This window comes from Pseudomonadota bacterium, assembly GCA_041395565.1.
GTDB lineage: Bacteria > Pseudomonadota > Gammaproteobacteria > UBA9214 > UBA9214 > UBA9214.
In genome coordinates this window covers 57371-112138 of sequence record JAWLAI010000004.1, presented here as the reverse complement: position 1 = coordinate 112138, position 54768 = coordinate 57371, and the positions used below count along the sequence as shown (strand labels likewise).

The window sequence follows — 54768 nt, the reverse complement described above, 5'->3', positions numbered from 1 at the left end:
GGTGGCGCGGATGTAGTCATTGACACTCGGGGCACTGGCGACGACCGGCGTGTCCGCCGGACCCGCCTGACGCAGCGATTGCAGCGACATCACGGCCACCACGGCCACTGAGGCGGCCAGCGCCATGCCGGCAGCCGGCCTTACCAGCTGTCTGAAGCGGGACGGGGATGCATGGAGCTCGGCTTCCGCGGCCAGCGCCGCGTGCACCCGCTGGCAGAACGCGGTGTCCACCCGGTGCGGCAGGTTGCTGTGCAGCGCATCGCTGATGAGCTGATAGCGCCCCAGGCGGTCGCGCAGCTCGGCATCCCGCGCCAGCTGCCGCAGCAGGAGCGGGTGCTCGGCCTCGCCCAGTTCATCATCGATCAGTGCCGAGAGCTGTTCGTTCAGTATGTCCTTCATGGCATCCAACCTGTTTTTGGGTTACTTCAACAAGGGTTTCAGTTTCGTGTCTATCGCGTCGCGCGCCCGGAATATCCGTGACCGCACCGTGCCTATCGGGCAGTCCATGGCCTGGGCGATCTCCTCATAGCTCAAGCCCTCGAGCTCGCGCAGGGTGATCGCGGTACGCAGGTCGTCCGGCAGCTCGCTGATCGCGCTGGCGATCGTCTCCTTGAGCTCGTCCCGCAGCAACACGTGTTCGGGTGTTGCATACTCTCTCAGACCTTCGGCGCCGTCATATTGTTCCGCTTCCTGTGCATCGAGATCGCTCCGCGGCGGGCGCCGGCCGCTGGCCACCAGGTGGTTCTTGGCCGTGTTGATGGCGATGCGGTAGATCCAGGTGAAGAAGGCACTCTCACCCCGGAAATTGTCCAGCGACTTGTAGGCCTTGATGAAGGCCTCCTGCGCCACATCCAGCGCCTCGTCATGATCGTGCACGTAACGATACGCCAACTGTATGATTTTATTCTGGTATTTCAGGACCAGGAGATCGAACGCCTGCTTGTCGCCCTGCTGTACCCGCTCTACCAGCGCCTGATCTATGCTTCGCTCGCCCATCCGGGCCGTCTCCCGTCAACCCGGTACTGCCCATCGACAGCCCGGATCCTGGATAGTTCATGTTACGTAGGGGAATCATGCAGTTCCAGCGGGAAGCGCCGATCGCTTCCCGGCCGAGAGCGAATTGTACACGTTCTCTTGACGCTGGCCTGCCCGGGTAACGATGATTGGCCGTAGACCCTCAGGACCGAATCCGCATGCCCGAACACCCACATTATGATGTCCTGATCATAGGCAGTGGCGCGGCAGGTCTGAGCCTGGCGCTGCGCCTGCCGGAGACCGTGCGGGTGGCGGTGCTGGCCAAGAGCCGCATCGACGAGGGCTGCACGCTCTACGCCCAAGGGGGGATCTCGGCCGTCACCGACCCCTCCGACACCTTCGAGTCGCACATCGCGGATACCCTGGACGCCGGCGCCGGTCTGAACAAGCCGGAGGTGGTGCGCTACACCATCGAACAGGCACCGGCGGTAATCAGCTGGCTGGTCGAACTCGGCGTCCCGTTCACCCGGCACGGCGCGCAGGGCGAGCCCACCACCTTCCATCTGACCCGCGAGGGCGGTCATTCGACCCGCCGGGTGCTGCATGCGGCGGACGCCACCGGGCGGGCCATGGAAACCACCCTGGTCGACGAGGTCCGCAAACGCGGCAACATCGCCCTGTTCGAGCACCACATCGCCATCGACCTGATCACGGCGGCCAAGCTCGGGCATGCCGGAAACCGCTGCCTCGGCGCCTACGTGCTGGACATCCGCGCCCACCGCGTCGAGGCGTTTGCCACACGTCACGTGGTGCTTGCTACCGGCGGGGCCAGCAAGGTCTACCTCTACACCAGCAACCCGGACACCTCCAGCGGCGACGGCATCGCCATGGCCTGGCGCGCCGGTTGCCGGGTCGCCAACATGGAGTTCAACCAGTTTCATCCAACCTGTCTCTACCATCCGCAGGCCAAGTCGTTCCTGGTCACCGAGGCCGTGCGCGGCGAAGGCGGCGTGCTGCTGCTGCCAGACCGGACACCCTTCATGGAACGCTTTGACGCGCGCGGCAACCTGGCCCCCCGCGACATCGTGGCACGCGCCATCGACCATGAGATGAAGCGCCTGGGTATCGAATACGTGCTGCTGGACATCAGCCACAAGCCGGCACCCTTTATCCGGGAGCACTTCCCCACCGTGTACGCCCGCTGCCGCGAGCTCGGCTACGATATGACGCTCGAACCCATCCCGGTGGTACCGGCGGCCCATTACACCTGCGGCGGCGTGATCACCGACCTGCACGGCCGCACCGACCTGCCCGGCCTGTATGCGGTCGGCGAGGTGGCCTGCACCGGGCTGCACGGCGCCAATCGCATGGCCAGCAACTCGCTGCTGGAATGCCTGGTCTTCGCCGCCGCGGCCGCGGCCGACATCAGCGCAACCCTGGGGGACGTCCCGCCACCGCCACCGCTCCCGGCCTGGGACGAGTCGCGTGTGCGCGATTCCGACGAGGAAGTCGTGGTCACCCACAACTGGGAGGAGCTGCGCCGCTGCATGTGGAACTACGTGGGCATCGTGCGAACCAACAAGCGGCTGGAACGCGCCTGGCGCCGGGCGGACATGCTGCAACACGAGATCCACGAGTACTACAGCAACTTCACTGTCTCCAGTGACCTCATCGAGCTGCGCAACCTGGCTCAGGTCGCCATCCTGATCATCCGCTCGGCCCAGCTGCGCCGGGAAAGCCGCGGCCTGCATTACACGCTCGACTACCCGGAAACCGATCACGTGCGGCCGCCGCAGGATACCGTGCTCGATCCGCGCAGCTTCGACCAGCAATCGACCGCCTAACCGGTGGCAAACCCCGCGGGGATGTCCGTATCGGCCGCGACCGGCTCGCATTCCACCGCGCTGACCTGCGCCTGCGCCGGACCGTTCCAGAGCCAGGCGCACAGGCCCTCGACGGCAGCCGCGTTGCCGCAGGCCAGCACCTCGACGCGCCCGTCGGGGAGATTGCGGGCATGGCCGTGGATACCGCGGGCCAGCGCCTCGGACCGGGTACTGGCACGAAAGAACACGCCCTGCACCCGCCCCGAGACGAGGCAGCGCCGGCAGATCACGGCGCCTGCCGGGTGCCGGACGGCACAGCGGCCGGCAGCGCGAGCGCGGCCTGCTGCGCACGCTCGGCCTCCTTGCGCGCAATGTACTGCTCGATGGCGTCGCGGGTCACCGGGCCTTCCTGGCGCGCCGTGCGCACGCCTTCGGGAGAAATGATGTAGGTGGTCGGCAATCCCGTCACCGGTCCGAGCGGGGTGACCGGCAGCGGATCCATGCGCATGACCGGGTAGGACACCATGTGGCTCTCGACGAACTGGCGCAGATAGTCCTCATTCACCTCTTCGTAGTTCACGCCCAGCACGACCAGCCGCTCGCTGTTCTGCTCGTACAGGTCGACCAGGTCGGGAATCTCTTCCAGGCAGGGCGGGCACCAGGTGGCCCAGTAGTTCACGATCACCCACTTGCCGCGGTAATCCGACAATGAGACCGGCTTGCCGTCCAGACCGGGCAGGGTGAAATCGACCGCCTCGGCGGCCTGCACCGTCGCGGTGAACAGCGTGGCAATCAGTAGCAACAGACGCATACTCGACTCCTGAGATCCTCTGGTGGCAATTATAACCCGCGCCACGCGGCCGCGGATTATTCGCACGTCCCGGTCCGACAGGCTACAATTGGGACCCCTCGGACATTTCAGGGTTCCCGCCGCAGGCTCGTGAATACCATCACCAAACAGGACTTTACCGACAGCATCCGGGACGCGCTGCAGTACATATCCTACTATCATCCACCGGATTTCATCCGTGCCATGCACGCGGCCTGGCAGCACGAACAGGCCCCGGCCGCGCGCGACGCCATGGCCCAGATACTGATCAATTCGCGCCTGTGCGCCGAAGGTCGCCGCCCGATCTGTCAGGACACCGGCATCGTCAACGTGTTCCTGAAGATCGGCATGGACGTGCGCTGGGAGACCGACACCGGCATCGATGACATGGTCAATGCCGCGGTCAGGGCGGCCTATCTGGATCCCGCCAATCCGCTGCGCGGCTCCATCGTCGCCGACCCGGCAGGCGCACGTCGCAATACCGGCGACAATACGCCGGCCGTCATCCACAAGGACGTCGTGCCCGGCGCCACCGTGGAGATTACCGTCGCCGCCAAGGGCGGCGGCTCGGAGAACAAGTCGCGCTTCGCCGTTCTCAACCCGAGCGACGATATCGTCGAGTGGGTGCTGGCACAGGTGCCGACCATGGGCGCCGGCTGGTGTCCGCCGGGCATCCTCGGCATCGGCATCGGCGGTACCGCCGAAAAGGCCATGCTGCTGGCCAAGGAGGCGATCCTCGAACCGATCACCATCCACGAACTGCAGGCGCGCGGCGCGCGTACCCGGCTCGAGGAACTGCGCCTGGAGCTGTACGAAAAGGTCAACGCGCTCGGCATCGGCGCACAGGGACTCGGCGGACTCACCACTGTCCTGGACGTCAAGCTGAAGGACTATCCAACGCACGCCGCCTCCAAGCCGGTCGCCCTGATACCTAACTGCGCGGCCACCCGTCACCTGCATTTCACCCTCGATGGCAGCGGCCCGGCACGGCTGCTACCACCACGGCTGGAAGACTGGCCCCGGATCGCGCAGGATCCGGCCGCCGGCAGCCGGCGCGTGCGGCTCGAGGGACTGACGCGCGCGGACCTGGCGGACTGGCGGCCGGGCGAGACACTGCTGCTGAGCGGAACATTCCTGACCGGACGCGACGCCGCCCACAAGCGCATCGTCGACCTGCTCGCGCGCGGCGAACCGCTGCCCGCGGGGCTCGACTTCAACGGCCGCTTCATCTACTACGTCGGCCCGGTCGACCCGGTGCGCGACGAGGTGGTCGGCCCGGCCGGACCGACCACCGCCACGCGCATGGACAAGTTCACCGATGCAATGCTGGAACAGACCGGTCTGCTGGGCATGATCGGCAAGGCGGAGCGCGGTCCCCAGGCCATCGCCTCGATCGCACGCCATGGCGCGGTCTACCTGATCGCTACCGGTGGGGCCGCCTATCTGGTGTCGAAGGCCATCCGCGCGGCGCGGGTCGTCGCCTTCCCGGAACTGGGCATGGAGGCGGTATACGAATTCGAGGTGGAGGACATGCCGGTCACCGTGGCCGTCGATGCCCGCGGCAACTCGGTGCACGAAACCGGACCGCGCGAATGGCGCATGCGCATTGCCGACATTCCCGTGGTCAGGGGCTGACCGTCACCGCATCGCAACGCGGCAAATACAGGAAGCTGATCCCATGAGCGAGACCGTCACGATCTATCACAACCCGCGTTGCAGCAAGTCACGCGCCACCCTGGAACTGCTGCAGCAGCACGGCGTGCAACCGGCGATCGTCGAATACCTGAAGACGCCGCCGTCGCGGCAGGCCCTGGGCGAGCTGCTTAACCTGCTGGGCGTGGAACCGCGCGAACTGATGCGCCGGAAGGAACCGGAATACCGGGCTGCCGGCCTGGATGACCCGGCGCTCACGCGCGCGCAGCTGATCGACGCGATGGTACGGCACCCGCAACTGATCGAGCGTCCCATCGTGATCCGTCACGGCAAGGCAGTGCTCGGACGCCCGCCCGAGCGGGTACTGGAGCTGCTCTAGCCGGCAGCGCAAGCTTCCGATCCAGGACACCGGAGCGATTCCTCCATGCACGAGATACTCGTCCTCTACTACAGCCGCTACGGCGCCACCGCGGCAATGGCACAACAGATCGCGCGCGGCATCGATGCGGTCGACGACTGCGCGGCACGCATCCGTACCGTGCCGCCGGTATCCGCGGTGTGCGCAGCCACGGCGGACGACATACCGGCGGAGGGTCCGCCCTACGCCACACTCGACGACCTGCGGGAATGCGCGGGACTCGCCCTGGGCAGCCCGACCCGCTTCGGCAACATGGCCGCACCGCTCAAGTACTTCATCGATTCCACCAGCAGTCTGTGGCTGGCGGGCACCCTGTCCGGCAAACCCGCCGCCGTCTTCACCTCGACCTCCAGCCTGCACGGCGGCCAGGAAACCACGCTGCTGGCGATGATGCTGCCACTGCTGCATCACGGCATGCTGATCCTGGGCCTGCCCTACGCCGAAACCGAGCTGCTGACCACGACCAGCGGCGGCACGCCGTACGGCCCGAGCCATCTGGCCGGGACCGACAGCAAGCGTCCGCTGAGCGGGGAGGAAAAGACCCTGTGCGTGGCCCTCGGCCGGCGCCTGGCGCGGGCGGCGCGGGCGCTGCAGGCAGCTTGATGCGCACCGGCCAGCTGCTGTATGCGCTCGTACTGACCGGCTATTTCGGGACCTTGGCATTGCTGCTGGCGTGGTACGCCTGGCTGGCCCCTTCCCCGCACTTCCCGCGCGCCCTGGTGCTGCTGGCGCTGGTCTCGCCGTTGCTGTTTCCTTTGCGCGGCCTGCTGCACGGCCGCCGCTACACCATCGCCTGGAGCGGCTTCCTCGCCCTGCTCTATTTCACCCACGGCGTCATCGAGGCCTGGCACGCGCCGGCGACGCGCACGCTGGGGCTGCTCGAGATCGCGCTGACCAGCGCGTGGTTCGTCGGCGCCATCGGCTATGTCAAGGCGGGAAAGTCAAAAGCGTAGGGGCGCGCCGCGTCACCTTGCTCGCGCAGCGTCAATCCAGTCCTAAAACCGATTTCACGAACGGCACCGTGAGCCGGCGCTGCTCGATCATGGAAGCCTCGTCGAGGCGGTCGAGCAGGTCGAAGGCTGTAGCCAGGTCGCGCGGCAGGCGCGTGATCAGGAAGCGCGCCGTCCCCGCCGGCAGCTCCAGGCCGCGGGCGCGGGCGCGTTGCACCAGCGCGGCGAGCACCTCCGCCTCGGTCAGCGGTTTGAGCACGTAGGCCGCGCCCCAGGCCAGGCGCGAGGCCAGATCGGGCAGCGTGAACCCGGCCGTGTCGGGCCGCGCGCGCCCTGCCGCCAGCAGGGTCGTGCCCGCCGCGCGCACGCGGTTGAACAGGTCGAACACGCCGCGTTCCCAGTCCGCATCGCCGGCCAGCGCATCGACGTCGTCAAGGCAGACCAGCATGAGTTGCTCCAGCCCCCCCAGGACGGCCGGTGCCAGACCTGAGCGGTCGCCGAGCGGCAGGTAGGCGGCGCTGCGTCCGGCCTCCGCGGCCTGGCGACAGGCGGCCTGCAACAGGTGGGTCTTGCCCAGGCCCGCGGCACCGCTGAGGTAGACGTAGCGCTCCCCGCTGCCGGCCACGGCCTGCTGCAGCGTGGTGACCAGCTCGCCGTTGCGGCCGGCATGGAAATCCGCGAAGCGCGCGCTCGCACGCAGCGCGAGACCGAGCGGCAACTGGGGGTGGTTCATGACGGCAGGCAGGCGCCCCGGCAGGCCCGTCAGTCGCCGTCGCGCGCCTGCAGGGCCTTGCGACTCCAGGTCCAGACGTAATCGACGCCGCTCCAGAGCGTGGACGCCAGCACGCTGTAGAGCAAGACGTCCAGCCACAGCGGTGGCAACGGGTAGAGGGCATGGTTGATCATTACGGCCAGCACCAGCAGGATCTGCGCCAGGGTATTCAGCTTGCTGATCATGCTGGGCGCGGCGACCAGCGGCGCAATCAGCAGGTGATAGCTGATCGCACCGGCGACGATCACCAGGTCGCGCAGGCAGACCAGCACGACCAGCCATGCGGGTATCTGGTGCAGCCAGCCCAGGGTGACGAATGCGGTCAGCAACAGCAGCTTGTCCGCGAGCGGGTCCAGCAGCGAGCCGATGCGGCTGGTCCAGTGATAGTGCTTGGCCAGGTAGCCATCCAGCGCATCGGAAAATCCCGCCACGCCGAATACCAGCAGCGCCAGCAGAAAACGGTCCTCGAGCATCAGCCAGACCACCGGCGGCACCAGAAGGAAGCGGAACAGCGTGATGAGATTCGGTATATCGCGCGGGTTCATTGCCGCAGCCGGTAGTTCCCCGGAATACCATCGGGCGCCGGTTCCAGCACCGTCCCGATGGCGATGGTGCGCATCAGGCTGTCCTGGCTGCCGCCGAGCTGCAGGGAATAGCGGACCACGGTGGGGGTCACCTCGCTGACCTCCACCTTGCGTACCGAGGTCAGGGTGGTGAGGTAGTTGTTGATGCGCGCATAGGCCGCGAGCGTCTCGATGCCCTCCACCTGGATGGCGACACCGCCAGCCACTGAGGTGGCCGTGGCCACCGCCAACTGTTCGGCCTGCCGGTCGGCCACGTCGGCGATGCCCTGGCGCGCCAGCGCGTCGAGCTGCTGGTTGCTGTCGGTCCAGCTGCCGGAACGTCCGCCCACATTCAGCTCCCAGCGCGCGGCCCAGCCACCCGACGGGCTGCGGTTGAGTCGCCCGATCAGCACGGACTGTGGCCGGTAACGCGCGGATGCCGTGACCACCTTGTCGAAGTAACCGCCCCAGATCACCGAGAAATGCACCGCGGCCTGGTCTTCCAGGTCCATCAGCGGAAACACCACCGGGATACCCCGCGCCCGTGCAGCCGCCGCCAGCGCGCGGTGCACGTCGCTGTCGTCGTCAGCCGAGACCACGTAGCGGCGACCACGGTCCTCGACCGCCAGCCAGATCAGCGTATCCGGTCGCTCGCCGCCCCAGTAGGCCAGTCCCTGCTGCTGGACGGCCTCGCGAATGGCATCCCCGTCGAATCGCACCCACAGCTTCAACACCGGCGGAGTCTGCTGTGCCTCGGTGAAATAGCGGTATTGCTGGACGAGCTGTTCGGGATGTTTGAGCAGTTCCTGCACGGGTTCGGTATCCAGCACCCCCCGCTGCCCGCTCACCCGCACCACCACCTCGCGCAGGGCGGCCTGCAACGCGCTGTTGCGCACACCCGCTGACTGGTCGCTGACCACCATTTCGGACTCGAACAGGTCCGTTGCGGCCCGCGCGAGCCCCCAGGGCAGGCATAGCAACACAATCAGCAGCAGCGTCCTTTGTCCTGACATATCCATACGTTACCAGTGATGTTTCGCGACTGGCTGCAAAGCATACGGGTATCCGCGGGGTTTGGCCATATCGTCGGTGGGCGGCGGGTTTACAGCGGCAATAGCCGACCGCTAACATAGCGCCCTCTTTTCTGCCCGCCACGGGAGCCCGCGCGTGACCGCCCAGGACAAACCCGGCACCTCCGCCAGCCCTGCCCATCCGCTGAGCTACCGAGATGCCGGGGTCGATATCGATGCCGGCGAGGCGCTCGTCGAGCGCATCAAGCCAGCCGTGGCGAAAACCCGGCGTCCCGGGGTGCTGGCCGGCCTGGGCGGATTCGGCGCACTGTTCGAACTCCCGCTGGAACGTTACCGGGAACCGGTGCTGGTGTCCGGGACCGACGGTGTCGGCACCAAGCTCAAACTCGCGATCGAGGCCGGCATCCACGACAGCATCGGCATCGACCTGGTGGCCATGTGCGTCAACGACATCGTGGTAACCGGTGCCGAACCCCTGTTCTTCCTCGACTATTACGCCACCGGCAAGCTCGATCTCGAGGTCGCCACCAGCGTGATCAACGGCATCGCCCGTGGCTGTGAACAGGCTGGCGCGGCACTGGTCGGGGGCGAGACCGCGGAGATGCCCGGCATGTACGGCAGCGGCGACTACGATCTGGCGGGCTTCAGCGTCGGGATCGTGGAAAAGTCCGCCATCATCGACGGCAGCCGCGTGCACGTGGGCGACGCCCTGGTCGGGATCGCCTCATCGGGTCCGCATTCCAACGGCTATTCACTGATTCGCAAGATCCTGGAGATCAGCGGCAGCCGACTCTCCGACCGCCTGGCCGGACGCAGCCTGGCCGAGTGGCTGCTGGCCCCGACCCGGATCTACGTCAAGCCGCTGCTGTCGCTGTGCAGTCACTTCGAGGTGCACGCGCTGGCGCATATCACCGGCGGCGGCCTGATCGAAAACGTGCCGCGCGTGCTGCCGGCACGCACACGTGCCGTCATCAGCACCGGTGCCTGGCAGCCGCCCGAGATCTTCGACTGGCTGCAGCGCCACGGCAACGTCGAACCGCACGAGATGTACCGCACCTTCAATTGCGGTATCGGCATGGTGGTGTGCGTCGCCGACAGCGACTGCGATGCGGTGATCGAACATCTCAACGCCGCGGGTGAATCCGCCCGGCGCATCGGTCACGTCGAGGCGGGGGATGACGACGCACCCGAGGTGCGCCTGACCCGCTGATGCCCGTGCCGGCTTGCCTCCTGCCCGCCTCCGCATGACAGCCCCGTTAACCGAACGCCTGCCGATCGTCATCCTCATTTCCGGACGCGGCAGCAATCTGCAGGCCATCATCGACTGCGCCGCCAGCGGTGTGCTGGGGGTCGATATCCGCGCCGTGATCAGCAACCGCCCGGCGGCTGCCGGGCTGCAGCTCGCCCGCCTGGCCGGGATCCCGGCCGAGGTTGTCGATCACGCGGCCTATCCCGACCGCGCCACGTTCGAACAGGCGCTGCAGGCCCGCATCGATGTCTACCAGCCGGACCTCGTGGTACTGGCCGGTTTCATGCGCCTGCTGAGCGCCGGATTCGTGACGCATTATCGGGGACGCATGCTGAATATCCATCCCTCGCTGCTGCCGGCGCTGCCCGGCCTGGACACCCACCGGCGCGCGCTCGCATCCGGTCTGACCGAACACGGTGCCAGCGTGCATTTCGTCACAGCTGAGATGGACGGCGGCCCGGTCATCCTGCAGGCACGGGTGCCGGTGGCGACGCACGACACCCCCGCTTCACTCGCCGCCCGCGTCCTGGCGCAGGAGCACCGCTTGTATCCGCTGGCGCTGCAGTGGTTTGCCGCAGGCCGAATTTTTCTGGCCGAGGATGGTCATATTGTCTTCGACGGCAAACATTTGACAGAGCCGAGACAACTCGCCAGGGAGAACCCGTTGCCATGCTGACCCGCCGCCGCATGCCCGCCCTGCTGCTCGCGCTCGCGGCCGGCGCGGTACAGGCCGGTCAGGCGTTGCCCGCATTCAAGGCGAGTTACGAACTCTCGCGCGGTTCGATGAAGATCGGCAATGCCACCATCGAGTTCTCCACCGGCGCCAACGGCAGCTACACCTACAAGTCGCGCAGCTGGCCGGTACGCTGGGTTGCCTGGTTCCTCAAGGACAAGCGCTACGAGACCAGCCGCGGCAAACTCACCGCCAGTGGTATCCGTCCGGACAAATACCGCTACCAGCGCACCGGCGGCAGCAGCGAGCGCGAGGCCGAACTCACCTTCGACTGGCGGACCATGCGCGTGCACAACGACGTCGAGGACAGCAAGTGGGAAATGGACATCCCCGCGGGTACACTCGACAAGCTCGTGGCGCAGCTCGGCATGATGTACGCGCTCGCCGACGGACGGACCGACGTCACCTTCAACATCGCCGACGGCGGCAAACTCAAGGACTACCGGTTCAAGGTGGTGGGCGAGGAAACCGTGGAAACGCCGGCAGGCACCTTCGACACGGTGAAGGTCGCCCGGTTGCGCGACGACAACAAGCGCGAGACCTTTGTCTGGTGCGCGCCCGAACTGCATTACCTACCGGTACGAATCTGGCAGCGCGACAAGGACGACGCCGAGTACCAGAGTGACCTGGAAAGCTTCAGCGCCGCGCTGAAAACAGCAGGCGGCACCCGCTAGCGCCGCAGGCGGCGGCCCGAAAGCGGCCCCTGCCACTGCTGCGACCACTTCCTCAACGCACTGACCGAAGACGATGAACACATCCAGACAGATCCTGATCCCGCTCCTGCTCGCCGTACTCGCGCTGCCCTGGCTGGGCGGCTGCAGCCTGCCCGGCGCCATCCGTCCGTTCGCGTCAGCGGCCGACACGCAGCCGCGCGAGGTCGAACTCTACTTCGTGACCAACCGTGCCCCTGCCGGTGAAAGCGGCCTGTTCTTCAGCAGTGAACGCGGCGACCTGAGCTACGGTATCGCCAGCGTCGGCATACCGCCCGGTCACGTCATGGGACGTCACGAGGAGCCTTCGCTGCTGAAGCTGGAGACAGCGCCCGATGCGCACAAGCACATCAGTCTGCAGCACGTGCTGACACTGACGCGCGACGAGTTCGCCGAGCGGCTGAAGCAGGCGCTGGCGGCCAGCCCGGACAGCAAGCTGATGATCTTCGTCCACGGCTACAACGAGGAATTCCCGGCCGTCAGCAAGCGCGTGGCCCAGTTCGCGAACGACCTGAAATTCTCTGGCCCGATCGTGCTGTTCAGCTGGCCTTCGCAGGGCAGCCTGACCGGCTACACCGTGGACGAGACCAATGCCGAGTGGGCCCAGGCGGATTTCGTCCGGCTGATGGGCGAACTGCTCGACTATATCCCGGTGAAGAACATCTACCTGGTCGGGCACAGCATGGGCAACCGTATCATCGGCCGCGCCATGGCCTCGCTCGCCAGCGACCGGCTGGAAAGTGACATGCTGCTGTTCCGCGAGATCATCATGATCGCCCCGGACATCGATGCCGAGGTGTTCCGGATCGACATGGCCCCGCGGCTCGCCCGTACCGGCATCCATGTCACCCTGTACGCCTCGTCCAACGACCGCGCCCTGCTCGCCTCCAAGGCCTTCCACGGCTATGCCCGTGCCGGCGAATCGGGCAGCGGCCTGATCGTGGTGGACGGGGTCGAAACCATCGATGCCAGCGAGGTCGCCGGCGGCATCCTCGGCCACTCCTACTTCGCCGAGGACCGCCGCATCATGGAGGACATCTTCGCGCTGCTGCAGACCGGTCAGCGCGCCGACCAGCGCTTCGGGCTGCAGGCCGTGGACGCCCCGGCCGGCCGCTACTGGACACTGCGCAAGTAACGCGCGTGCCGGCGCGGTCAGTCGGCCCGGCGTGCCGCGCACGGCGCAGGAACCGGCGCGGCAGCAGTTTTTTGCAGGCTTGGGTGACCTGGATCACCGGCCGGCAGGAGCGGCAGGCAGTATAATTTTCATGCCTGCAGTTGCATACAACAGTCACGAGAGGAATCTGTCATGAAAGGCAAACTTCTGGGTTCAATCGCACTGGCCACCACCCTGGCCATCACCGGCTGCGCCACCTACCAGGGGCCACAGGAGCAGACCGGCATGGTCATCGGCGGCATACTCGGCGGTGTGCTCGGCAACCAGGTCGGCGGCGGTCACGGCCGCACGGTAGCGATCATCGCCGGTACGCTGGCGGGCGCGGCCATCGGCGGTGCCATCGGCCAGAATATGGACGCCAACGACCGCATGCGTGTCAGCCAGACGCTGGAAACCGTACGTACCGGCGTACCCTCGCGCTGGCATAACCCGGACACGGGCAGCGACTACACCGTGGTGCCCACGAGTACCTACGAAAGTTCGTCCGGCCCCTGCCGGGAGTACACCATCGATGCCGTGATCGGCGGCCGCAAGGAGAAGGTCTACGGCACCGCCTGCCGCCAGCCGGACGGCAGCTGGAAGGTACAGAACTGAGCACCACACGCATGCGCCGTGATGCTGGCGGGGTGGGTAGCGCTCACCCCGCCGTGGTGACTGCGACGCGACCCGACCGCTGCGCACACGCGGCCCGCACCCGCGCGGGGGCGCACTGCCGGTAACAGTGCAGCGCATGGCCGCTGCGGGCCGCCAAGCCCGCTCGCGGCACTCGTACATCCCTGTAAGTCGCGCGTGAACACCGCCGGCGCGTCCTGCGTGGACGCGAACCATTGCCGCGGTTTGCCACGGCGCCTACTCGACGCCCAGACTCGCTGCGATGGTATCGGCGACATCCTCGGCATACAGATCGCGGAAGAAGTGATCCGCACCGTCGATCTCCACCAGCGTCACCCGCCCGTCACCGACCAGCGGCCGCACCTTGTCGGCCAGACCGGTCACCACCGTATCCTCGCTGCCGGCGAATACCGTGACCGGCACCCGGATCTGCGGTATCAGCTGCGGGGTATCCATGTTCTGGTCCGGCGCATGATAGGACAGGAACGACTCGGCGCTGGCACGGGTCTTTTCGCAGTAGAGAAAATCGATGCCGTCCATGAGTTCCTGCCCTTTGCCCGCCGCCACCAGCCGCTCGGCCCGGGCCAGTAGTGGAAACAGGTCGGCATGATATTTTTTCTTGTAACCCTGTGCGTCCGAGTCCGCATCCCAGGTCTGCGGTGCGAGGAGGAACACCGCCGTGACAGCCGGATCCTCGGTGGCCGCGGCGTAGCGCGCGGTCTGGTTGCCACCGCGTGAATGTCCCAGCAGCGCGACCTGCTGCGCGCCCTGCCCTTTCAGCCAAGCCAGCCACGCCCCGATCTCGCCCACCGCATCGGTGTGCTTGTGCGTGTGCGGTACGGCACAGTCGTACATCGCCGCCGCGCGATTATCCAGGCCGAGACTGAGGTTGATCGCCAGCGAGCTGATGCCACGCTCCGCGAGCAGACCCTGCAGGGTCGCCATGATTTCCATACCGCGATGCGCGAGCGTACCATGCGTCAGCAATACCACCGGCCCCGCCGGCCAGCTTGCCCCGGCCTTTTCCAGGTTGGCGTTCAGCGTCAACCCCTGGTACGGGAGGGTTACCACCTCGGCTGCCGCGCTGCCGAGCAGCCCGAGGCTTAATATCAGGGTAATGATCAGGTTGCGCATGACGTGCTCCTTGCCGGCGGTTTGTTATCAGTGGCCCGGACGGGCCTTGTACAGCGTTACAGGTTAGAACCTCGGGCACGGGAGATCAATGCAGCGACCGGCGCCATGCGGTTCGCAGCGGGACGCTGGCACCGCCGCTGCGCGCTCAGCCGCCGCCCGCAGCGGCCGTCGCGGACTGTCGCACCCGCTCCCGGTGCGCGTCAAACGCCCGCGGTGACAGATACTGCAGCAGATCCCGGCCGCGCGCGCTGAGCAGCAGGTCCAGCCCGATGTCCGGATACAACCAGTGCTGTTGCTCGTCGAGCATGACGACCTCGGCCGGTTCGCCGAACCGCGCGCGGGCGATATCCGCATCGAGATCCAGGCTGGGCATGAAGGTGATGACCCGGACCGGAGCGGCGCGAGCAACAGGCAGATCGTCCGGGTGCAGCAGATAACGGCGCGTGCCCGCATCCTGCTGTGCCCGGCCGCGCAGCCCGGCGAGCACGGCAGCGTCGACATCCAGCACCAGGATCAGGCTGCCGGTGATCGGACCGACCGTGTAATAACGGTAGAATGCCTCGAGTGAACCGCGCTCGCCCGGCGCCGCGATGATGGCCAGTTCCATGTCATCGCCCAACCGGCGGGCAGCCTCGCCCAGCGAGGTCGTCCCGGGCGTAATGCCGAAGACCCGGGTGCTGCCGTCAGCCAGCCTTTCGATCTGCCAGGGCAGCCCGGTGATCGGCGCATCACTGTGCTGTCCCGTGCGCTCGACGAACAGCAAACCGGCGGTGAGTGCCAGCAAGACGCACAGGGTCACTACGTATTTCATCGGGGCATCCACCGCTTTCCGATCAGCCAATCCAGGGCGGGAGTATAGCGAATCCGCGGCGTGCACGACGGCCCGACGCCAGCGGCCCCTGCACCACAACCCGGCTGGCGTGTGCCCGCAGATGAACTATGCTTAACCCAAGCGGAGCCCCGCCCACGGCAGGGCGAGGGAGCAGTCGCACGGAGGGCCTACCATGACGGAACACTATGCCGCGCTGTCGCACACCCGCCTGCGCCCGGGTATCCCCTGTCACACCCCGCACGGCCTGACACCGCTAGTGCATGCCAGCGACCCGGCCATCCGCGTGATGACCGATTTCAGGCTGGTCACGCCGCTCACCATCGAGCCAGGGATGACCATCGATGCGGCGCTGGACAAGATGAAGGCGGCAGGCGTCAGACTGCTGCTGATACCCGACCGTGACGACAACATCGTCGGCATCATCACGGCCTGCGACATCCAGGGCGAGCAGCCCGTCAGGATGAGCGAAGAGCTACGCCTGCCCCGGCACAGCATCAGCGTGGAAATGCTCATGAAGCCGCTCGACAAAGTCACGGCCATGGACATGATCACTGTGCGGAACGCGCGCGTGGGCCACATCGTCCACACCCTGCGCGATCAGGAATGCCAGCACATGCTGGTGGTGGAAACCGGCCGTACCGATCACAGCCAGACCCTGCGCGGCATGTTCTGTCTGGCGGAAATCGGCAAGTTGATGGGGCACGAGGTCGGCACGCCGGAGCATGCCGCCCACTCGCTGGCAGAGGTATCGCACGAACTGGGCTGAACAGCGCCCGAGCGGCATGCTGCGCCGGCCGGCGGTGATCGCCCGGAGCGCGCCAGCCGGCACGGTTATTCCTGCATTTCCTGCGGCTGCAATTCCTCGCTCAGGCTGTTGAGCATGAGTCGCAGGCGATCGAGCGCCTGCGTCACCTCCCGCGCCTCCGCCGCCGACAGGGCACGATAGCCGCGCAACCAGGGCCAGCCATAACCCCAGCGATAGGGTGTCGGATAGTACGGCGAACCGCCGACACGCACGCCCGCCAGCATGATGACAGCGATCTCCGGCTCGCCGACCTGGGCGACACACGCTTCCAGCGCTCGATCCGCCCCGAGCCGCTCCTCGTAGGTACCCCCCTTCCAGTAGGCGAGGTCGTGCCTTATACAACACTCCACCCACAGCGACTGCTGCTCGATCGTCCCGTCGGGAAAGGCGCTGCAGCCGTCGGTGGTGAACGGTTTCAGCCCCGCACCGGCGGCGAGCGCCGGCAGCGCGAGCAGGGCCAGCGCAGCATGCCGCAACGCCGGGGCGATCGTTTCAGCGCGCATATTCCACCGCTAGCCGCAGCACAGGTATGGTCCCGTATCAGCTGCCAGCGTCATAGGCGTGTTGGCGCACACCGCCGCCGGCTGTGTCATGCCGGGCAATGCCCCGGGTGCCGCGGGCCGGGACCACGGGCGCAGCGGCATGCAGCATCCGGCCGGACTGACAGCAGTCGTCTGCCTCGGCCTGGGGCATCCTGGCCTCCTCCCGGCGCCACCGGCCCACTCATTTGAGCAGCAGCTGGACATGGAATGTCGTGCCGACATTGATATCGGAAGTCACCGCCATATGGCCCTGATGCTGCTCGGTAATGATGAAGTACGCGAACGAGAGCCGCTTGCCCGCGTCGTAGCCGACCTCGGGTGCATCCTTCCGGACGAACGGTTCGAACAGATACATCTGCTCTTCATTCGTCAGGCCGACGCCATTGTGCTGGATCCTGATCCAGAAGCTGCCATAACTCACATTCATCTGAATCTTGATGACCGGCACATGCCCGGGGTCGCTTACCCGGCCCAACGCATCATAGGCATGGCGGAACAGGCTGAGAAACGCCTGCTGCAGCTCGGTCACGTAGCACGGTATCAGTGGCAGGTCCTTTTCGTAGTTTCTCTCGATGCGAATGTCGACGAACCTGAGTCTGGACGGGGCCGATAACACATCACCGGCCAGTTCCAGGGTGTGTTCCATGAGGTCGACGATATTGGATTGCTGCTTTCTATCGCTGCGCCCGCGGGCGAAATCCTGCAGGTTCTGCACGATGGATGCCACTTTCTCGCCTTTCTCGTAGGCGTGCGACAGCAGGGTGCCGAGTTTTTCCGGCATCCCATCGCTCTTGATTTCTTCCATATGCTGGCTGCTGTCGAAAAGAAAATGCTGGAAGGTCCTCAGGTCCAGCAGGATCGACTGCAGCGGCATATTGATATCGTGGGCCATTGACGAGGCCAGCTCGCCCATCGACGAAATCTTGTCATTCTGTATCAACATGTTTTCGGCGAGGATCTTCTTCGTCACGTCGTCAATCAGGATGACCACGCCGGTCTCCGCCTGGTCCTGGAGCGGATAGACGGTGATGTCGAAATAGTACTGGCCGCGCTGGCTGTGCTTGATGGTGATCGTCTCGTTCTGCGCCATCGCAGCGCGCACCTGTGCGGGCGACACGGTGATGATCGGGTAGGCTTCCCACAGGTTACTGTCCAGGACGTCTTCCGCCTTGATGCCGGTGATATCTTCCGCCCGGCGGTTCCACTGCGTGATCTGACCGTCCTTGTTGACGCCGACCAGCATCAGCGGCATGGAGCGCAGGATATCCTGGATATAGGACTCCGAGGCGCGCAGTCTGGCGGCCGTGCTGACATGCTGGGCGATCTCGTTCTCCAGCAGCCTGTTGGTCTCCTTCAGCAGGCGATTGGACTCATCGAGCGTGGCGGTGCGCTCCTGCACCCGCAGTTCGAGCTCGTTGCGGATCGCGTTCAGCTCGCGATTGGATTTGCGGACTTTCCGCCGCGTGAAATAGAGATTGATGACCGCAACCGACAACAGCAGGATCAGGATGGCGCCGGACCAGTTGGCGACATGCTGCCAGTTCGTCGATCCGTCCGGATACTTGAACTGCATCTTGATGGCGGCATACAAGGGCTGGCTTTGCGCCAATGCCGATAGCACCAGGAGCTTACTCGTCGTTTTCAGCAACATTGTCCTGTACCCTTACGCAGCGGCATGCCGGCGTCTGTCCAGCGCTGCACCGGCCCACCCGGCCATGCCCCTGCCGCGCGCGCTGCGGCCCGGCCGGCAAGTGGTTGCTCCCTGCTATCATCGACTCCCGTCATCTCGACACCCGCGCCGCCCGCACCGGTGGCCAGCAGTCCCGCCAGGATTCCGGTTTGCGCTGCGCTCCGTGTCACCACCCGGGACAAACCCCGTCAAGTCTTGGGCAACGTGACCCCGGTCTGGCCCTGGTACTTGCCGCCGCGGTCCTTGTAGGAGACCTCGCAGACCTCGTCGGATTCCAGGAACAGTACCTGGGCGACGCCCTCGTTGGCGTAGATCTTGGCCGGCAGCGGCGTGGTGTTGGAGAACTCCAGCGTGACGTGGCCTTCCCACTCCGGCTCGAACGGGGTGACGTTGACGATGATGCCGCAGCGCGCATAGGTGGACTTGCCGAGGCAGATGGTCAGCACGTTGCGCGGGATGCGGAAGTACTCCACGGTGCGCGCCAGCGCGAACGAGTTCGGCGGGATGATGCAGACGTCGGATTTCACGTCGACGAAGCTGTTGGCATCGAAGTTCTTGGGATCGACGATGGCGGAGTTGATATTGGTGAAGATCTTGAATTCGTCCGAGCAACGGATGTCGTAACCGTAGCTCGAGGTGCCGTAGGACACGATGCGGCTGCCGTTGCCGTTCTGGCGGATCTGGCCCGCCTCGAACGGCTCGATCATCCCGTGTTCCTGCGCCATGCGGCGGATCCACTTGTCGGACTTGATGGACATGTCGGTTATTGGATCAAGATCAATGGGGTCAGACTCGATTGATTTTCAATACTTGGGACATGTCCAAGATTTCCAAAATCAATCGAGTCTGACCCCATTGATCCCTAGTCGTTGGAGATCACGATCTGCGGGAACCGCGCCGCATAGTCCTTGGTCTTGAGCGACAGCTTGGCCGCGGTGCGGCGCGCGATCTCGCGGTAGATCTGCGCGATGCGGCTGTCCGGCTCGGCGACCACGGTCGGCTTGCCGGAGTCGGTTTCCTCGCGGATGCGCTTGTCCAGCGGCAGCGCGCCGAGGAAGTCGACGTCGTTCTGCTCGGCCATACGCACCCCGCCGCCCTCGCCGAAGATGTGCTCCTCGTGGCCGCACTTGCTGCAGATGTGGATACTCATGTTCTCCACGATGCCCAGCACCGGCACCTCGACCTTCTGGAACATCTTGAGCCCCTTACGCGCATCGAGCAGGGCGATATCCTGCGGGGTGGTGACGATGACCGCGCCGCTGACCGGCACCTGCTGCGCCAGGGTCAGCTGGATGTCGCCGGTGCCCGGCGGCAGGTCGACCACCAGGTAGTCGAGGTCCTTCCAGTTGGTGTCGTTCAGCAACTGCTGCAGGGCCTGGGTCACCATGGGGCCGCGCCAGATCATCGGGGTCTCCTCGTCGATGAGGAAACCGATGGACATGGCCTGCAGGTGGTAGCTGTTCATCGGCTCCAGCGACTTGCCGTCCAGCGATTCGGGCTTGCCCTGCACGCCCAGCATGCGCGGCTGGCTGGGCCCATAGATGTCCGCATCCAGGATGCCGACCTGTGCGCCTTCGGCCGACAGGGCCAGGGCCAGGTTCACGGCGGTGGTGGATTTGCCCACGCCGCCCTTGCCGGAGGCAACGGCGATGATGTTCTTGATGCCCTCGATGTGCTTGACGCCCTTCTGCGCCGAGTGGGCAGCGATCTTGCTGGTTACCTCGACGCTGGCGCTGCCGACGCCAGCGACGGATTCGACCAGCGCCTGCAGCTTTGCGGCCAGCTCGTCGCGGTAGCCGGCGGCCGGAAAGCCGAGCACGACCTGCACGGTCACGCTGTCGCCGTCGATGCGGATGTCCTTGATGCATTTGGTGGATACCAGGTCCTTTTCCAGGTAGGGATCCACGTAGGTCGCCAGTTTCGCCTCGATCTGGTCTTTGCTTGCAGCCATGTTGTCTACTCCCGGGTCAGTCAGATCACCCGCCGGGCCTGCGCGAGTGCAAATTGACCGCGGATTGTACACCAAGTTGCCGGGAGCGTCCCCGGGGCTACCCATCCGGGATACCACGGCGGTGGCGGGTCTATGGCATACTAACCCGTCCATTCACAACGGTTTTATGCACCGAGGCCCGGACCCGCGCATGAGTCAGGAAACCCGCACCCTGCTGGTCACCAGCGCCCTGCCCTACGCCAACGGCCCGATCCACATCGGGCATCTGGTCGAGTACATCCAGACCGACATCTGGGTGCGCTTCCAGAAGCTGCGCGGTCACCACTGCCTCTACGTCTGCGCCGACGACGCCCACGGCACGCCGATCATGCTGCGTGCCGGACAGGAGGGCATCACGCCCGAGGCCCTGATCGCGCGCGTGGCGGCGGAACACCAGGCGGATTTCGCCGGCTTCGAGATCGGTTTCGACAACTACCACAGCACCCACTCGGATGAAAACCGTATACTGGCCGCGGGTATCTACCTGAAGCTGCGCGATGCCGGCCATATCACCCGGCGCACCATCAGCCAGTTCTACGATCCCGAAAAGGAGATGTTCCTGCCGGACCGCTTCATCTACGGCGGTTGCCCGCGCTGCGGTGCGGCCGACCAGTACGGCGACAACTGCGAGGTCTGCGGTGCCACCTACGACGCCGGCGAGCTGAAAAACCCGAAATCCGTCGTGAGCGGTGCGACACCGGTGCTGCGGGAATCGGAGCATTACTTCTTCCGGCTTGCCGATTTCGAGGACTGGCTGCGCGACTACGTGCGCGCCTCCACCCAGCCGGAAGTCGCCAACAAGATGAACGAGTGGCTGGCCACCGGCCTGCATGACTGGGATATCTCGCGCGACGCACCCTATTTCGGTTTCGAGATCCCGGACGCCCCCGGCAAGTATTTCTATGTCTGGCTGGACGCGCCCATCGGCTACATGGCGAGCTTCCGGAATCTGTGCGACAGGCGCGGCCTGGATTTCGACGCCTGGTGGGGCGCGGCTTCGACCGCCGAACTCTACCACTTCATCGGCAAGGACATCCTGCGCTTCCACACCCTGTTCTGGCCGGCCATGCTGCACGGCGCCGGCCTGCGCACGCCCACCGCGGTGTACGCACACGGCTTCCTGACCGTCGACGGTCAGAAGATGTCGAAGTCGCGCGGCACCTTCATCAAGGCGCGCACCTATCTCGACCACCTCGACCCGGAATACCTGCGCTACTACTTCGCGGCCAAGCTCGGCAGCGGGGTGGACGATATCGATCTCAATCTCGAGGACTTCATCGCCCGCGTGAACAGCGACCTGGTTGGCAAGGTGGTGAACATCGCCAGCCGCTGTGCCGGTTTCATCAACAAGCGCTTCGACGGCCGGCTGTCCGAGAACTGCAGTGAGCCGGACCTGTATGCGGAATTCGCCGCCGCGGATGCGGCCATCGCCGCCCACTACGAGGCACGCGAGTACAGCCAGGCGGTGCGCCAGATCATGGCGCTGGCCGACCGGGCCAACCAGTACATCGACAGCCACAAGCCCTGGGTGCTGGCGAAACAGGCCGGCCAGGAACAGGCCGTGCAGGCCGTGTGCAGCACCGGACTGAACCTGTTCCGCGTACTGATGACCTACCTGCAGCCGATCCTGCCGGTCATGGCGCAGCACGTGGAGGCGTTCCTGGACATCCCGCCCCTGCGCTGGGACGATGTCGCGACGCCGCTCACCGGCCATACCATCCGGCCCTTCACCCCGTTGCTCACGCGCGTGGAACAGGAGAAGATCAACGCCATGCTGGAAGATTCGAAGCAACACCTGCCCCCCGCCGGACCCGCACCCGATAGCCCGCTGGCGCAGGACCCGATCGCGCCGACCATCGACATCGGCGACTTCGCGAAGGTGGATCTGCGCATCGCACGCATCGCGAAGGCCGAGCCGGTCGCGGGCGCCGACAAGCTCCTGCAGCTCACCCTGGATCTCGGCGGCGAACAGCGCAACGTGTTCGCGGGCATCAAGTCCGCCTACGATCCGGCGGAGCTGGAAGGCCGGCTCACCGTAATGGTCGCCAATCTGGCGCCGCGCAAGATGCGCTTCGGCGTTTCGGAGGGCATGGTGCTGGCTGCCGGCCCGGGCGGCAAGGACCTGTTCATCCTGGGCCCGGATAGCGGCGCGCAGCCGGGAATGCGGGTGAAATAAATGGCGAGTCATGAGATCCCATTTGTATCTGTGGAACCTCTGATTTATTCGTCGTTACGGCGAATGCTGGAATTCACGCGGATTAGTTTCCTGGATCCCGGCATTCGCCGGGATGACTCATAATGTACGATTCAGAGCTTCCCCGAACATGCGCTTATAACTAGCCACTAGCAAACACCATACATGACCGAACTCGCCCTCATCCTCGTCAGCACCGTCCTGGTCAACAACTTCGTGCTGGTGAAGTTCCTCGGGCTGTGCCCGTTCATGGGCGTCTCGCGCAACGTCGACACCGCGACCGGCATGGGACTGGCCACCACCTTCGTGCTGACGCTGTCCTCGATCTGCAGTTACCTCGCCAATGAATACCTGCTCGCCCCGTTTGGACTCGAATACCTGCGCACCATCACCTTCATCCTGGTCATCGCCGCCGTGGTGCAGTTCACCGAGATGGTGGTGCACAAGACCAGCCCGCTGCTGTACAAGGTGCTGGGCATCTTCCTGCCACTGATCACCACCAATTGCGCGGTACTCGGCGTGGCACTGCTGAACGTGCAGCAGGACTTCAATTTCATCGAATCCGCGGTCTATGGTTTCGGTGCCGCGGTCGGCTTTTCGCTGGTGCTGATCCTGTTCTCGTCCATCCGCGAGCGCGTGGCCGCGGCCGACGTGCCGGTGCCGTTCCGCGGTTCGGCCATCGCCCTGGTCACGGCGGGATTGATGTCGCTGGCATTCATGGGCTTTACCGGACTGATCAAGGGTTAGGAGACGCCCGGTCGTATGTTATTTCCAGTCACTGCGCGCGCAGCGAAGCCAGCTCCCCGGGCCTTGCCCGGAAGCGGGAGACTGCTGCGGAACGATGTCCCACACGATGCCGCGCGCTCACTCAGCCAACCGCTGCCGTGCGTGCAGAAGCCATGTTGAGCGCACTCCTGGCACTGGGTATCCTCGCCGTCGTGATCGGGCTGGTGCTCGGCTATTCGGCTATCCGCTTCCACGTCGACAGCGACCCGATCGTCGACCAGATCGACGCGCTGCTGCCGCAGACGCAGTGCGGGCAGTGCACCTTCGCCGGTTGCCGACCCTATGCCGAAGCCATCGCCGCCGGCGCAGCGGACATCAATCAGTGCCCGCCGGGCGGCGATACGACCATCCAGGCACTGGCCGACCTGCTCGGCGTCGATCCCAAGCCGCTCAATCCGGAGCATGGCGTGCACAAGGAGAAGACCGTCGTCGCGATCGACGAACAGACCTGCATCGGCTGCACGCTGTGCATCCAGGCCTGCCCGGTCGATGCCATCCTCGGTGCGCCGAAGCAGATGCACACCGTCATCCAGAGCGAGTGCACCGGCTGCAACCTGTGCATCCCGCCCTGCCCGGTCGAGTGCATCCACATCGTGCCGGTACCGAAGACCCTGAAGAGCTGGTCCTGGCCGCTGCCGCCGGAACCGGGCACGGAGGCCGCGCATGGCTGAAGCACGGCAACGGCCGCATGCGCCGATCGATGCCGACTTCACGCGGCGCTACCGCTTCCACGGCGGCTTGAAACTCGCGGGCTGCCGCGAGGGCGCGGCCGCGCATCCAATCCGGTCCGCTGGCATACCGGCGCAGCTCATCCTGCCGCTGGCGCAGCACATCGGGGAACCGGCCGAATGCCTGGTCAAGCCCGGGGACCACGTCTACCGCGGCCAGACCGTCGCACGCGCCGTCGGCAGCATCAGCGCGCCGGTGCATGCCGCCACCTCCGGCACCGTGCTCGCCGTCGAGCCGCGCCCCGTGCCGCACCCGTCCGGGCTGCCGGCGCCCTGTGTCGTCATCGCCACCGACGGTGCGGACACGGCCTGCCCGGACCTGCCGCCGGCACTGGACTTCCGCAGCGCCGGGATCGACACCCTGCTGGAGCGTATCCGTGCCGCCGGCATTGTCGGCCTCGGCGGCGCCGGCTTCCCGACCCGCGCCAAGCTGGCACGGCGCGAAGCCATCGAACTGCTGGTGATCAACGGCGTCGAGTGCGAACCCTGCATCGCCTGCGACGACGCGCTGCAGCGCGAGCGCGCGCAGGAGGTGATCGAGGGCGTACGCATCCTGCAGCGCATCGTGCAGCCGGCCGCCTGCGTGATCGCGGTGGAGGACAATATGCCGGCGGCGGAACAGGCCCTGCGCGCCGCACTGGCGCAGGGTAACGAAAGCGCCATCCGTGTGGCCAGCGTCCCGACCATCTATCCGACCGGCGGCGAACGCCAGCTGATCAAGGTGCTGACCGACCGCGAGGTGCCCAGCCAGGGCTTCCCTGCAGACATCGGCATCATCGTGCAGAACGTCGGCACCGCCGCCGCCGTTTACCGCGCCGTCGCACAGGGCGAACCGCTGCTCTCGCGCATCGTCACCGTCACCGGCGACGGCGTGCGCGAATCCTGTAACCTGGAGGTACTGATCGGCACGCCGGTCAGCCATCTGGTCGCGGCTGCCGGCGGCTACAGCGCCGCCATCGAACGCCTGCTGATCGGGGGCCCGATGATGGGCTATGCCGTCCATACCGACGCCGTGCCGGTCATCAAGACCACCAACTGCGTGCTCGCAGTCACCGCACGCAGCATGCCGGAACCGGAACCGGCGCTGCCCTGCATCCGCTGCGGCCGCTGTACCGAGGTCTGCCCGGCCAACCTCCTGCCGCAGCAGCTGTACTGGTATGCGCGCAGCAGCAACCACGATGCGGCCCAGGACTTTGGCCTGTTCGACTGTATCGAGTGCGGCTGCTGCGCGCACGTCTGCCCCAGCCACATCCAGCTGGTACAGTACTACCGCCACGCCAAGACCGCGATCTGGGAACAGGAGAAACAGAAGAAGAAGGCGGACATCGCGCGCGCGCGCCACGAGGCGCGGCTGGAGCGGCTGGAGCGCCTGAAGCGCGAGCGCGAGGAGAAGCTCGCGCGCAAGAAGCAGGCGACCGACAAGAGCGCCGGCGACGCCGCGCGCCAGGCGGCGATCCAGGCCGCACTGGAGCGCGTGAAGCAGAAGAAGGAACAGAGCGACACGCTACCCCGCAATATCGACAACCTGACGCCCGAGCAGCAGCGCCGCATCGAGGCCGTCGACCAGCGCCGCCGCGAGCGGACCGCGCCGCCAGAGGACACGGACTGATGGAATTCAGGACCTGGAGCTCACCGCATCTGCCGGTCGAAAACAGCGTCAACACCATCATGCGGCGGGTACTGCTGGCGCTGGTCCCGGGCGCCGCCTGCATGACCTGGCTGTTCGGCTGGGCCGTGCCGATCAACCTGCTGATCGCCGCGCTCACCGCGCTGCTGGCCGAGGGCGTCATGCTCGTCCTGCGCGGACGCCCGCTCACCGCCACGCTGCGTGACGGCAGCGCCGTGCTGACCGGGGTACTGCTGGCGCTGGCGGTGGCGCCGCTGGCGCCCTGGTGGATCACGGTCGTCGGCACCGTCTTCGCCATCGTGGTCGCCAAACAACTCTACGGGGGACTCGGCTACAACCCGTTCAATCCCGCCATGGCCGGTTATGTCGTGCTGCTGGTATCGTTCCCGCTGGAGCTGACGCGCTGGCCCGTCGCAGGCAGCGCGCCGGATCTGGCCACCACCCTGGCGCTGGTGTTCACCGGCGCACCGCCGGCCGGTCTTGCCATCGACGCACTGACCATGGCGACACCGATGGACACCCTGCGTATGCAGCTCGGCCAGGGCAGCGCGCTCACGGCGCTGGGCGGCGACACGCTGTTCGGCCACTTCGCCGGCGCCGGCTGGGAATGGGTCAACCTCGCCTATCTCGCCGGCGGCCTGTGGTTGCTGGCAACGCGCGTCGTCCAGTGGCAGATCCCGGTGTCCGTGCTGGCCGGGCTGGCGGGCATGGCCGGCATCTTCCACCTGGTCAACCCGGACCTGTACGCCGCGCCGCCGTTTCACCTGTTCAGCGGCGCTGCCATGCTGGGCGCGTTCTTCATCGCGACCGACCCGGTCTCGGCCTGCACCACACCGCGCGGGCGGGTCTGGTTCGGACTGGGTGTCGGCATCATCACCTGGATCATCCGCACCTGGGGCGGTTACCCGGACGGCGTGGCCTTCGGCGTGCTGTTGATGAACCTGGCGGCACCGACCATCGACCACTACACGCGTCCGCGCGTGTTCGGACACGGCGACGGAGCGGCGCAATGAACTACCGCCAGATCGGCATCACCGCCGCCATCCTGCTGCTGTTCGCCGTGCTCGGCACCGCCCTCGTCGTTGCCACCTACCAGGGCACGCGTGAGCAGATCGCCGCCAACGAGCGCGCGACGCTGCTGCGCAAGCTCAACCAGCTCGTCGCTCCCGACAGCTACGACAACAGCCTGCTGGACGACAGCTTCGAACTGCCGGCCGGTGCGCTCGCCGACCGGCCGCTGCGCGTATACCGGGCGCGCCTGCAGGGCCGGCCGGTGGCCATGGTGATGAACACCATCGCGCCGGACGGCTACAGCGGCTCGATCTACCTGCTGGTCGGCATCGGCTTCGATGGCCGTGTGGTGGGTGTGCGCGTGGTCGCCCACCACGAAACGCCTGGGCTCGGCGACGGCATCGACGAGGAACGCTCCGACTGGATCCTCAGCTTCAATGGCCGCTCCCTGGACGATCCCCCGTCCGGGCGCTGGGCCGTGCGCAAGGATGGCGGCGTGTTCGATCAGTTCACCGGCGCCACCATCACACCGCGCGCGGTAGTCGAGGCGGTGCACGCCGCCCTGTTATACTTTCGCGCACATCGCGATGAATTGTTCGCGGCACCAGCCGCTGCGGAGCAGCCATGAACGCAACGGGTTACACGAAGATCATCAGGGACGGCCTGTGGGCGAACAACCCCGGGCTGGTGCAACTGCTTGGGTTATGCCCGCTGCTGGCCGTCACCACCAGCGCGGTCAACGGCCTCGGCCTGGGGCTGGCCACCACCCTGACCCTGGCCTGCTCCAACGTCACGGTCTCGCTGATCCGGAAGCTGGTGCGGCCGGAAGTGCGCATCCCGGTATTCGTTCTGGTGATCGCCTCCATCGTGACGGTGATCGAACTGGCCATGAACGCCTGGCTGCATGAACTCTACAAGATCCTCGGCATCTTCATTCCGCTGATCGTCACGAACTGCTCCATCATCGGCCGCGCCGAGGCATTCGCCTCGCGCAACAGCGTCGACCGTGCGCTGCTCGACGGCCTGGCCATGGGCATCGGCTTCACGCTGGTACTGTTCACGCTGGGCAGCCTGCGCGAACTGCTCGGCCAGGGCACATTGCTTGCGCATGCGCACCTGATGTTCGGCGAGGTCGCACGCGGCTGGACCCTAACGGTAATCGAGGACTACCGCGGCTTTCTGCTCGCGATCCTGCCGCCTGGCGCCTTCATGGGGCTCGGCCTGCTCATCGCCGGCATGAACATCATCAATGCCCGGCGCGCGCGCCGGGCGGTCAGCGTGGCCGTGCCCGCCGTACAGCCGGCCGCCGGCGCGTGAACGCGCACCAGCGCCGCGCCATCTTCGCGCGGCTGCAGGCGGCAAACCCGCAGCCGGTCACCGAACTCCGCTACGGCAACGCCTTCCAGTTGCTGGTCGCCGTGATCCTGTCGGCACAGGCGACCGATACCGGCGTCAACAAGGCCACAGCCCCGCTGTTCCGGAAAGTGAAGACCCCCGCCGCGATGCTGCGGCTCGGCGAGGAAGGGCTGCGCGAGTACGTGAAATCCATCGGCCTCTTCAACACCAAGGCCAGCAACATCATCAAGACCTGCGCGATCCTGGTGGAGCGGCACGGCGGCAAGGTACCGGAAGCGCGCGCCGCACTGGAGGCGCTCCCCGGCGTCGGCCGCAAGACTGCCAACGTGGTGCTGAACGTGGCCTTCGGCCATCCCACCATCGCCGTCGACACGCACATCTTCCGGGTCGCCAACCGCACCGGCATCGCGCCGGGCCGGAACGTGCGCGCGGTCGAGGAGCGTCTGCTACGCGTGGTACCGCAGGAATACCGGCTCCATGCCCATCACTGGCTGATCCTGCTCGGGCGCTATACCTGCATCGCGCGCAAACCGCGCTGCGGCAGCTGCATCATCTCAGACCTGTGCGAGTACCGGCACAAGAACATCGATTGAGAACAACGGCTTGTTCAAATTATCACGAATTATCACGGCATTAGCGCGATATCGGGACCAAAAAAAGGCTAGGAAACGCTAACGATTCTCAGAAACTTTTCGTATGCTGCGCAGGTCACAGGCTTTGACAATGACAGGTCGTGGCATGCGACCACAACAAAGCGGAACAGCAGTTCCATTTATCTACAACCATGATGGAGAGTGATCCAATGTCCAAGAAAACACCTCTGAAGCCGCTGGCCGTCGCCGTGGGTGCAGCCTTCGCAACCTCGCTGGCAGGCGCCGGCGTCGCCAACGCAGCAGACAACCCGTTTGCCATGTCCGACCTGCCGGCCGGCTACATGGTCGCAGAGGCCAAGGGGATGGAAGGCAAGTGCGGCGAAGGCAAATGTGGCGAGAAGATGATGAAGTCCGGATCGAGCGAGAAATCCGCCGAAGGCAAGTGCGGCGAAGGCAAATGCGGCGAGAAGCGCAAGGCGCATGAGGGCAAGTGCGGCGAGGGCAAGTGCGGCGAGAAGATGATGCAATCCGGCGAGGAGATGAAATCTCCGGAAGGCAAGTGCGGTGCACAGAAGCAGATGGAAGGCAAGTGCGGCGGGCAGATGAAGCACGAGGATGCCGGCGGCGAAGGCGGCTCAATGTAGCCGGAACAACGGGATCCGAACGGCACCATCGCATGCACGGCAAGCGCTACCCCGTCAGCGGTTCCGGTCTTGGTCTGCGGCGGACCCTCATGGGTCCGCTGCAGGACCAGCCACCGGCAAATGTCGACTTCTACGAGATCGCACCGGAAAACTGGATCGGCATCGGCGGCAGATTCGGCCGGCAGTTACGCTGGTTCACCGAGCGTTACCCCTTCGTGGCGCATGGCCTGTCGTTGTCGATCGGCAGCCCCGCGCCACTCGACGAAACCTTTCTGCAACGCGTCAAGCGCCTGCTCGACGAGCACGGCATCCGCTGCTACACGGAACATCTGAGCTACTGCAGCGACGACGGTCATCTCTATGACCTGATGCCGATCCCGTTCACCTGGGAAGCCGTGCAGCACGTGGCCGGACGCATCCGCCGCGTCCAGGACATCCTGGAACGGCGCATCGCCATGGAGAACATCTCCTATTACGCTGCACCCGGACAGGAACTGGCCGAAATCGATTTCATCAATGCGGTGCTGGCAGAGGCGGACTGCGATCTGCTCCTCGACGTCAACAATATCTACGTCAACAGCATCAATCACCGATACGACGCGGAACGGTTCCTCACGGCGCTGCCGCCCGAACGGGTGGTCTACTTTCACGTGGCCGGCCACTTCGACGAGGCCGCCGACCTGAAGGTGGACAGTCACGGCAGCCCGGTCATAGACCCGGTCTGGCAGCTGCTGGAGCGGGCCTACGCGCATTGCGGCGTGGTGCCGACCCTGCTGGAACGGGATTTCAACATCCCGCCGCTGCCGGAGCTGCTCGGCGAGGTGGACCGCATCGCGCAGCTGCAGGCCAAGTGGGCAGCGCGTACCGACCGGGAGGCCGCACGTGGCCGGCCAGCCTGAGTTCGTCCGCCGGCAATACGCCTTCGCCGCGCACATCCGCGATCCGGAACACTGTCCGGCACCTCCCGATGTCGAGGACCGGCGCATGGCGATCTACCGCGAGCTGTTCTACAACAACGTGGAAAGCTTTCTCAGCGGCACCTTCCCGGTACTGCGCAAGATACACGGCGATGACGCCTGGCATGCGCTGGCACGCGCGTTCTTCGCCGCACACCGCTCGCACAGCCCGCTGTTCCTGGACATCCCGCGCGAGTTCCTGACGTGGCTGCGCGAGGAACGCACGCCGCGGGCGGGAGACTACCCCTTCCTGTACGAACTCGCCCACTACGAATGGGTCGAACTCGCGCTTTCCGTCGCCGAGGAAGACATCGACCTGCAGGATATCGATCCGGACGGCGACCTGCTCGAGGGCACACCCGCGCTGTCCCCGCTGGTCTGGCAGCTGGCATATGACTACCCGGTGCACCGCATTGGACCCGATTTCATCCCGGCTGCCGACGCGCGTCAGCCCACCTGGCTGGTGGTCTATCGCACCCGGGACGACACGGTCGGCTTCATGGAGATCAATCCGGTCACCAAGCGCCTGCTGGAACTGCTGGCGGCGGACACGGGCGCGACCGGCCGGCGCATGCTGGAACAGATAGCGACCGAGCTGGCGCACCCGCAACCTGAGGTGGTGATCCGCGGTGGCCACGACATCCTCCGCAACCTGCTCGCACGCGACATCGTCACGGGAACCCGGACCGCCGCCGGCTGAGACCTGCGGCGACACCGCAATCATCCGACGGGAAGGAACACATGACCGGTTTCCTGAACTGCCTGCAGGACCTGCTCGACCGCACCCGCAGCCTCGACTTCCTCGCCCCGCTGGCGCTGCGCATCTACCTCGCGCCGGTCTTCATCCTGGCCGGTGCCAACAAGCTCGCACATGCCGAATATCTCGGGCCTTACTTCGAGTCGCTCGGCATACCCGCGCCTGCGCTCATGGTCTACGTCGCCGCGCTGACCGAGCTGGCGGGCGGCATCGCTCTGCTTGCCGGCATCGCCGTGCGCTGGTTCGCCCTGCCGCTGATGTTCACCATGGCCGTTGCCGCCGTCACCGCACACTGGGACAACGGCTGGCACGCCCTGCCCGAGACCGAGCTGCAGGTGCCGTGGGAGTGGCGCAGCGACCTGATCGACGAGGCAAACGTCCGCAAGGAACGGGCGCGGGAACTCCTGCGCGAGCACGGCGACTATGCGTGGCTGACCGCAGCGGGCAATATCACCGTGTTGAAAAACGGTATCGAGTTCGCCGCCACCTACTTCATCATGCTGCTGGCATTATTCTTCACCGGGGCCGGCCGCTGGTTCAGTGTGGACCACTGGATCGCGCGTCGCTGGCGGCAGCCGGGCCACTGCTGAAACACCCCTGCGACGCGACAGCGCCGACCGGCATGATCACCGACGCAGGCGCCGGATCTGTTCCATGAAACCGGCCTCGTCCCACTCCCGTCCGCCGATGGCCCGGTAGGCGATGGTGCCGTCCGGCGCAACCACGTAGGTGGTCGGCAGCCCGCGGACCGGCCAGTCCGCGATCACCGCGCCGTCGCGATCCAGCAACAGCGGGAAGTCCGCCGGGTAATCCGCACTGAATACGAAGATCGTGTCCGCGTCCTCGCCCACGTTGACGGCGAGGATCACGACGCCCTCCTCCCGTAATACCCGCCAAGCGCGATTCATGGACGGGATCTCCTCGCGGCACGGTGGACACCAGGTGGTCCAGAAATTGATGATGACGGTCTGCCCGCGGTAGTCCGACAGGCGATGCAGCTTTCCCTCCGTGTCCTCGAGCGCGAAATCCGGTGCCGCCACGTTGCCGGGTACGGGTGTGAGCCGCTGTTCCGCCTGCGCCGGTAGCGCCAACAGGCACACCAGCAGTAACCAGCGGGAAATCCACATGAGGTCGGTCATTGCAGTCGCTCGACATCGGGCGCACACACGATGTTCTCGATGGTCGCACGGTGCGCTACATCGCCTTCGGTCCAGGTCACCTCGAGATCGAATGTCGAACCCGGGGCGATCCCGTATGCCGTCAGGCCCCAATTGTAGTCGCTCGGCAGGTATTCCTGCGTGGTCGGGAACATGCCCCAGCGCACCACCAGTTTCGCCGCGTCGCTGGCATCAGCGGCGCTCCATGAATCCAGCAGCGGCTCCTTGAGCAGGATGCCGGTGGTCTTGCCCGCATGCTGCATGCGCCACTGCGCGAGATCGATGCCCACCGCCTGGCCGCTGCCCGAGGCGCCCGTGTTGCGGATGATCGTCTGGAACATGCAGCTCTGCGCAAGCTGCTCGATCACCGCGCGCGTGAATGCGTGGTTCATGAACAGGGCACGGGTCTGGTCGGGCAGGCGCTGGATCAGTTCGATCTGGACGTCGCCCGCGCTGAACTCCCAGCCGCGCAGGCCGTTGTCCGCATTGACCGTGTGCCGCACGCCGGCCAGGGCGCCGACTGCGGGCAGCAGCCCAGCAAGTATCACACTGCAGTACCGGCTACTTGCGTGCACGTCGTTCCTCCAGTCGGCCACGGACCGCGGCAACCACCTGCTGCACATAACGGTCCGTCATGCGCTGCACCAGCCAGACCGGCAGGTGCCCTCCCGGTTCGACATGAACAGCATAGCGCGCCCGCGTCGTGCCGGCAGCATCGGCCCCGATCTCCCAGAAACCGGACAGGCTGTCGGGACGGACGCCCGCACCGGCATCGAAGCCGGGAAACGCGCGCTGCGCCAGTGTCCACTCGACCCGCCAGGCCACGGGCGGCACGCCCTGCGTCGAGGCCGTACTCTGCAGGATATAGACGCGATCCGCCACCGGCCCCGGCAGATGCAGGCGGTGGTAGACCCACTGCACCGCGCCGTCGACCGCGAGTACGCGGCTCTCGGCCACGTCCGGAATGAAATCCGCAAAGGCAGCGTAGTCGTTGACCAGGGCGTACAGCCGTTCCGGGGCGGCCCGGAACTGGGTCTCGATCATGACCGCCGCGAGCGGCGACCCTGGCCGGCAGCGGTGGAACAGCCTGCCCTCGGCCGTCTCGCGCACCGCGGTCCAGGCATCGCAATCCTGCCCCGCGCACAGCCCCCCCCGGCCCCAGCACGCCGCCAGCAGGAGCAGGCCGGACAGGACCACGCGTCGTGTCATCGCGTTCATTGCCTCAATCTGGCAAACCGCTTGCCGCTGTCTATACTCGGATTACCGCCGGGCGTGGCGGGAAGACTGCATATTCAATCAGGAGGATATCCCATGCAGCAGACAGAGACTCGGCCCGGTGACGCGTACCGCACCGCCATGGGCCGATTGCTGGTCCTGTACACCCAGGTGGACAGGCTGATCATGCTGGCTTGCGCCGAGCGCATCGGCCGCGCCCCCGACGATGCCGCGCGCCTGGCCCTGGCCCGGCAGGTCGGCGATGAATCCCGCCATGTCGCCATCCAGCAGGAATGGATGACGGCGTTCGGCACCGACCGGACCCCGGTACTGACAGCGGCACAGGAACAGGCCATCCTCGGGCATTTCCGTGGCCTGGACTGGGTGGACTTTCTCATCGACATGTACCTGGGCGTGGAGGCCCTCGGCAGCGACGCCGTGGAACAGATCGTCCCGCTGGCCGACCCGGGCACGCGCGAGTCCCTGCGCATCCCGCTCGCGGACGAACTCAACCATATCGCCTTCGGCCTGCAGCGGCTGCGCGCGGAACTGGCGGCACTGCCGGCAGCGCGGCGCACGGCGTGCCTGGCGGGCATTCCGGATCGTATCGGCGCACTCACGCAGCGCTTTCTGGCGACAGGCGTCGACGTGCGGATGCTGTTCGAGGCGGTGGGTGCCGACTTCGGGGCACTGTGCGACGCCGTGCTGGCACGCAAGGACGCCATCCTGCGCGAGGTTGCCGAACCGCTCGCCGCCTGAGGCGCGCACCGGCGGCCGGGCCCGCGGCCAGAGGGGTTACCGCATCGCCACAGGGCGGCACGCTGTGCGCCGGGCGACCGGGTCGGGTATCATCCGCTCACCTTTTGATACCCGCCACAGGATGCAGGCATGACCACCATCGGCACCCCGCTCTCCCCCAGCGCCACGCGCGTGCTGTTCTGTGGTGGCGGCGAACTGGGCAAGGAAGTCGTCATCGAATTGCAGCGGCTCGGCGTCGAGGTGATCGTCGTCGACCGCTATGCCAACGCCCCGGCCATGCAGGTCGCACACCGCAGCCACACGCTTTCCATGCTTGACGGCGCGGCGCTACGCGCCGTCATCGAGCGGGAACGGCCGCATTACATCGTCCCCGAGATCGAGGCCATCGCCACCGACACGCTGGTGGACCTGGAGGCAGAGGGCTATACGGTCATACCCACGGCACGTGCGGCGCGCCTCACCATGAACCGCGAGGGTATCCGGCGCCTGGCGGCCGAGGAACTGGGACTGGCCACCTCCCCCTACCGCTTCGCGGCCACGCGCGCTGAGTTCGATGCGGCGATCGCAGAGATCGGCCTGCCCTGCGTGGTCAAGCCCATCATGAGTTCCTCTGGCAAGGGCCAGAGCACCGTGCGCGAAAGCGCCGACATCGACGCGGCCTGGGCCTACGCCCAGGCGGGTGGCCGCAGTGGCGCCGGCAAGGTGATCGTGGAAGGCTTCGTGGCATTCGATTACGAAATCACCCAGCTGACCGTGCGCCATAGTGGCGGTACCAGCTATTGCGAACCGATCGGCCATGTCCAGGTGGATGGCGATTACCGTCAGTCCTGGCAACCCCAGGCCATGAGTGAACAGGCGCTGGCGCAGGCGCGCGATATTGCCGGCAAGGTCACGGCGGCGCTCGGCGGGCGCGGCATCTTCGGCGTCGAACTCTTCATCCGCGGCGACGAGGCGATCTTCAGCGAGGTATCGCCCCGGCCGCACGACACCGGCATGGTCACCATGATTTCCCAGGACCTGTCGCAGTTCGCCCTGCATGCCCGTGCCATCCTCGGCCTGCCCATCCCCAATATCCGCCAGCACGGACCGTCCGCATCCAGCGTAATCCTGGTGACGGGTGACTCGCAGCAGGTTGCGTATACCGGCCTCGAGGCGGCGCTGGCCGAGCCTGACACCCAGCTGCGCCTGTTCGGCAAGCCGGAAGTCGCCGGGCACCGGCGCATGGGCGTGGCGCTGGCGCGCGCCAGCGCCATCGCTACCGCCCTGGACAAGGCCAAACGGGCCGCGGACGCGGTCAGGCCGCAACTCTAGTCAAGGCCCGGAACCGCCCCGCCATGTCAGTCCCGGCCCTGGAGCAGCGCATGGAGGCACTCGAGGTGCGCCTGATGCACCTCGAGGCCGCCCTCGATGAAATGACGCGCGCCCTGCTGCTGCAGGAACAGCAGTCGCGTGCACAGGCGGCGACGATTCAGCGTCTCGAGGAGCAGTTGCGCGGACTTGCCGCAGGCTATCCCGGCACGACGGATGCCGAGCCACCACCCCCGCATTACTAGAACCTAGCGCACACCCCCACGCGAGCCGGGTTGCAGCCCGCTGCCGGTTTTGTGAACCCGATCACACTATTGCCACCCGGCAGCCGGTGTAATACGCCAACTCCGTCACCGACTAAAGCTCACAGCCGGCGGTGTCGAACATTGGTGTTGAAGCGTCTCAACCTGCATTCCGACCGGACCTATCCAGATGAATCTGATTGACGTGGCAGCCCAGGTTTCCGCCGTCATCACCCTGCTCGCGCTGTGCTGGCTCGCCATCCTCGCCTTCGGCAGGCATCCTGGCTGGGGCGTCTTCGTACTGCTGTTCTCGCCGCTCGGCGCCATGGTCTTCGGTCGCCGGTACTGGCGCCAGGCCAGGAAACCACTGACGCTGTACGGCAGCGCGTTCCTGGTCACCCTTGGCCTGGGACTGTATCTGTTCGGTAGCTGGGGCGGCTGGGAGCTGCTGCGCACCGGGGTGCGCGTCCATCAGGGCATGCGCATGCATACCATCGCCAGCCGCGATGCCAGTAATTTTCTGCGGGCCAACCTCACCTTCGCGGACCGCTCCGGACTTGTGCTGCACGACATCGCAGCGGCCGAATTCGCCCGCAACGCGTTGATCAACGAGGCCCTGGAAGCCGTGCAGCCCGCACCGGCGACCGAGATCGAGGATGAACCGGTCGCGGAGGAAGCGCCGTACCGGGATATGCGCAGAAAGGTGAAATCCGTGGATGATACAGGCTACCGCCTGGTCTACATCCCGATCGACGTGGCGGAAGCGCACAAGTACATCGGCGCAACCGTCAAGGTCACGCGCAGGAATGTCATGGAAAAGGAATATCGCCTGGCGGGCGCCAGCGGCAACCGGCTGCAGTTTGCCCAGCGCAACCGCAGCGGGAACTTTTCCTTCTCCTTCCGCACCAGTGACATCGTGAAACTGCGCGTGCTGGTGAAGCAGCCGACGGAATGAGCCAGGCGCATACCGCTTGACACCGTTGCGCGCCTCTGAAACACTCGGCAGCATGTACAACCGTTTCATGCACTGCATCGCAACACCCGTGCGCCGACTGCCGGCATGGCGGACGGCCGCGTGCGGATGCGGGAAACCGGGTGCAGTGAACGGATAACAGCTGCAGCAACTGAGTAATTCCCAAGGCCGCACGGTGCAAACCCTGCGGCCTTTTTCGTTACTGCGACCATCAACTGAAGGAGAATGTCGTGTCCATCCCGGCCGCCTACATCGGAGTGATCCTGATCTGGTCGACCACGCCACTGGCCATCCAGTGGAGCGGCGACGAGGTCGGCTGGCTGTTCGGCATCACGACGCGCATGTGCATTGGCGTATTCACCGGATTGGCGGTCGCGGCCCTGTTCAGGATCAGCCTGCCCTGGCATACCGCGGCACGCCGCACCTACCTGGCCGCCGGTCTCGGCCTGTTCTGCGCCATGACCCTGGTGTACTGGTCGGCACGCTATATTCCCTCGGGCTGGATTTCGGTGCTGTTCGGCATCGCCCCGATGGTGACCGGTGCCATGGCGCATTTCTGGCTGCAGGAAACCGCGCTGACACCGGCGCGCACCGTCGGGTTGCTGCTCGGCATCGCCGGTCTTGCGGTGATGCTAACCGGCTCGCGCGCGCTGGGTCCCGACGCCATGCTGGGAGTCGCGGGCATGCTGCTGTCGGTAACCGCCTATTCGGCCAGTGCCATCGCCGTCAAGCGTATCGCTGCGGACATACCGGCGCTGGCGACCACCATCGGCAGTCTCGCCGTGGCCGTGATTCTGCTGCTCACGGTATGCGCCCTGACCGGGGAGTCCCTGCCGCGACATGTACCGCTGCGTGCTGCCGCCTCGATCGCCTACCTCGGCATCATCGGCTCGGTGCTCGGCTTCGCCCTGTACTATTACATCCTGCGGCGGGTCGAGGCGACCCGGGTCGCGCTGATCACGCTGCTGACACCGGTGCTCGCGCTGCTGCTCGGCAGCCTGTTGAACGGCGAAGCGATCCAGGCACAGACCTGGTTCGGCACCGCCACCATACTGGGCGGCCTGCTGCTGTTCGAGTACGGTCAGCACCTGCCCGGCCGGCTGGCCGGCTCCTGACCGAACATACCCCGTGGCAGCGACCGCGGCGGGCACGGCGCGGCAAGCGCGCGCCCAGCAGGACAGGAGCGGAAAGCGCCCGCTCCCCAAGGGCGTGCGCCCGCCATGTGGCCGGCGGCGCTGCACTGACTGCGCGCGTCGAGTGCCCTGCTGCACAGCCATGCGGTACGCGCGCAATCCCGAAACAGCTGCCCGGCCGCGGACCGACGTAGAGCGGGCACATTCCGGCCCGTCGCGGCCGGGCGGTGCTGCACGCTGGCCGGGCGGTTTATAATCCCGGCAGCAAACCTGGAGGTGCCCGTTATGCCTGTCCGTTTCATCGCGTTACTTGTCGGCCTGACACTGGCCGCCTGCCCGACCTCGCCCACCGGCAGGAATCAGTTGATGCTGATGCCGGACAACCAGATGAACGAGATGGGACTGCAGGCCTTCACCAGCATCAAGGGCAAGACACCGGTATCCGCCGACCGCCGCGCCAACCAGTTCGTCCAGTGCGTGGCCAATGCCATCACCCGCGAGGTCGGCGGCAACTGGGAGGTCGTCGTGTTCGAGGACGACAGTGCCAACGCCTTCGCCCTGCCGGGCGGCAAGATCGGCGTCAACACCGGCCTGCTCAAGGTCGCCACCAACCAGCATCAGCTCGCCACCGTGATCGGGCACGAGGTGGCCCATGTCCAGGCCCGGCATTCGAATGAACGGGTCTCGCAGCAGTTCGCCGTCGAGCAGGGACTTGGCAGGCTGATCAATGCCGTCGCCGAACCCGACCAGCGGCACCGGCAAGACACTGATGGGACTGCTGGGCGTGGGCGCGCAGTACGGCGTGTTGCTGCCCTACAGCCGGTTGCAGGAAAGCGAGGCCGACATGCTGGGCCTAGACCTGATGGCGAAAGCGGGTTTCGATCCGCGCGAGAGCACGCAGCTCTGGAGCAACATGAATCGCACCAGCGACGGCCAACCGCCCGAGTTCCTGTCCACCCATCCCTCGCATAGTTCGCGCATCGACGACCTCACCCGGCGCATCCCCGCCGCCATGCAGCTGCAACAGCGTGCGCTGCAACTGGGCAGAAAACCGAACTGCAGGCCGTGAAGGCCGCGCCAGCGCGCTCACCTGCGGGTGCGCGGCTTGGCCTGCGCTATGCGCACGCGGATCTCGTCCGCCGTGAGCGGATGTGAAGTTGCCGGCGCGAGATACTGCTGCCCGAGGTAGGGATACATGGTGCTGCGCAGATGCGCGTGCATGTCGTGCCCGGTCCTGCGCTCACGCTCATGGCGCAATGCAGCGATATCGACCGGCGCGACCACCACCTTTTCGCCGGGACCGGCATCCGCCTGCGCCAGGATGCGGCCGTCGTAATCGACCACCATGCTGCCGCCCGGCCAGGAAAACGGCGGATAGTGACCCAGGCTGGCGCCCTGGTTGGACGCCACCACAAAGACGCTGTTTTCGACGGCGCGCGCCCGGTTGAACAGCGTCCACCAGTCCAGCGGGGGCGTCGCGCCCCAGGGGTCCATGTAGGCGGAGACGCGGATGATCACCTCGGCACCATTGCACGCAATCTGGCGGATCGCCTCGGGAAACAGCCAGTCGTAGCAGATGGCGACGCCGAGACGACCGAGCTCCGTCTCCACCACGGGGAACGGCTCTGCCGGATAGTCGGCGATATCATGCGGGCTCGCATGCAGTTCCCAGGGTATCCAGGGATTGACCTTGCGGTACTTCGACAGTACCCCGCCCGGCCCCACCAGCACCGTGGTATTGAACACCGCATCGGGATAGTCGGCATCGGCCTCCAGGAAGGTGCCGGTCTGGATATAGCAGCCGTATTCCCGGCACAGCCGGTGATAGCGGTCGGTATGCTCGTTGGGTACCGGCAGCGCCAGCCGGTCGCGCAACTTCGCCACGCTGTCGTAGATCGGCGCGGCATGCGCAAACTCGGGGAACGCCAGCAGACGCACGTCGTGAAACGGCTCGTAGCCGACAATGGCCTGCTCCGCCAGGGTACACATGTGCGTCGTGCGCGCGCCAATCTCGGCGCGTGTCGCCGGACAGGCAAAATCGGTCTGGCAGGCGGCGGCGTAGTAACGCTGGATCATGGTGATTATTGTGCCCGTTCCCGCCGCGTTTGACGACCGCCACCGGCCGGCGCAAAAAAAAGGCCATCCCACGGGATGGCCTTGCTGAACACGGACCTGCCGCCTGCTGTCAGAACTTTCTCGAGTAGCTGATATCCACCGAGTTCTGATACATCTTGATCGTCGCGGGCACACCGAACGCGGTCGCGTCGTCGGTGATGCTCTCCTCGAAGCCATGCATGTAGGCGAAGTTCCACTCGCTGCTCCCATCCGGCTGATAGGTGAAACCCAGCGTGAGATGCTTTTCAATCACGGCCGGCGCCAGGATGTTGAACAGCACCTCGTCTTTCGGGATCGGCTGATCGTTCACGGCCAGTCCGGCACGCAGCGTCCAGTTGCTGTCATACGCATACTCCATGCCGATGCGATAGACGTTGATATCCTCCCAGCCGAAACCCAGGCCGTTGTCCGCGCCGAGGAAACCGGTTGTCGGCGGGTTCGGCACCGGACCAAAGGCACTGGCAACCGGGCCGGGATTGGACAGCGATTTAACGCCCTCGTAGAGGATGCGCTGGAAGTCCAGTGAAAGCTTCAGCTTCGGCGTGGCCTTGAAGGTGGCGCCGACGGCAAAGTTTGCCGGGACATCGAAATCACCCTGTTCGGCAAACAGGTTGTCGTAATCGCCGAATTCCTTCATGTAGACCTTGCTGGCAACGGTCGCCCCCAGCGTCACGGTGGAAGTGATTTCGCCGATCCAGCCGAGGCGCACACCGGCACCGTAGGTGATGTCGCTGCTGTTGTCGGTCAGACCGTCGGACGGCGTTACCGGATAGCCTGTGGCACACCCTGCCGGGTTCGCCTGCACGTCGGTGGTCAGACACTGGAAGTTCCCGAGACCCCGGGCACTGAAGCGTTGCGATCCGATGATCAGCGTGGCGCCCACGGCATGCCGGTCATTGAGCTTCATGGCGATAGTCGGGGTAAACAGCACCTGTGCCAGATCCACGCCGAGCTTGCCGGTCTGCGGGGCGCCGGTGCCCACGCCGGCGGGGGTTGCGCCGGGGCCGCTGGGATTGAACAGGACGGCAGCCGTTTGATCGTACAGGTTGCGGTCATAGGTGGTATTCATGCCGCCATTGCCGTAAACGCTGATACCCCAGTAGAGCCGGTCGTTGATCCTGCTGGTATAGCCGGCGTTGGGAATGTAGTGCATGTTGCGGCGGCTCTGGTCAGCGACGTCGAACGGCGTGCCGAAGTTCGACCCGGCACCGACCGCGGATGTCGTTATCTCGGCCTCGCGGATCGGACTGAAGAAACGGATACCGACATCGACACGTTCACCGACCAGCGCCATGCCGGCGGGATTGGTTGCCGCGGCGATGGAGTCCTGGGGATTGGAAACGACGGCACCCGCCATGCCCATGGCTTTGGCACCATAACCCAGCGCGAAATAGCCGGTCGTGGCAGTGGCGATCGAAGTACAGACCATGCCACTGACGAATACCGCAGCACGATATAACCCCGGGGTTCGTTTCATAGCTTTGCTCCTCGCTGGTGATTAGTGTCTCGCACGCGCCATTCGAGTTCTTATTGTCGTGTAACAACTACAACCACGCGCGCCGGTTGCGGCCACTTTGACAAAGGGTTATCTGGTTGTCAACCGAAACTGTTGTATAAGCACAGCATGTGCAGTAGTGTATGCAACACAGTGCAGGGGGGCTGACCACGGTCAGGCACGACGGACACCGGATCGGTGTATCGATCCGGCTGTATTGAGATCATCGTGTGCTCCCCGTCAGCTATACAACCTGGAGAGGAGATCACGATGGCCATGTTCCAACCCGCTGTTCGTCGCGGCTGCGCGCTCGGTACCGCTGGGCTGCTGTCACTGGCAATGGGCAACGCGTTTGCCAGCGGTTTCGCGCTCATCGAACAGAGCGTCAGCAGCATGGGTACCGCCTATGCCGGCGCCGGCTCGATAGCCGCAGACGCCTCCACGGTGTTCTTCAATCCGGCCAGCATGTCGCGACTGGACGGCAAGCAGCTGTCGGCCGGAATGCACGTCGTAGTGCCGCAAACCGAATTCAACGGTAGCGCGCAATACAATTCCCTGTACGACAACCCCGGCGTGCCATTTCCGTTCCCGGCCAATCCGACCATCAGTCCCGGCGCGGACAATGATACGGATGCGGGCGTTACCGGCGTGGTGCCGCATTTCACCTACGTGCAGGAACTGAACGAGCGCTGGAATTTCGGCATCAGCGTCAACGTGCCGTTTGGCCTGAAAACCGAGTACGGCACTGGCTGGGTCGGTCGCTACTCCAGCACGGAAGGGGACATCACTACGGTCAACCTGAATCCCACGCTGTCCTATAAGGTCGACGATCATGTGACGATCGGTGCCGGCGTCAGCGCCATGTATGCCAACCTCATTTACAAGCTGGTCATCGACGATGGCTACTTCGGGGGGTTCCCTGGCTTGTCCGACCAGTTCGGCGAGTATGATGTCGATGACTGGGGTTTCGGCTGGAACGTCGGTATCCTGCTGGAGCCCTCGGAGCATACCCGTTTCGGGTTTGCCTATCGCTCCGGGGTGGACGTGAATCTGAAAGGCGACTTCACCTCGACCAGCGCCGTGGCACCGAGCAACAGCGCAGCGGCTGACGTCTCCTTGCCCGGCTCCATGCTATTGAGCGCCTACCATGAAATCGACCCGAACTGGGCGGTCATGGCGGACGTCATGTGGACGAACTGGAACAAGCTGCAATCGCTGGTATTGCGCAGCGGCAGCGGCTCCACCGGCACCATACCGCTCAACTGGAAGGACACCTTCCGCTATTCGGTTGGCGCGAGCTACAAGTATGACGATCGTTGGACGTTCCGCGGCGGCTTGGCGCTGGACAAGAACCCGATACCCAGCTCGCAATTCCGCCTGGCCGCCCTGCCGGACGAGGACCGCACCTGGCTGGCGCTGGGTGCCGGCTACAAGCTCTCGAGCGCGTTGAGCTTCGACTTCGGCTACGCCCATCTGTTCATCGACAACGCCCGCATCAACAGTACCGATGCCTACTCCTCGTCGTTCCCGTTCACCGAGGGCCTGCACCGCATCAACGGCGAGTATGACGCCTCGGTCGACATCCTCAGCGCCCAGGTGAACTGGCAGTTCTGATTGTCGGCGGCGTTGCACACAAACAAAAACCCCGGCCAGTGGCCGGGGTTTTTGTTTGCCTGATACCGAACTGTCGGAGACCGACCCGCTCGGAAGTGTTCAACCCTTGCGCATCAGGAACATGAACTTGCCGCCCTCTTCGGTCGACGACATCAGCTCATTACCGGTCTGCTTGGCGAAGGCCTCGAAATCCTTCACGGAACCCGGATCGGTGGCGATGATGCGCAGCACCTTGCCACTCTCCATACCATTCAGGGCCTTCTTGGCACGTAAAATCGGCAGCGGGCAGTTCAGCCCGGTTGCATCCAGTTCCTCATCAAAGTCCGCCATTGTGTCTCTCCTGTTAGTGACTGCTTCTTTATAGACCCGGCACTGCGGATCTTTGATTATGATATTAGAATAGGGACGATAACTTATGCTAACGCGCCCCGGAAGGCAAGTCCCGGGAAGGGAAAATTAGCGCCCCGGGACGGGATAAGGACTGAACCGAGAGGGTATTTCTCTGTCAGACGGAACATCATGAGGTTAAACCCGGTTTAAATGACACGCGCACTCCGAATGCTGGCAGGCCTGACCCTGGCCCTGCTGTGCAACACTTCCCCCGCCCAGTCGGATTTCGACGATCTGCCAAGTCTCGGCGAGGCCGCGGGCGGGCTCTACAGTCCGCAACAGGACCAGGCGCTGGGCGCCGCCTTCATGCGCGAACTGCGCCAGTCGGACCTGATCCTGGACGACACCGAAACCACCAGCTACCTGCAGAATCTCGGCCATCGGCTGGCCATGCACAGCGAAAATCCCGGCCACGGATTCACCTTCTTCCTGGTCAACGACGAACGTATCAACGCCTTCGCCGGACCGGCCGGTCATATCGGTGTCAACGTGGGCCTGTTCCTGGCCGCGGAATCGGAAAGCGAACTGGCCGCCGTACTGGCGCATGAAATCGCCCACGTCACCCAGCGCCACCTGGCTCGCGCGTTCGAGGCAGCCGACAAGCTCAGCCTGCCGACCACGGCCGCCATTCTGGCCGCGATCCTGCTCGGCACCCAGGACAGCCAGGCCGGCGCCGCCGTGCTGACCGCGACCTCGGCCGCCAGCCTGCAGCAACAGATCAACTTCACCCGGGCCAACGAGCAGGAAGCCGACCGGGTGGGCATCCAGACCCTCGCCGACTCCAGCTTCGACCCCAATGGCATGGCGCGCTTCTTCGAACGCCTGCAGAAGAATTCCAAGCTTTACGGCACCCAGCCGCCCGAATTTCTCAGCACGCACCCGGTAACCACCGCCCGTATCGCCGAGGCCGAGACGCGCGCCGCGGCATTCAGCGGTATCGAGATAGCGGACGATCTCGAATTCCAGCTGCTGCGAGCGCGCCTGCGCGTGAACACGTACCAGGATGCAGGTCAGGTACTGGCCGACTTCCAGCGCTATCACGGCCAGGGCGGCGGCACCTCGGCTGCCGAGCGCTACGAGTATGCCCTGCTGCTGGCCGCCAACGAGCGGTCCGAGGATGCGATCGCGATACTGCAACAGCTGCGCAAGTCCGACCCGGACCGGGTCACCTACCGGCTGGCGCAGGCCGGGGTGCTCGACCGACTGCAGCGTTTCACAGCGTCGCAGGCGATCTACGCGGACACCCTGCAGCTGTATCCGGGCGAATTGACCGTGATCATTCCCTACGCCGGATCGCTGCTGGCCAGCGCGCGCGCCGAGCAGGCCTACGCCCTGCTCTCCGACGCCAGCGCCCACTCGGACAATCCGCAGGTGCACAAGCTGCTGGCGCAAGCAGCCGGACAGACCAACCGTCCGGTACAGACCCATACCGCCATGGGTCAGTACTACTACCTCAACGGTTATACGAAGAAGGCGATCGAGCAGCTGGAACTTGCAGAGAAGACCGAGGGTCTCAGCGATTACCAGGCCGCCACCATCCAGGCGCGCATCACGGTCCTGAAGGAGCTGCAGAAGGCCGAAGAATTAGAATAGTCAGTAATACTAATACAATAAGAAACAATGGCTTGACCTGCCAAAGTGGCGATGCTACTTTGCCAAGACTAAATAATAATTATTCAAACTCTGCAAGTTAGACCCTCGTTAACCTAATCGGAGTTAATTCATGAAGACACGCTACCCCCTCAGGCTGCTGACAACCGCGGTCATGTCTTTATGGCTGGTGAGCGGCTGTGCCGGCACGGCCAACAAGGCGTCCTCTGACTCGAAGGCCAGCCCCGAAGCCATGGCGGCGCTCGCTGCCGCGAATTCGGCCATCAAGGCAGCCAAGGCAAACAACTGGATCTGGCGCGATACCGAAAAATTTGCCGAAGAGGCGCAGGCCGCAGCCGACAAGGGCGACAATGCAGTGGCCATCAAGCTTGCCAACAAGGCCAAGGACGAAGCCGATAACGCCGTGGCACAGTACAACTACGAGAAGGCGCATCCGCGCGGGCTGTAACCGCTGCGTGGCTTGCGAATCCTCAGGCTTTACAACATGAATCCAGGAGATGAAACAATGCGGCAAACCGCTACGAAGCTACTCTTATCAGCATGCTCGGTTGCTGTGATCGCGGGCACTCTGCTGGCTGTCCCGTTCTCCAGCGCGAGCGCGGCCGAGGCTGCTGCCCCGGGCAAGGAAGTCGCCTTCGATCGCAAACTGGGTAACTGCCTGGCCTGCCATGCCGTCGACGACGGCGACCTGCCCGGCAACATCGGTCCCCCGCTGATCAGCATGAAGCTGCGCTTCCCGGACAAGTCCAAGCTGCGTGCACAGATCTGGGATCCGACCGTGAACAACCCGAACACCATCATGCCGCCCTTCGGTCGTCACAAGATTCTCACCGAAGAGCAGATCGACCAAGTCGTCGATTACATCTATACACTCTAGCAACCAAATTCAGGAGAGACATCCGTGACTAGCATGAAACGCAGAATATTCCTCAAGGGTTCGCTGGCCACCGGCGCTCTGGGCGTTGCCGCCAGTGCCGGCCTGCTCACCCCGCGCGCCTCGCTGGCTGCCTGGGCCAAGGAGGCATTCGAGGCGAAGGACGTCAATGGCGCCCTGACCAGTTTCTTCGGCAGCGCTGACCTTGCCGCCAGTGACAAGATCAAGATCAAGGCCCCCGACATCGCCGAAAACGGCGCCGTCGTCCCGGTTTCGGTCTCGACTGACATGGCTGACGTCGAATCCATCACCATCGTCACCGAAAAGAACCAGAATCCCATGACGGCCAGCTTCGCACTGGGTGCGACGGCCATCCCGGACATCTCGACCCGCATCAAGATGGGCAAGACCTCCAGCGTGATTGCGATCGTCAAGTCGGGTGGCAAGCTCTACAGCACCGGCAAGGAAGTCAAGGTCACCATCGGTGGTTGTGGCGGTTAGCCTGCGCACGCAAGCCACCCTTACAGCATCAGCGGATTAAAGAGGACAAACCATGTCAAGCATCAAACTCAGAGCCAGTGCCAAGGACGGTGTCACCACGGTCAAGGCGCTCATCAGCCACCCGATGGAAACCGGTACCCGCAAGGATGCCAAGACCGGCGAAAAGATCCCGGCCCACTTCATCCAGGAAGTTGTCTGCAGCCACAATGGCAACACCGTGATGACGGCAAGCTGGGGCGCCGCGATCTCGAAAAACCCGTATCTCTCCTTCAGCTTCAAGGGAGGCGCCGCCGGTGACAAGGTCGGACTCAGCTGGGTCGACAACAAGGGCGAGAAGGACTCCGACGAGACCGAGATCAAGTAACCGCCCTGCCGCACCGGACAACTGCCTATTGAACCTAGGGGATCCATTCAATGAAAAAACTCCTGACTGCAACACTGGTACTGGGCCTGATCAGCGCCTTCACGGCACCGGTCCAGGCCAGCCCTGAGGATGATCTGAAGACGTTCAGAAAATTCTTCGAAAAGCGTTTCCCGAAAGTGCCTTTCAGTGACTACAAGAACGGCGTGTATGCACTCGATGCCGACGCCCGCGCCCAGTGGGAGGAGATCGAGGAATTCCCGCCTTACGAACTGAGCCTCGAGCACGGCAAGACGCTGTTCAACACACCGTTCGCGAACGGCAAGACCTATGCCAGTTGCTTTGACAATGGCGGCGAGGGCATTGCCAACCGCTATCCGTTCTTCGACAAGGCCTCCGGCAAGGTCATCACCCTGGAAGCGGCCATCAACACCTGCCGCGAGGCCAACGGTGAAAAGCCGCTGGGCTGGAAGAAGGGTGACATCGCGGACATCTCGGCCTACATGCACTACACGTCCCGGGGCAAGATCCTCAACGTCGAGGTACCGAACGACCCACGTGCGCAGGCGATCTACGACCAGGGCAAGCAGCAGTTCTACGCCAAGCGTGGCCAGCTGAACATGGCCTGCGCGGATTGTCACGTATACAACTCGGGCAACAAGGTGCGTGCCGACATCCTCAGCCCCGCGCTCGGCCACGTGACCCACTTCCCGGTCTACCGCTCGGCATGGGGCGAACTGGGCACGCTGCACCGTCGTTACGACGGCTGCAACAAGCAGGTGCGTGCCAAGCCGTACAAGGCCCAGGGTCCGGAATACACCGCACTGGAGTATTACGAGGCCTACATGAGCAACGGCCTGGAGATCAATGGTCCGGGCTCACGCAAGTAACCGCGCCTTACCGGCAACGGAAAAGCCCGGCACCAGCCGGGCTTTTTTTTGCCGGATCCCGGTCGGCCGCGGCATGCCCTAGCCTGCCGGCCGGCTGCCGCCCGATCCCGCCTCCTCGGCTGTCCCCGCCGCATCCAGGGCACGCACGGCCAGATAGGCATACCCCGCCCCGCCAAGCAGGCCCAGGACCAGATCCTTGATCGTGTCATCCAGGGATTCCTGCAGATGCGTTGCGAGATAATGATCGGACAGCCATTCGTAGACCTCCCAGCAGACAGCACCGGTACCGACCAGGGCCACGAGCAGCACGAAACGGATGAGCCGACCGGGTTCGGGACAGCGTCCCAGCGCGACCGCGCGGTCTAGCAGCCCGGCGCAAAACAGACCCAGGCAAAATCCGCCCGCCAGATGCATGGCGCTGTCCAGGTGCGGCAGGGCATAGGCCCCCGCCAGGGCAAAGCCGGCGTGCAGCAGCAACAGGATGACGAGTGGCAGGGCGAAGTTCATGGCAGGCTCCCTCCGGGCAGGCAGGGTGTTGACTGCCCGCCGTTCTAGTCTAAACTCTGCGGGTCAAGCCGTCTGTGTCGCCGCAGTGCCTGCCGGCGCCTACCGCAGAAGCATGAAATTAATTGATTTTATTTATATTATTATCGGATTCCGCTGTAACCCGCCGCCTGCAGGAAGCGAATTGCAGATCTGTAAGCCTTCTGTAAGCCCGCTGCGGTTATGTTAGCTGCAACGGATGAGATTTTATCCGTCTCCGTAAATGGCCCGGCCCTTGGTCGGGCTTTCTTTTTTTCCGTACCCGGACGGCGCCCGCACCACCGCCGTCACAGAGACGTACGGCTGGATGGTGGCGTGCCGGCAGCGGAACCGGCTGCGCAGCGCCGACGGATATCGCAGGCATACGCCAGAAAAAAGACCCCGCTCATGGCGGGGCCTCCGATACTGCCGATGCCGGCCGGCTTCAGGACATTTCGCCCGGGTAATCGGCGATCCCCGGGTCGGCCGCGACATTGACCAGTTTCGGGTGATTGATCTTGGGCAGGACCAGCACGTCATCCTCGCCCTTGGTGGCGAGGATATAGTCTCGCACCACATCCCACATCAGGCGGCCGTCCGGGGCCTTGCCAACCGAGGCCCAGCCGGCGACCTTGTAGACGGTGTCGGCCTCGATCAGGTGCCCGTTGTCCAGGCGCGCATCGGTGATGCGCTCGTACAGCGGCTTGGTGGGATCGATGGTGTAATCGAGGCCCCCGACCCGCACCATGTCGCCACCGGACTGCAGATAGGGATCCGGGTCGAACAGGTTGTCCGCCACCTGCTCCAGGATATTCATCAGGTCGTGTCCGGTCATCTCCGTGACGTAGGTCTCCGCGTAGGTCATGGAGCATTGCGTCATGACGTCCTCCATGGTGATCCACTCGCCTTTCAGGGTCGTAGTGCCCCAGCGCACTCCCGCAGACATGGCGACGTCCGCCCCGTACTCATGCCGCAGCGCATTGCACAGGACCTGGTCCCAGGTCCCCATGAAATTGCCGCGCCGGTACAGCAGGCGGTCGGCGATGGCCAGCTTCTCGCCCAGGATCTGCTCGAAGGTCTTGCCGACCCGGTCCTTGTTGAAGAAATACTTGCTTGCACGGCTCTCGACGATCTTCTCGTCATAGGTGGTCTGGCGCATCTGGTTGATGTACGCCTCCATCTCCTTGTCTGCCGGCAGCATGTCCGTGATGACCGGCAGCATGCGGTAATGCATGCCCTTGAGGCTGCCGTCCTGGATATCGAAATCCATCACGCCGACGAACTTGCCGTTGGAACCCGCGTTGGTCACCAAGCAAGTGTGGCCCTCGACATTCTTCACCTCGATCGGCTTGGGGATACCGTCGTGCGTGTGCCCGCCGAAGACCGCGTTCAGGCCGGGCACGCGTTCCGCCATCTTGACATCGACGTCCATGCCGTTGTGCGACAGCAGCACGATGGCATCCGGATTCTCGTCCGCGCGGATCTTCTGGACCAGCTCGATCATGTCGTCCTCGCGCAGACCGAAGGACCAGTCCGGGAAGAATTCCTGCGGGTTGGCGTTGGCGGTGCGCGGGAAGGCCTGACCGACCACGCAGATACGCGCACCACCGACGTTCTTGATCACGTACGGCTGGAAGGCGTGTCCGCTATCCTCGTCGTAAAGACCGCGCCCATCGTATTTCTCGACCAGTTTTGCGTACTCGTCACCGAACAGCGAATCCTCCTTGACGCGCACGTTCTGGCCGATGAAATCGCCCTTGAACAGCGCCACGTTGTTGAGCACCTCGGCCTCGCGATAGGTGAATTCCCAGTGCCCGACCATGACGTCCAGGCCAAGGATGTTCGAGGCCTCGACCATGTCGACCCCGCGTGTCCACAGCGAGGTGCCGGAACCCTGCCACAGATCGCCGCCATCCAGGGTCAGGGTCTGCTCGCGGCCACCGGCCTGCTGACGCAGCATGTCGAGCAGGGTCTTGAGATGCGCATAGCCGCCGGTACGGCCGTACTTGAGCGCGGCCGCGTCGAAATCCAGATAGGTGTAGGCGTAGGACTCGGGCGTGGCCGGCTGCAGGCCGAAGTAATCGAGAAACTTCTTGCCCACGATGTGCGGCGGTCGCCCGTAGGCATCGCCCATGCCGAGATTGACGTTCGGTTCGCGAAAATACACGGGTTTCAGCTGGCCATGGACATCGGTGATATGCAGGATGCGGGCGTTGCCGCGCATCGGCACATCATAGAAACCGGCCAGCGGATCAGCCGATCCGGCCGGCATCTTCGCCGCCGCGGGGGGGCCGTTGTCTGTCTTGCTGCATGCGAACAGGCCGGTCGATGCGGCGGCACCGGCGCCCAGAATCTTGAGAAACTCTCGACGGTCAAATGGAGGCATAGGTCACCTGGTATTGTTTTCGTCCGGAACACATACGCATTACACTAGCGGCATGGCGTAATGACTTTCCGCCCCGTCCCTCCCACCAGGTCCGGCTGCGGTCGCCAGGGTATCCCCGGCGCGTGCCACGAAATGATAGAACAGCGAATCCGAAAATTACAGCCGAATCATGGAATTTCAGTGTTTTACGGCATGCTTATATGGCGACGGGTATGTTGCCTTCGCAGCAGGCCCGCGCGTGTGAACCCTGCGCATCCGCAGCATGGCTGCTCTGACTGCACTTCCTGGCTGCTGCTGGCGCTAGTGTGCGCCGCCCTGCTCGGATGCAGCGCGCGCGCGCAGGCGGACGTCGTCAAGCCGGCGCTCGTCGAGATCAGCATCAATACCAACGGCACCTATCAGGTTGAAGTCCGCGCCAGCATCGAGGCCCTGCTGACGGGTATCAACAGCCGCTACCGCAATACCCAGGAGGCCCCGAACGCAGAGGCATACGATGCCCTGCGCGTGCTGCAGGCGCCGGAGCTGCAGGCGGCGTTCGCGCCCTTCAAGGATCGCTTCACACAGGAAGTGCGGCTGCTGTTCGATGACCAGCCCGTGCCGCTGACGGTCACGCGCGTGGAAATTCCGGAACCCGGCTATACCAAGGTGCCGCGCATCAGCGTCATCTACCTGGAAGGCGCAATCGAGCGCAGCGTGCAAAGCGTGCGCTGGTACTATCCCCAGGCCTTCGGTGACAACGCGGTACGCGTGCGCCAGGTCGACGAGACCAACGAAAAGTGGCACTGGTCTGACTGGCAGTGGCTACGCAAGGATGAGACGAGCGCACCGTTTTCACTCGCCGAGGTCTTTACCCGGCAACCGGTCAGCGCCGTCATCGGCACTTACCTCGCCGCAGGATTCGACCATATCCTGCCGCGCGGCCTCGACCACATCCTGTTTATCCTGGGCATCTTCCTGCTCAGCGTCAGTCTGCGCCCGCTGCTCTGGCAGGTGACCATGTTCACCGTGGCCCACACCATTACCCTGGGGCTGTCGATGAGCGGCGTGTTCTCCCTGCCCGCCTTTATCGTCGAACCGCTGATCGCGCTGTCGATCGCATGGATCGGCATCGAGAACGTCTTCATCCGCACCCTGCACCGCGGCCGCCTGGCGCTGGTGTTCGGGTTCGGTCTGCTGCACGGCATGGGGTTCGCGAGCATGCTGAAGGATTTCGGTATGCCGGATGACGCCTTTTTCACGGCACTGCTGAGCTTCAACGTTGGCGTCGAACTCGGCCAGCTCGCCATCATCTCGCTGGCCTTTCTCGCGGTCGGCCTGTGGTTCGCCAACCGCAACTGGTACCGGCAGGTCATCGTGGTGAGCGGCTCGCTGGCAATCGCGGCGGTCGGCCTGTACTGGACCTATGACCGCATCGTGATCTAGTCGAGCCTATCGTAGCAATTTCACACGGCTGGGACCTTATCGATGATCGCGAATGGCGCGGCGGGCAGGACTGCCCTGGCCGTATGAATGGGGAATAACGCAGCCCGGCGCCGCAACCACCCGGCCCCGAAGGACTGCGACGAAAATTCGGTTCAGCTGGAAACAAAGAGGGGCCGCCTCAATGGCGGCCCCTGAATGAGCGTGAAACGAGTGGTGGTTTGCCTGCAGCTCTGCTTGTAACCGCTTATCCGCGCCGACGAGCCACACCCACCAGACCGAGCAGGCCGCTGCCAAACAGCCAGACCGCGGCAGGCACCGGTACCGGATTGATCGTTGCACCGATGTAGGTGTTCGCGAAAGTGAATACGTTGTTCCCGGCATCCACGCCAGCCCAGGTGCCGCCCTGAATCGCCAGCGTCGGGCTGATCGAGGAATTGGACACGCCGGAGCCGAGGGTGAAGATCAGACGCGCGATTGCCTGGTCGCCGGAAACGCCGAGGAAGCTGCCGACGAACATGCCGGTGATCGCACCGGTGCTGACGGTACCCGGACCGGTAAGCGACGAGGACTCCGGATCCCAGGAACCGGTGAACTGGCCGTTGCTGTCAAAGGGGTCCGTGGTTGCCATGAGGACGGAAGTCAGCGTCATGTCAGCCGGATTCCAGGAGATATCGATCGCGCCGCCGACGGTAAACTGCGGCAGGCCTGTTGCCATGATATCGACCGAGAAGGAGGCATTATCCGCCACGAACTGTTGCTCAGGTGTCATATAGATGGTTGCGGCTTTGGCAGAAATACCGCCCGCCAGCATACCTGCAGCCAGAACTGCCGTTGTTATGATTCTGGAGATTGTGTTCCGCATCTGATAATACCCCCGTAAATGTTTGAGTATGTGATATTTTGTTCGAAATCCGTGTACATGTTGTTATATATGACAAACTCGTCCGAGCGAATCCGGCCTTACAGTCCAATTTGCAAGTTCTGTACCAGAGATCAAATACATATCTGATTCAGAAGGTTAAAATTCACTTAACTTGTTCGGGGAATTGCTGTCGTAAAGAATCCCAACAGGGTTTTGACACCCGCGGCTGACACATCGCCGGTAGCGACATTAATATCTTGCAATTTCATATAGTTGCAACGCGAACATCAGGACATCTCGACGGCCGGGCGGCGTAATGATATCCGACAGTGTCTGCTGAACATGCCAGCTCCGGATTACCGCCGCGCCCGATCCGCGTACCGCAGCGCAAGCTTCGGACCGATGCGGAACGGATGATATAGTGGTTGCAGAGCGACGATGATTGACAGGCATCGAGGGATGCCGGGGGAGCGACCCGATGAATGACAAGGCGAACCTGACGGGTCTCGCTGCGCTGTTGCTGCTGCTGTGTCTGGGCCTGCCCGGCGCGACGCAGGCTGGATTGCTGGACCCTTACCAGGACCTCGACGATGTGCCGCCCGCATTCGAGCTGGAGGATCTGGGTCACACCACCCGCTCGCTCCAGGAATATCGCGGGCAGGTGGTGCTGGTCAACTTCTGGGCCAGCTGGTGCGGCCCCTGCCTGATCGAGATGCCGAGCCTGCAGCGGCTGCAGCAGGCGATGGACGGCAAGCCCTTTGCGATCCTCGCGGTCAATGTCGGCGAAACGCACGGCAAGGTGTGGAATTTCGCCAGCCGGCTCAAGCTGACCTTCCCGATGCTGCTGGATGCGGAGGGCGCCACCGCTGCGGACTGGCAGGTCACGTTCTACCCGACGACCTTTCTGATCGACGGTGCAGGCAGGATCCGGTATGTCGCCTACGGGCCGCGCGGGTGGGACTCGCCGGAAATGATCCAGGCGATCGAGGCGATGTTTGATTCCCCGCCGGCAACCGGGCAGCAGGCGGGTATCGAGGCAGCGGCAGTCCCGGACTGATTCGGTTATGTGCCAGCGTCTCGCGTGTGGCGCCGGCTATCCGCGCAACACGCAGAGTGCCGCCGGCCTGTCCGCACCGCCGCGTGCGGCAGGTACATCAGCCTGCCGGCATGGCTGCCACAAACGAAACGGGCCAGCCCGACTACCGGGTTGGCCCGTGGGTGCGGCGCGTGGCCTGAGGGATTTACATGGACGGCTGATGCATCAGCTCCTGCATTTCCTCAAGGCGTTTCTGGGTGACCGAACCGGGCTGTTTGGACTGCTCGGCCAGCGACTTCACCATGTCGGCCTCCTGCTGGGCAAGCTGGACGAGGCGTTCCTGGTAGACCTCCACCGGGAACTCGTTCTTGCGCAGCTCCGCGGTATAGGCATTGATCTTGTCGTGCAGGTAACTGCGCCGGGTCAGCTTGCGCGTGGTCTCTTCACCGAAGTTCGTGTACCTGGCCTCTTTCATCTCCTGTACCGCGACCAGGTGCCAGCCGGCGGGCGATTCGACCGGGCCTCCGATTTCTCCCGGCTCCAGCAGAAAGACCTCTTCGTTGAGTGCCGGCGCCAGTTCGCCTTGATTCACCCAGCCGACCTCGCCCAGATTCTGCGCGGCATTCGCGGCAATCGAGTGATCCCGCGCCGCCTCGTACAGGGTCAGCTCGCCGGCCTTGATCCGCTCCTTGAGCTGCTTGGCCTCGTCCTCGGTCTTGACGACGACCATCTGGATTTTGCGTGCCTCCGGAATCACGAAGCGGC

Annotated in this window: 61 protein-coding genes and 1 pseudogene (2 of these 62 only partly in view); 39 read left to right on the top strand and 23 right to left on the bottom strand. The window is 64.7% G+C overall.

Annotated elements, in window-relative coordinates:
- Positions 1-399, bottom strand: the 5' portion of a protein-coding gene (locus R3F42_06405; GenBank protein ID MEZ5541658.1) for a sigma-E factor negative regulatory protein. It extends 168 nt beyond the left edge of the window; only the first 399 of its 567 coding nucleotides appear in the window; it begins with the start codon at positions 397-399; the stop codon falls past the left edge of the window.
- 21 nt (positions 400-420) lie between these two features.
- Positions 421-996, bottom strand: a complete 576-nt coding sequence (gene rpoE, locus R3F42_06400; GenBank protein MEZ5541657.1) for an RNA polymerase sigma factor RpoE — start codon at positions 994-996, stop codon at positions 421-423.
- A gap of 197 nt (positions 997-1193) precedes the next feature.
- Between rpoE and nadB the strand changes: the two genes are divergently transcribed.
- Positions 1194-2819: an L-aspartate oxidase gene (gene nadB, locus R3F42_06395; protein ID MEZ5541656.1), complete on the top strand. Its 1626-nt coding sequence runs from the start codon at positions 1194-1196 to the stop codon at positions 2817-2819.
- On the opposite strand, the gene R3F42_06390 is transcribed toward nadB, so the two are convergent.
- Both R3F42_06390 and R3F42_06385 read right to left on the bottom strand, forming a co-directional pair.
- Positions 2816-3088: an acylphosphatase gene (locus R3F42_06390; protein MEZ5541655.1), complete on the bottom strand. Its 273-nt coding sequence runs from the start codon at positions 3086-3088 to the stop codon at positions 2816-2818. The genes nadB and R3F42_06390 overlap by 4 nt on opposite strands.
- Positions 3085-3609 carry a TlpA disulfide reductase family protein gene (locus tag R3F42_06385; protein ID MEZ5541654.1) on the bottom strand — a complete coding sequence of 175 codons (525 nt, stop codon included), beginning with the start codon at positions 3607-3609 and terminating at the stop codon, positions 3085-3087. Before R3F42_06385 ends, R3F42_06390 begins: the two co-directional genes overlap by 4 nt.
- Positions 3610-3738: 129 nt before the next feature.
- On the opposite strand from R3F42_06385, the gene R3F42_06380 reads away from it, so the two are divergent.
- The 4 genes from R3F42_06380 to R3F42_06365 are packed head-to-tail and all read left to right on the top strand — an operon-like array spanning position 3739 to position 6651.
- A complete protein-coding gene (locus tag R3F42_06380; GenBank protein ID MEZ5541653.1) occupies positions 3739-5262 on the top strand; it encodes a fumarate hydratase in 1524 nt (507 codons plus the stop codon).
- A gap of 43 nt (positions 5263-5305) precedes the next feature.
- Positions 5306-5659 carry an arsenate reductase (glutaredoxin) gene (gene arsC, locus R3F42_06375; protein MEZ5541652.1) on the top strand — a complete coding sequence of 118 codons (354 nt, stop codon included), beginning with the start codon at positions 5306-5308 and terminating at the stop codon, positions 5657-5659.
- A gap of 45 nt (positions 5660-5704) precedes the next feature.
- Positions 5705-6301 carry an NAD(P)H:quinone oxidoreductase gene (gene wrbA, locus R3F42_06370; protein ID MEZ5541651.1) on the top strand — a complete coding sequence of 199 codons (597 nt, stop codon included), beginning with the start codon at positions 5705-5707 and terminating at the stop codon, positions 6299-6301.
- Entirely contained in the window at positions 6301-6651 is a 351-nt protein-coding gene (locus tag R3F42_06365; protein ID MEZ5541650.1) for a DUF2069 domain-containing protein, read from the top strand. The genes wrbA and R3F42_06365 overlap by 1 nt, the downstream gene beginning before the upstream one ends.
- A 31-nt stretch (positions 6652-6682) precedes the next feature.
- On the opposite strand, the gene hda is transcribed toward R3F42_06365, so the two are convergent.
- From hda to R3F42_06350, 3 genes are read right to left on the bottom strand one after another with little or no spacing between them, the layout of a single operon-like run.
- Positions 6683-7381 (bottom strand): DnaA regulatory inactivator Hda, encoded by a 699-nt coding sequence (gene hda, locus R3F42_06360; protein MEZ5541649.1) that lies wholly within the window; start codon positions 7379-7381, stop codon positions 6683-6685.
- Positions 7382-7410: 29 nt separating this feature from the next.
- Positions 7411-7965 carry a CDP-alcohol phosphatidyltransferase family protein gene (locus R3F42_06355; GenBank protein MEZ5541648.1) on the bottom strand — a complete coding sequence of 185 codons (555 nt, stop codon included), beginning with the start codon at positions 7963-7965 and terminating at the stop codon, positions 7411-7413.
- Positions 7962-8996: a DUF2066 domain-containing protein gene (locus R3F42_06350; GenBank protein ID MEZ5541647.1), complete on the bottom strand. Its 1035-nt coding sequence runs from the start codon at positions 8994-8996 to the stop codon at positions 7962-7964. Before R3F42_06350 ends, R3F42_06355 begins: the two co-directional genes overlap by 4 nt.
- 154 nt (positions 8997-9150) lie before the next feature.
- On the opposite strand from R3F42_06350, the gene purM reads away from it, so the two are divergent.
- From purM to R3F42_06325, 5 genes are all read left to right on the top strand, one after another.
- Positions 9151-10224 carry a phosphoribosylformylglycinamidine cyclo-ligase gene (gene purM / locus R3F42_06345; GenBank protein MEZ5541646.1) on the top strand — a complete coding sequence of 358 codons (1074 nt, stop codon included), beginning with the start codon at positions 9151-9153 and terminating at the stop codon, positions 10222-10224.
- A gap of 34 nt (positions 10225-10258) precedes the next feature.
- The gene (gene purN, locus R3F42_06340) at positions 10259-10939 is read left to right on the top strand and encodes a phosphoribosylglycinamide formyltransferase (protein ID MEZ5541645.1); all 681 of its coding nucleotides are present in this window, start codon (positions 10259-10261) and stop codon (positions 10937-10939) included.
- A complete protein-coding gene (locus R3F42_06335) occupies positions 10933-11670 on the top strand; it encodes a DUF3108 domain-containing protein (GenBank protein ID MEZ5541644.1) in 738 nt (245 codons plus the stop codon). The genes purN and R3F42_06335 overlap by 7 nt, the downstream gene beginning before the upstream one ends.
- A gap of 73 nt (positions 11671-11743) precedes the next feature.
- Positions 11744-12841 (top strand): alpha/beta fold hydrolase, encoded by a 1098-nt coding sequence (locus R3F42_06330; GenBank protein MEZ5541643.1) that lies wholly within the window; start codon positions 11744-11746, stop codon positions 12839-12841.
- Positions 12842-13012: 171 nt separating this feature from the next.
- Entirely contained in the window at positions 13013-13474 is a 462-nt protein-coding gene (locus tag R3F42_06325) for an RT0821/Lpp0805 family surface protein (GenBank protein ID MEZ5541642.1), read from the top strand.
- 255 nt (positions 13475-13729) lie between these two features.
- Here the strand turns inward: R3F42_06325 and R3F42_06320 are convergent, their stop codons facing one another.
- A complete protein-coding gene (locus R3F42_06320) occupies positions 13730-14626 on the bottom strand; it encodes an alpha/beta hydrolase (protein ID MEZ5541641.1) in 897 nt (298 codons plus the stop codon).
- A 145-nt stretch (positions 14627-14771) separates the two neighbouring features.
- Positions 14772-15437, bottom strand: coding sequence for a hypothetical protein (locus R3F42_06315; GenBank protein ID MEZ5541640.1), 666 nt, complete (start codon positions 15435-15437; stop codon positions 14772-14774).
- 193 nt (positions 15438-15630) lie between these two features.
- Between R3F42_06315 and R3F42_06310 the strand changes: the two genes are divergently transcribed.
- On the top strand, positions 15631-16224 hold the full coding sequence (locus tag R3F42_06310; protein ID MEZ5541639.1) for a CBS domain-containing protein: 594 nt from the start codon (positions 15631-15633) through the stop codon (positions 16222-16224).
- 65 nt (positions 16225-16289) lie between these two features.
- Here R3F42_06310 and R3F42_06305 read toward each other — a convergent pair whose 3' ends face one another.
- The 4 genes from R3F42_06305 to apbC all read right to left on the bottom strand — a co-directional run bounded on the left by R3F42_06305 (position 16290) and on the right by apbC (position 20446).
- Positions 16290-16766 (bottom strand): FAD-binding oxidoreductase, encoded by a 477-nt coding sequence (locus tag R3F42_06305; GenBank protein ID MEZ5541638.1) that lies wholly within the window; start codon positions 16764-16766, stop codon positions 16290-16292.
- 220 nt (positions 16767-16986) lie between these two features.
- Positions 16987-18456: a PAS domain S-box protein gene (locus R3F42_06300; protein ID MEZ5541637.1), complete on the bottom strand. Its 1470-nt coding sequence runs from the start codon at positions 18454-18456 to the stop codon at positions 16987-16989.
- Between the two features lie 227 nt (positions 18457-18683).
- Positions 18684-19253, bottom strand: coding sequence for a dCTP deaminase (dcd, locus tag R3F42_06295; protein ID MEZ5541636.1), 570 nt, complete (start codon positions 19251-19253; stop codon positions 18684-18686).
- 104 nt (positions 19254-19357) lie between these two features.
- Positions 19358-20446 (bottom strand): iron-sulfur cluster carrier protein ApbC, encoded by a 1089-nt coding sequence (gene apbC, locus R3F42_06290; GenBank protein MEZ5541635.1) that lies wholly within the window; start codon positions 20444-20446, stop codon positions 19358-19360.
- Positions 20447-20636: 190 nt separating this feature from the next.
- Here apbC and metG point away from each other — a divergent pair, with 190 nt between their 5' ends.
- The 12 genes from metG to R3F42_06230 all read left to right on the top strand — a co-directional run bounded on the left by metG (position 20637) and on the right by R3F42_06230 (position 31727).
- Positions 20637-22661, top strand: coding sequence for a methionine--tRNA ligase (gene metG / locus R3F42_06285; protein ID MEZ5541634.1), 2025 nt, complete (start codon positions 20637-20639; stop codon positions 22659-22661).
- 183 nt (positions 22662-22844) lie between these two features.
- Positions 22845-23426 carry an electron transport complex subunit RsxA gene (gene rsxA / locus R3F42_06280; GenBank protein ID MEZ5541633.1) on the top strand — a complete coding sequence of 194 codons (582 nt, stop codon included), beginning with the start codon at positions 22845-22847 and terminating at the stop codon, positions 23424-23426.
- 152 nt (positions 23427-23578) lie between these two features.
- Positions 23579-24136 (top strand): electron transport complex subunit RsxB, encoded by a 558-nt coding sequence (rsxB, locus tag R3F42_06275; GenBank protein ID MEZ5541632.1) that lies wholly within the window; start codon positions 23579-23581, stop codon positions 24134-24136.
- Complete coding sequence (gene rsxC, locus R3F42_06270; GenBank protein MEZ5541631.1) at positions 24129-25802, top strand: electron transport complex subunit RsxC; 1674 nt, start codon at positions 24129-24131, stop codon at positions 25800-25802. Before rsxB ends, rsxC begins: the two co-directional genes overlap by 8 nt.
- Positions 25802-26833 carry an electron transport complex subunit RsxD gene (gene rsxD / locus R3F42_06265; protein MEZ5541630.1) on the top strand — a complete coding sequence of 344 codons (1032 nt, stop codon included), beginning with the start codon at positions 25802-25804 and terminating at the stop codon, positions 26831-26833. Before rsxC ends, rsxD begins: the two co-directional genes overlap by 1 nt.
- Complete coding sequence (gene rsxG / locus R3F42_06260; GenBank protein ID MEZ5541629.1) at positions 26830-27459, top strand: electron transport complex subunit RsxG; 630 nt, start codon at positions 26830-26832, stop codon at positions 27457-27459. Before rsxD ends, rsxG begins: the two co-directional genes overlap by 4 nt.
- Positions 27456-28148, top strand: a complete 693-nt coding sequence (locus R3F42_06255) for an electron transport complex subunit E (GenBank protein MEZ5541628.1) — start codon at positions 27456-27458, stop codon at positions 28146-28148. The genes rsxG and R3F42_06255 overlap by 4 nt, the downstream gene beginning before the upstream one ends.
- Complete coding sequence (gene nth / locus R3F42_06250) at positions 28145-28780, top strand: endonuclease III (protein ID MEZ5541627.1); 636 nt, start codon at positions 28145-28147, stop codon at positions 28778-28780. Before R3F42_06255 ends, nth begins: the two co-directional genes overlap by 4 nt.
- A 209-nt stretch (positions 28781-28989) precedes the next feature.
- Entirely contained in the window at positions 28990-29424 is a 435-nt protein-coding gene (locus tag R3F42_06245) for a hypothetical protein (GenBank protein ID MEZ5541626.1), read from the top strand.
- 32 nt (positions 29425-29456) lie between these two features.
- On the top strand, positions 29457-30323 hold the full coding sequence (locus tag R3F42_06240) for a DUF692 domain-containing protein (GenBank protein MEZ5541625.1): 867 nt from the start codon (positions 29457-29459) through the stop codon (positions 30321-30323).
- Positions 30307-31080, top strand: a complete 774-nt coding sequence (locus tag R3F42_06235; GenBank protein MEZ5541624.1) for a putative DNA-binding domain-containing protein — start codon at positions 30307-30309, stop codon at positions 31078-31080. The genes R3F42_06240 and R3F42_06235 overlap by 17 nt, the downstream gene beginning before the upstream one ends.
- A 41-nt stretch (positions 31081-31121) precedes the next feature.
- A complete protein-coding gene (locus tag R3F42_06230) occupies positions 31122-31727 on the top strand; it encodes a DoxX family membrane protein (GenBank protein ID MEZ5541623.1) in 606 nt (201 codons plus the stop codon).
- 36 nt (positions 31728-31763) lie between these two features.
- Here the strand turns inward: R3F42_06230 and R3F42_06225 are convergent, their stop codons facing one another.
- From R3F42_06225 to R3F42_06215, 3 genes are read right to left on the bottom strand one after another with little or no spacing between them, the layout of a single operon-like run.
- Positions 31764-32276 (bottom strand): redoxin domain-containing protein, encoded by a 513-nt coding sequence (locus R3F42_06225; protein MEZ5541622.1) that lies wholly within the window; start codon positions 32274-32276, stop codon positions 31764-31766.
- Positions 32273-32842 carry a hypothetical protein gene (locus R3F42_06220; GenBank protein MEZ5541621.1) on the bottom strand — a complete coding sequence of 190 codons (570 nt, stop codon included), beginning with the start codon at positions 32840-32842 and terminating at the stop codon, positions 32273-32275. Before R3F42_06220 ends, R3F42_06225 begins: the two co-directional genes overlap by 4 nt.
- A 13-nt stretch (positions 32843-32855) precedes the next feature.
- Positions 32856-33512 carry an SRPBCC family protein gene (locus R3F42_06215; GenBank protein MEZ5541620.1) on the bottom strand — a complete coding sequence of 219 codons (657 nt, stop codon included), beginning with the start codon at positions 33510-33512 and terminating at the stop codon, positions 32856-32858.
- Between the two features lie 93 nt (positions 33513-33605).
- On the opposite strand from R3F42_06215, the gene R3F42_06210 reads away from it, so the two are divergent.
- The 7 genes and pseudogenes from R3F42_06210 (at position 33606) to R3F42_06180 (ending at position 38993) form a co-directional block, all read left to right on the top strand.
- Complete coding sequence (locus R3F42_06210; protein MEZ5541619.1) at positions 33606-34268, top strand: ferritin-like domain-containing protein; 663 nt, start codon at positions 33606-33608, stop codon at positions 34266-34268.
- Positions 34269-34397: 129 nt separating this feature from the next.
- Positions 34398-35579: a formate-dependent phosphoribosylglycinamide formyltransferase gene (gene purT / locus R3F42_06205; GenBank protein ID MEZ5541618.1), complete on the top strand. Its 1182-nt coding sequence runs from the start codon at positions 34398-34400 to the stop codon at positions 35577-35579.
- Between the two features lie 23 nt (positions 35580-35602).
- Positions 35603-35821, top strand: coding sequence for a SlyX family protein (locus tag R3F42_06200; protein MEZ5541617.1), 219 nt, complete (start codon positions 35603-35605; stop codon positions 35819-35821).
- 187 nt (positions 35822-36008) lie between these two features.
- Positions 36009-36773: a hypothetical protein gene (locus tag R3F42_06195; protein MEZ5541616.1), complete on the top strand. Its 765-nt coding sequence runs from the start codon at positions 36009-36011 to the stop codon at positions 36771-36773.
- Positions 36774-37021: 248 nt separating this feature from the next.
- The gene (locus tag R3F42_06190) at positions 37022-37906 is read left to right on the top strand and encodes a DMT family transporter (GenBank protein MEZ5541615.1); all 885 of its coding nucleotides are present in this window, start codon (positions 37022-37024) and stop codon (positions 37904-37906) included.
- A 303-nt stretch (positions 37907-38209) separates the two neighbouring features.
- Positions 38210-38566: pseudogene (locus tag R3F42_06185) on the top strand (M48 family metalloprotease).
- A 127-nt stretch (positions 38567-38693) separates the two neighbouring features.
- Positions 38694-38993 carry a M48 family metallopeptidase gene (locus R3F42_06180; protein ID MEZ5541614.1) on the top strand — a complete coding sequence of 100 codons (300 nt, stop codon included), beginning with the start codon at positions 38694-38696 and terminating at the stop codon, positions 38991-38993.
- A 17-nt stretch (positions 38994-39010) separates the two neighbouring features.
- Here R3F42_06180 and R3F42_06175 read toward each other — a convergent pair whose 3' ends face one another.
- On the bottom strand, positions 39011-40000 hold the full coding sequence (locus R3F42_06175) for a nitrilase-related carbon-nitrogen hydrolase (GenBank protein MEZ5541613.1): 990 nt from the start codon (positions 39998-40000) through the stop codon (positions 39011-39013).
- Between the two features lie 109 nt (positions 40001-40109).
- Positions 40110-41516, bottom strand: coding sequence for an outer membrane protein transport protein (locus R3F42_06170; GenBank protein ID MEZ5541612.1), 1407 nt, complete (start codon positions 41514-41516; stop codon positions 40110-40112).
- Between the two features lie 288 nt (positions 41517-41804).
- Here R3F42_06170 and R3F42_06165 point away from each other — a divergent pair, with 288 nt between their 5' ends.
- Positions 41805-43148, top strand: a complete 1344-nt coding sequence (locus R3F42_06165; GenBank protein MEZ5541611.1) for an OmpP1/FadL family transporter — start codon at positions 41805-41807, stop codon at positions 43146-43148.
- 99 nt (positions 43149-43247) lie between these two features.
- Here the strand turns inward: R3F42_06165 and R3F42_06160 are convergent, their stop codons facing one another.
- Positions 43248-43478, bottom strand: coding sequence for a sulfurtransferase TusA family protein (locus R3F42_06160; GenBank protein MEZ5541610.1), 231 nt, complete (start codon positions 43476-43478; stop codon positions 43248-43250).
- Positions 43479-43688: 210 nt separating this feature from the next.
- On the opposite strand from R3F42_06160, the gene R3F42_06155 reads away from it, so the two are divergent.
- The 6 genes from R3F42_06155 (at position 43689) to soxA (ending at position 47775) form a co-directional block, all read left to right on the top strand.
- The gene (locus R3F42_06155) at positions 43689-45131 is read left to right on the top strand and encodes a M48 family metalloprotease (protein MEZ5541609.1); all 1443 of its coding nucleotides are present in this window, start codon (positions 43689-43691) and stop codon (positions 45129-45131) included.
- Positions 45132-45261: 130 nt separating this feature from the next.
- Positions 45262-45597 carry a SoxXA-binding protein gene (locus R3F42_06150; protein ID MEZ5541608.1) on the top strand — a complete coding sequence of 112 codons (336 nt, stop codon included), beginning with the start codon at positions 45262-45264 and terminating at the stop codon, positions 45595-45597.
- Between the two features lie 105 nt (positions 45598-45702).
- A complete protein-coding gene (gene soxX / locus R3F42_06145; protein ID MEZ5541607.1) occupies positions 45703-46026 on the top strand; it encodes a sulfur oxidation c-type cytochrome SoxX in 324 nt (107 codons plus the stop codon).
- Between the two features lie 33 nt (positions 46027-46059).
- Positions 46060-46524 carry a thiosulfate oxidation carrier protein SoxY gene (gene soxY / locus R3F42_06140; protein ID MEZ5541606.1) on the top strand — a complete coding sequence of 155 codons (465 nt, stop codon included), beginning with the start codon at positions 46060-46062 and terminating at the stop codon, positions 46522-46524.
- Between the two features lie 52 nt (positions 46525-46576).
- Complete coding sequence (soxZ, locus tag R3F42_06135) at positions 46577-46888, top strand: thiosulfate oxidation carrier complex protein SoxZ (GenBank protein ID MEZ5541605.1); 312 nt, start codon at positions 46577-46579, stop codon at positions 46886-46888.
- 50 nt (positions 46889-46938) lie between these two features.
- On the top strand, positions 46939-47775 hold the full coding sequence (soxA, locus tag R3F42_06130; protein ID MEZ5541604.1) for a sulfur oxidation c-type cytochrome SoxA: 837 nt from the start codon (positions 46939-46941) through the stop codon (positions 47773-47775).
- Between the two features lie 78 nt (positions 47776-47853).
- Here the strand turns inward: soxA and R3F42_06125 are convergent, their stop codons facing one another.
- Both R3F42_06125 and R3F42_06120 read right to left on the bottom strand, forming a co-directional pair.
- Complete coding sequence (locus R3F42_06125; GenBank protein MEZ5541603.1) at positions 47854-48282, bottom strand: hypothetical protein; 429 nt, start codon at positions 48280-48282, stop codon at positions 47854-47856.
- Between the two features lie 460 nt (positions 48283-48742).
- The gene (locus R3F42_06120) at positions 48743-50683 is read right to left on the bottom strand and encodes a 5'-nucleotidase C-terminal domain-containing protein (protein ID MEZ5541602.1); all 1941 of its coding nucleotides are present in this window, start codon (positions 50681-50683) and stop codon (positions 48743-48745) included.
- A gap of 240 nt (positions 50684-50923) precedes the next feature.
- On the opposite strand from R3F42_06120, the gene R3F42_06115 reads away from it, so the two are divergent.
- Positions 50924-52105 carry a HupE/UreJ family protein gene (locus R3F42_06115; protein ID MEZ5541601.1) on the top strand — a complete coding sequence of 394 codons (1182 nt, stop codon included), beginning with the start codon at positions 50924-50926 and terminating at the stop codon, positions 52103-52105.
- Between the two features lie 244 nt (positions 52106-52349).
- On the opposite strand, the gene R3F42_06110 is transcribed toward R3F42_06115, so the two are convergent.
- Complete coding sequence (locus R3F42_06110; protein ID MEZ5541600.1) at positions 52350-52874, bottom strand: VPLPA-CTERM sorting domain-containing protein; 525 nt, start codon at positions 52872-52874, stop codon at positions 52350-52352.
- A gap of 571 nt (positions 52875-53445) precedes the next feature.
- Here R3F42_06110 and R3F42_06105 point away from each other — a divergent pair.
- Positions 53446-54024 (top strand): TlpA disulfide reductase family protein, encoded by a 579-nt coding sequence (locus R3F42_06105; GenBank protein ID MEZ5541599.1) that lies wholly within the window; start codon positions 53446-53448, stop codon positions 54022-54024.
- Between the two features lie 184 nt (positions 54025-54208).
- Here the strand turns inward: R3F42_06105 and R3F42_06100 are convergent, their stop codons facing one another.
- A protein-coding gene (locus tag R3F42_06100) for a peptidylprolyl isomerase (protein ID MEZ5541598.1) crosses the window boundary here: on the bottom strand, positions 54209-54768 show its end. The gene runs 943 nt beyond the window's last position; 560 of the gene's 1503 nt are visible here — the last part of the coding sequence; the start codon falls outside the window, past its right edge — the gene reads right to left on this strand; the stop codon is at positions 54209-54211.

Bases quoted from the DNA above. Each gene is read 5' to 3' on its own strand.
- rpoE (MEZ5541657.1), bottom strand. From the start codon at position 996: ATGGGCGAGCGAAGCATAGATCAGGCGCTGGTAGAGCGGGTACAGCAG.
- nadB (MEZ5541656.1), top strand. From the start codon at position 1,194: ATGCCCGAACACCCACATTATGATGTCCTGATCATAGGCAGTGGCGCG.
- R3F42_06385 (MEZ5541654.1), bottom strand. From the start codon at position 3,609: ATGCGTCTGTTGCTACTGATTGCCACGCTGTTCACCGCGACGGTGCAG.
- arsC (MEZ5541652.1), top strand. From the start codon at position 5,306: ATGAGCGAGACCGTCACGATCTATCACAACCCGCGTTGCAGCAAGTCA.
- wrbA (MEZ5541651.1), top strand. From the start codon at position 5,705: ATGCACGAGATACTCGTCCTCTACTACAGCCGCTACGGCGCCACCGCG.
- R3F42_06365 (MEZ5541650.1), top strand. From the start codon at position 6,301: ATGCGCACCGGCCAGCTGCTGTATGCGCTCGTACTGACCGGCTATTTC.
- hda (MEZ5541649.1), bottom strand. From the start codon at position 7,381: ATGAACCACCCCCAGTTGCCGCTCGGTCTCGCGCTGCGTGCGAGCGCG.
- R3F42_06355 (MEZ5541648.1), bottom strand. From the start codon at position 7,965: ATGAACCCGCGCGATATACCGAATCTCATCACGCTGTTCCGCTTCCTT.
- R3F42_06350 (MEZ5541647.1), bottom strand. From the start codon at position 8,996: ATGTCAGGACAAAGGACGCTGCTGCTGATTGTGTTGCTATGCCTGCCC.
- purN (MEZ5541645.1), top strand. From the start codon at position 10,259: ATGACAGCCCCGTTAACCGAACGCCTGCCGATCGTCATCCTCATTTCC.
- R3F42_06335 (MEZ5541644.1), top strand. From the start codon at position 10,933: ATGCTGACCCGCCGCCGCATGCCCGCCCTGCTGCTCGCGCTCGCGGCC.
- R3F42_06330 (MEZ5541643.1), top strand. From the start codon at position 11,744: ATGAACACATCCAGACAGATCCTGATCCCGCTCCTGCTCGCCGTACTC.
- R3F42_06325 (MEZ5541642.1), top strand. From the start codon at position 13,013: ATGAAAGGCAAACTTCTGGGTTCAATCGCACTGGCCACCACCCTGGCC.
- R3F42_06320 (MEZ5541641.1), bottom strand. From the start codon at position 14,626: ATGCGCAACCTGATCATTACCCTGATATTAAGCCTCGGGCTGCTCGGC.
- R3F42_06315 (MEZ5541640.1), bottom strand. From the start codon at position 15,437: ATGAAATACGTAGTGACCCTGTGCGTCTTGCTGGCACTCACCGCCGGT.
- R3F42_06310 (MEZ5541639.1), top strand. From the start codon at position 15,631: ATGACGGAACACTATGCCGCGCTGTCGCACACCCGCCTGCGCCCGGGT.
- R3F42_06305 (MEZ5541638.1), bottom strand. From the start codon at position 16,766: ATGCGCGCTGAAACGATCGCCCCGGCGTTGCGGCATGCTGCGCTGGCC.
- R3F42_06300 (MEZ5541637.1), bottom strand. From the start codon at position 18,456: ATGTTGCTGAAAACGACGAGTAAGCTCCTGGTGCTATCGGCATTGGCG.
- dcd (MEZ5541636.1), bottom strand. From the start codon at position 19,253: ATGTCCATCAAGTCCGACAAGTGGATCCGCCGCATGGCGCAGGAACAC.
- apbC (MEZ5541635.1), bottom strand. From the start codon at position 20,446: ATGGCTGCAAGCAAAGACCAGATCGAGGCGAAACTGGCGACCTACGTG.
- metG (MEZ5541634.1), top strand. From the start codon at position 20,637: ATGAGTCAGGAAACCCGCACCCTGCTGGTCACCAGCGCCCTGCCCTAC.
- rsxA (MEZ5541633.1), top strand. From the start codon at position 22,845: ATGACCGAACTCGCCCTCATCCTCGTCAGCACCGTCCTGGTCAACAAC.
- rsxB (MEZ5541632.1), top strand. From the start codon at position 23,579: ATGTTGAGCGCACTCCTGGCACTGGGTATCCTCGCCGTCGTGATCGGG.
- rsxC (MEZ5541631.1), top strand. From the start codon at position 24,129: ATGGCTGAAGCACGGCAACGGCCGCATGCGCCGATCGATGCCGACTTC.
- rsxD (MEZ5541630.1), top strand. From the start codon at position 25,802: ATGGAATTCAGGACCTGGAGCTCACCGCATCTGCCGGTCGAAAACAGC.
- rsxG (MEZ5541629.1), top strand. From the start codon at position 26,830: ATGAACTACCGCCAGATCGGCATCACCGCCGCCATCCTGCTGCTGTTC.
- R3F42_06255 (MEZ5541628.1), top strand. From the start codon at position 27,456: ATGAACGCAACGGGTTACACGAAGATCATCAGGGACGGCCTGTGGGCG.
- R3F42_06245 (MEZ5541626.1), top strand. From the start codon at position 28,990: ATGTCCAAGAAAACACCTCTGAAGCCGCTGGCCGTCGCCGTGGGTGCA.
- R3F42_06240 (MEZ5541625.1), top strand. From the start codon at position 29,457: ATGCACGGCAAGCGCTACCCCGTCAGCGGTTCCGGTCTTGGTCTGCGG.
- R3F42_06230 (MEZ5541623.1), top strand. From the start codon at position 31,122: ATGACCGGTTTCCTGAACTGCCTGCAGGACCTGCTCGACCGCACCCGC.
- R3F42_06225 (MEZ5541622.1), bottom strand. From the start codon at position 32,276: ATGACCGACCTCATGTGGATTTCCCGCTGGTTACTGCTGGTGTGCCTG.
- R3F42_06215 (MEZ5541620.1), bottom strand. From the start codon at position 33,512: ATGAACGCGATGACACGACGCGTGGTCCTGTCCGGCCTGCTCCTGCTG.
- R3F42_06210 (MEZ5541619.1), top strand. From the start codon at position 33,606: ATGCAGCAGACAGAGACTCGGCCCGGTGACGCGTACCGCACCGCCATG.
- purT (MEZ5541618.1), top strand. From the start codon at position 34,398: ATGACCACCATCGGCACCCCGCTCTCCCCCAGCGCCACGCGCGTGCTG.
- R3F42_06200 (MEZ5541617.1), top strand. From the start codon at position 35,603: ATGTCAGTCCCGGCCCTGGAGCAGCGCATGGAGGCACTCGAGGTGCGC.
- R3F42_06195 (MEZ5541616.1), top strand. From the start codon at position 36,009: ATGAATCTGATTGACGTGGCAGCCCAGGTTTCCGCCGTCATCACCCTG.
- R3F42_06180 (MEZ5541614.1), top strand. From the start codon at position 38,694: ATGGGACTGCTGGGCGTGGGCGCGCAGTACGGCGTGTTGCTGCCCTAC.
- R3F42_06175 (MEZ5541613.1), bottom strand. From the start codon at position 40,000: ATGATCCAGCGTTACTACGCCGCCGCCTGCCAGACCGATTTTGCCTGT.
- R3F42_06170 (MEZ5541612.1), bottom strand. From the start codon at position 41,516: ATGAAACGAACCCCGGGGTTATATCGTGCTGCGGTATTCGTCAGTGGC.
- R3F42_06165 (MEZ5541611.1), top strand. From the start codon at position 41,805: ATGGCCATGTTCCAACCCGCTGTTCGTCGCGGCTGCGCGCTCGGTACC.
- R3F42_06160 (MEZ5541610.1), bottom strand. From the start codon at position 43,478: ATGGCGGACTTTGATGAGGAACTGGATGCAACCGGGCTGAACTGCCCG.
- R3F42_06155 (MEZ5541609.1), top strand. From the start codon at position 43,689: ATGACACGCGCACTCCGAATGCTGGCAGGCCTGACCCTGGCCCTGCTG.
- R3F42_06150 (MEZ5541608.1), top strand. From the start codon at position 45,262: ATGAAGACACGCTACCCCCTCAGGCTGCTGACAACCGCGGTCATGTCT.
- soxY (MEZ5541606.1), top strand. From the start codon at position 46,060: ATGAAACGCAGAATATTCCTCAAGGGTTCGCTGGCCACCGGCGCTCTG.
- soxZ (MEZ5541605.1), top strand. From the start codon at position 46,577: ATGTCAAGCATCAAACTCAGAGCCAGTGCCAAGGACGGTGTCACCACG.
- soxA (MEZ5541604.1), top strand. From the start codon at position 46,939: ATGAAAAAACTCCTGACTGCAACACTGGTACTGGGCCTGATCAGCGCC.
- R3F42_06125 (MEZ5541603.1), bottom strand. From the start codon at position 48,282: ATGAACTTCGCCCTGCCACTCGTCATCCTGTTGCTGCTGCACGCCGGC.
- R3F42_06120 (MEZ5541602.1), bottom strand. From the start codon at position 50,683: ATGCCTCCATTTGACCGTCGAGAGTTTCTCAAGATTCTGGGCGCCGGT.
- R3F42_06110 (MEZ5541600.1), bottom strand. From the start codon at position 52,874: ATGACACCTGAGCAACAGTTCGTGGCGGATAATGCCTCCTTCTCGGTC.
- R3F42_06105 (MEZ5541599.1), top strand. From the start codon at position 53,446: ATGAATGACAAGGCGAACCTGACGGGTCTCGCTGCGCTGTTGCTGCTG.